Origin of the sequence: Streptomyces sp. NPDC051320 (genome assembly GCF_040682175.1) — a bacterium.
Taxonomy (GTDB): domain Bacteria; phylum Actinomycetota; class Actinomycetes; order Streptomycetales; family Streptomycetaceae; genus Streptomyces.
In genome coordinates, this window is sequence record NZ_JBFBAL010000003.1 from 456175 (window position 1) to 513845 (window position 57671).

Sequence of the window (57671 nt, forward strand, 5' to 3'; positions counted from 1 at the left end):
CAGGCGTCAACAGGAAGGGCGGCGGAGCGTTCGTCACCACGGGCGCGGCCGAGGTCTGGGGCGAGAGCGGAGAAGGATGGGGCACGTCCTGTACAACGCGCCCACCGGGCCGAAGTCACCACGTCCGACCGCCGGAACGGAACATACGCACGCTCAGGCGGATGGGACCGGCAGGACATCCGGGGACAGCGCGCCGGCGCGGGACGAAACGCCGGTCATCCGGCGGCGGTGGTGACGGCGGCACAGGACCTCGTAGCCGATCTCCTCCGCCGAGTGGCTCACGTCACCGACCACCACCTGTGCGCCCTCCACCACCATCTCCCCGCCCACCGTGCGGGCGTTGTGGGTGGCCCGGGCGCCGCACCAGCACAGCGCCTCCACCTGGAGGCTCTCTATCCGGTCGGCCAGCTCGATCAGCCGCTGTGAGCCGGGGAAGAGCTTGGTCCGGAAATCCGTGGTGATGCCGAAGGCGAAGACGTCCAGTCCGAGGTCGTCCACGATCCGCGCAAGCTGGTCTATCTGCTCGGGCGCAAGGAACTGCGCCTCGTCCACGATCACGTAGTCGACCTTGCCGCCCTTCGACAGCTGGTCCACGACATACGCGAACACATCCATGCCCTCGGCGGCCTCGACCGCCTCCGTGACCAGGCCGAGGCGCGAGGAGAGCTTCCCCTCACCCGCCCGGTCGTCCCGGGTGAAGATCACCCCCCGGAGGCCACGGGCAGCGCGGTTGTGCCCGATCTGCAGTGCCAGTGTGCTCTTCCCGCAATCCATCGTTCCGGAGAAGAAGGCCAGCTCGGGCATAGGGGAGGGAGACCTTTCGGAGTCTGTTCGGGGTGCGGGCGCGCCGGGCCGGCGGCAGGGCCTACGAGCGTACTTCGAGGAGCGGGACGAGCTGCTCGACGGGGGTCATGGAACCGTGCATGCCGACCATGGCCGACTCGTTCGGCTCGCGCCGGGACGCGGTGATCACCACATCGGCGTGGGCGGCCGCGACCACGTCGCCGATCCGCCCGTACACCCGCTCGTCGACGGTGGGACCGAACCAGCCGGCCTCGATGGCCTGGTCACGGCTCGCCACCCAGAACTGCTCGCCGAGTACCTCACGCCAGACGGTCAGCACATCGGCCGCCGCACCGGGGACGGCATAGACGTGCCGGGCACGGCCCTCGCCGCCCAGCAGAGCGACGCCCGCGCTCAGCTCCCAGTCCTCGTCGAAGTCGATCCGGGACTCCTCGTCGAACGGGACGTCGATCATGCCGTGGTCGGCAGTGACATAGAGTGCGGAGCGCGGCGGAAGCTGCTCCGCGAGACGCTGGACCAGCCGGTCGACATACATCAGCTGCCCGCGCCAGGCATCCGACTCCATGCCGAAGCGGTGGCCCTTGCCGTCGACCTCGCTGTAGTAGGTGTAGATCAACGAGCGGTCGGCCGCACCGAGTTGGGCCGCGGCCAGGTCCACCCGGTCCTCCCCGGACAGCTGTCCGCGAAAGGTGCCACCGCTCAGCGCGACCTTGGTGAGCGGGGTGTGCTGGAAGTCCGGCGACGACACCTGAGCGGTGTGCACCCCCGCCGCGTCGGCGAGCTGGAAGACCGTGGGATACGGCTGCCAGACGTACGGATCGGTCCAGGGCTTCCAGCGCAGCTGGTTCATCAGCTCGCCGGTGTCCGGATTACGCGTGGTGTAGCCGGTGAGTCCGTGGGCTCCGGGCGGCAGGCCGGTGCCGACCGAGGCGAGCGAGGTCGCCGTGGTGGCGGGGAAACCGGCGGTCAGCGGACGGCCGGTGGAGCCGCGTGAGGTCGGCAGCAACGAGTGGAGGTAGGGGGCCTCGTCCGGGTGCGCCCGGATCTGCTCCCAACCGAGACCGTCGATCAGGAAGACGCAGTTCCGGTCGGCCGGCTGGAGTTCCGGGATCGCCGCGCTGAGGCCGGGAACGCCCTGGCCCGCGGCGAGGGTCGGCAGCAGATCGGCGAGCGATCCCGCGCCGTACTCCGGGACCGGGGCGGTGGAGAGGGCGAGCGGTTCGGGGTCGGGCCAGACAGGCTGGGCCATCAGCGGCCGGCTGCCGCGGTCGCCTCGGAGAGTGCCTGGGAGAAGGCCAGCGTCTGCCGGACGGTGTCCGGGCCGTCGCCTGCCTCGCTCACCCGCAGGCTCAGGTCGTCCGCGGTGGAACTGCCGGTGTAGCCGTGGTCCGCCTCGCAGTTGGGATCGCCACAGGCGGCGGGCTCCAGGTCGAGGCGGGCGACCGCACCCCAGCCGATCGTCAGCACGACCTCGCGGGGCAGGGTGCCCGGGACGTACTTCTCCGGGTTGGCCACGACCCGGCTGAGGACCACCGAGGAGATCCGGTCCAGCTTCACGGACTCGGTGGAGGTGGTGGCGAACGGCGTGGGCGAGCCGCCGTCGGCGGCCTGCTCGTCGGTGTGGCTGACGATGAAACGGTTGCCCGTCAGGACGAGGACCGTGACGTGGCGTCGCACCTCGTTGGAATCGAAGGTCGTCTCCTGGTGCACCAGGTACGAAGCAACCGGCTCACTGCCGACAGCGGCCTCCACCGCCTCGGCCACGAGGGCCGGGTAATAGCCGCTGCGCTCGATCGCCGCGCGCAGCCCCTGGGTCGTCGTACCGGTCTTTGCCATGGGCTCCATCTTAGACCGACCGACAGAGAGGGGCGGCGGCCCTGCCGGGTGTGCTCAGTAGCTGGGGAGGCGGCGTGGGCCGAGGTCGCCGCGGGCGTGCGCGGGGGCCAGCCGTACCGAAGCGCCGAGCACGGAGAGGCCGGTGGGTCCGACGACGACCGGCTCGAGGGAGACCGAGACCACCTCCGGATGGTCGTCGACGAGGCGCGACACCCGGAGCAGCAGTTCTTCCAGTGCGGCGGTGTCCACCGGTGCCGAGCCGCGCCAGCCGAAGAGCAGCGGGGCCGTTCTGATGGTTCGGATCAGCTCGGCGGCATCGCGGTCGGTGGCGGGGATCAGGCGGTGCGCCGTGTCGCCGAGCAGTTCGGACGGTGCTCCGGCCAGTCCGAAGGACAGGACAGCGCCGACAGCCGTGTCGATCGCGGACCGTACGACGGTGTCGACGCCCCGGGGCACCATCGCCTGGACCACCGGGCGGACCTCGGCGGGCGCGCCGAGGGCGCCGGTCAGTTCGGCGTAGGCGCGGCGCAGTCCGGCCTCGGACGCGATGTCCAGGCGGACTCCACCGAGGTCGGGGCGGTGACGGAGGTGGGGGGCGGTGGCCTTCAGCGCGACGGGGTAGCCGAGAGCGGCCGCCGCTGCGACGGCGGCGTCGGCGTCCGGCGCCGGACGGACGGGCAGCACGCGGATGCCGTACAGGCCGAGGAGTTCGCAGGTGTCGTCGGTCGAGAGGGCCAGGCCACGGGCGACGTCGACGTGCGCGGTGTCGAGAAGTGCGTCGATCCGTGCCGCGGCGCCGGCCTCGTCGATGTCGTCGTATTCGGGAACCCGGCCGGCGTCGGCGGACTGACGGCGCCACTGCGCGTATCTGACGGCCTGGGCGAGCGCGCGGACGGCCCGCTCGGCGGCCGGGTATGCGGGGATACGGCGGGGACCGCCCCGGTGCGGGTCCACCGGGTCGGGGCCGGGGGCCGGGGCGGGCCCGGTGCTCTGCCCACCGGGCCGGGCGGGGGCGGGCTGCGCGGACGGCGCGGTGCTGGTGGCTGCCGCCAGCGCTTCGGCGAGGCCGCCGATCTCCAGGTGCACCACGGCCACCGGCTTGGCTGAGGGCGCCTGCGCCGCCGCCTCGCGGAGCGTGGCCGCGAGCAGCTCGCCGCCACCCGATTCCGTGGCGCCGTTCTCCCCCACCCAGGGGATCGCCGTGACCAGCACCGCGTCGCAGCCGTCGTCCGCCAGCGACCGGGCGAGCGCCTCCCGGAAGTCCTGCGGGGTGGCCCCCGTCGTCAGGTCGACGGGCGGCAGCGGGCGCAGACGTTCGGTGAGGCAGGCGTCGTAGGTCAGCAGTCCCAGCGACTCGGAATTGCCCAGGATGGCCACCCGCGGGCCGGCCGGCAACGGCTGGTCGGCGAGCAGCAGACCCGCGTCGACGAGTTCGGTGACCGTGTCGACCCTGATCACCCCCGCCTGTCGCAGCAGCGCCGAGACCGTGGCGTCCGGGATACGGGTGACCGGCACCGCGTGGCCCGGCGGAGCACTGCCGCTGTGCCGGGCGCCCTTGACCACGACGACCGGTTTCGCGGCTGCCGTGCGCCGGGCCAGCCGGGTGAACTTCCGGGGGTTGCCGATGGATTCGAGGTAGAGGAGGGCGACGTCGGTGTCCGCGTCGTCGTGCCAGTACTGCAGGAAGTCGTTGCCGGACAGATCTGCGCGGTTACCCGACGAGATGAACGAGGAGAGTCCCGCGCCGCGCCGGTGCAGCCCGGAGAGCAGGGCGATCCCGATGGCGCCGGACTGGGTGAAGAGCCCGATCCGGCCACGGGCCGGCGACTCGGGCGCCAGCGACGCGTTCAGCCGGACGGCTTCGGAGGTGTTGATGAGGCCGAAGGCGTTCGGGCCGATGATGCGCATCCCGTAGGAACGCGCCTGCCGTACGAGTTCTCGTTGGCGCCGCAGCCCTTCGGGGCCGCTTTCAGCATAACCGGCGGCCAGGACGACCAGCCCCTGCACGCCGCTCTTCCCGCAGTCGGCGACCGCGGCGGGGACGTGTTCGGCCGGCACTGCCACGACGGCGAGGTCCACGGTGTCGTCGATGCCGGCGACCGAGCGGTGGGCGGGGACACCGTCCACCTCCGTGAGGTCATCGGCGAAGGCGCGGTTCACGGCATGGACGCGGCCGGTGAATCCGGAGCCCAGAAGATTGCGCAGCACGGTCCGGCCCAATCCACCGGGCGCCCGGCCCGCGCCGACCACCGCCACCGCGCGGGGCGCCAGCAGCCGCTGCACCGAGCGGGCCTCGGCCCGCTGCTCCCGGGCGCGCTGCACGGCGAGGGACGCCTCGGTGGGTTCGAGGTCGAAAGTGAGATGGACCGAGCCGTCCTCGAAACTGCGCTTCTGCTCGTAGCCCGCGTCGGTGAAGACCTTGATCATCTTGTTGTTGGCGGGCAGTACCTCGGCGATGAACCGGCTCACCTCGCGCTCACGGGCGACCGCTGCGATGTGTTCGAGCAGCGCCGAGGCGACACCCCGTCCCTGGTGCGCGTCCTGGACGAGGAAGGCGACCTCGGCCTCGCCCTCGCCGATCCGGTCGTAGCGGACCGTCGCGATGAACTCGCCACCCACGGTCGCCGCGAGGCCCACCCGGTCGACGTAGTCGTGATGGGTGAAGCGATGGACGTCCTTGGCGGAGAGCCGGGGATACGGTGCGAAGAAGCGGTAGTACTTCGACTCGGGCGACACCTGCTCGTAGAAGCTGACGAGCCGCTCCGCGTCCTCGGTGGTGATCGGCCGGATCCTCGCGGTACCGCCGTCGCGCAGCACCACATCGGCTTCCCAGTGAGCCGGGTACACCTGGTGCGGGTTCTGCTCCAGCGGAGGCTGCATGGGGAAAGCGTACGGGTCACGGCGGTGGGAGGGGCGGTACAGTCGGGCACCGGGCAGGGCCCGAGCACCTCGGAGCGCATGCAAGAATGGTCTAGACAACTGCCAGAGAACTTGAAGGGCAACACCATGGCTGAGCGCCGCGTAAAGGTCGGTTGGGCCGAGGGTCTGCACGCCCGGCCGGCCTCCATTTTCGTCCGTGCCACCGCCGCTTCCGGCGTCCCGGTGACGATCGCGAAGGCCGACAGCAGTCCGGTCAACGCCGCGTCGATGCTCGCGGTGCTCGGCCTCGGCGCCGAGGGCGGCGAGGAGATCGTGCTCGCTTCGGACACGGAGGGCTCCGATGCCGCCCTGGATCGTCTGGCGAAGCTGGTCGCCGAGGGTCTCGACGAGCTCCCCGAGACCGTCTGACGACACCGCGCCGACCACCGGCGCCACCAGAGCCGCAGCCCCTTCTCCGGGCGCTGCGGCTTTGTTTTTTTCCGGCCGCCGGCCGGGAAAGGCCGATGAGCCGGATATAAAAGGGCAGCAGAAAACCCGGCTACCGCGTTACCGACCCGCGTTCTTCTGTATACGGCGCGATTGTTAATGCGGGCCACTCGCGGTGTTTACACCATGTTGCAAAGCCCTCACACCCGCCCGATTCCGCAGCCGGTACAGCGCGGTCCTCCGCTCGGCATGGCGTGCCGTCAGGAAGCGGGCCCGCTCCGCGTCGCGGCGTGCCACTGCCTCCGCGATCGCCCCGCACTCGGCCCAGAACTCGCCAGGATCAGCGGGCTGCTCAACGGTGTACATCCAGACGATCTTCTGTCCGAGCTGGGTGAGCAGTGCGGTCAACGCCACGCTTCCCGATGCCTGGGCAAGCGTCTCGTGGAACCACCCGCCCAGCGACCGCAGATCCTCGCCCTGTGCACGGCGGACCCGTTCCTGTCCCAGTCTCACCAGGCCCCGCAACACCTTGAGGTGGGCGTCGGTGCGGCGCTGGGCCGCCCCGGCCGCGCCCATGGGCTCCAGCAGTGTCCGTATCTCCAGCAGATCGGCGGCCTCCCGCTCGGTCGGCTCCGCGACACACGCACCGGCATGACGGCGGGTGACCACGAAGCCCTCGGACTCCAGGGTGCGCAGCGCTTCGCGCACCGGGACCCGGGAGACTCCGTAGCGGCGGGCGAGGGGCTCCTCGGTCAGCCGGCTGCCCTGTGCGAAGACACCCGCAATAATGTCGTCACGAATAGCCGTACACACCGAATGCGCGGGAATGCGCATGACCGAACCTCCGCCTTCATCCCCCGCGAAACGCGGTCGACCGACGCCTGTTCGGTGACTCTATGACAGGGCGGGTTAATTTCCGACGGCGTCCGGTAAACCGTGGATATCTTTTGGGACCGTCCGTCGTACGAATCCGTGCGTCAGACGTTGACGCCGTGCGAGCGGAGATAGCCGACGGGGTCGATGTCCGAGCCGTAGTCGGGGGCCGTGCGGGCCTCGAAGTGGAGGTGCGGACCGGTGGCGTTTCCGCTGGCACCGGAGAGACCGATCCGCTGGTTGGAGGTGACCGACTGACCGGTCGAGACGCCGATGGACGACAGGTGGCCGTACTGCGTGTAGCTGCCGTCGTTCATCTTGATGACGATGTTGTTGCCGTACGCGCCGCCCCAGCCGGCCTCGACGACGGTGCCCGCACCGACCGCGTGCACCACCGTGCCGCCGGCGGCGTGGAAGTCGATGCCGGTATGGCTGCCGGAGGACCACAGGCTGCCGCCGGTCCGGTAACCGGTGGAGACGTACGAGTTGGCTATCGGGACCACGTAGGCGTTCAGGCGCTTGCGGGCGGCTTCGCGCGCCGAGCGCTGGGCGGCCTCGCGTTCCTTCTCGGCCTTCGCTTCGGCCTTCGCTTCGGCCTTCGCCTTCGCGGCGGCCACGTCGGCCTCGTGCTGCTGTGCGGTGGCCTGGGCCTCGATCCGGTCGGCGACCGTGTCGCCGACGATGATGCTCCGGACGAGGTCGGCCCGGCTCGTGGCGGGGGCCTTTGCCTCGTCCGCCATGGCCGGCGAGGCAAGGCTTCCGATGACGCCCGCGGTGGCAAGAGTCGCGACGCCCGCGGCGGTCGCGGTCCTGCGGGCCGGCCGGTTCGGGGCACGGTGCTTACCGAGAGGGCGGGTGAACGCCATGGAGGTCTTGATCCTTTCGTTGGCTCTCGCCTACCGGGTCAGCGGCGGGGTCCCAGGCCGTCGACGGGGACTCGGCGATCGGTGTTCGGGCCACGGTTGCGGCCTGCGGAGGTGACGAACAGCGAGAGCGACCGTAAGGGGCTGGTCCTGGCGGGACCAAACGGACAAGAGGATGTGTCGCACATGCCACAGGACGGACGATCGATTCAGCCAACAAACCGGACATGCAACCGACCTGAGCCGGACACACCACCGGGGCTCCGGCGGCGCATTGGCCACCGGAGCCCCGGGGGGTGCTTCCGTTACTGCGAACGGCTCAGCCCGATACGACCGTCACCGCGCCGATTCCGAGTGCCTCGACGGGCTCCTTGATCTGCGCTGCGTCCCCGACCAGCACCGTCACCAGACGGTCCGCCGGGAAGGCGCTCACCACCGCGGCGGTCGCCTCGACCGTCCCGGTCGCGGCAAGCCGCGCATACAGCTGCGCCTGGAAGTCGTCCGGCAGGTGCTGCTCGACCTGGTCGGCGAGGGTGCCCGCGACGGCCGCGGCCGTCTCGTACTTGAGTGGAGCGACGCCCACCAGGTTCTGCACGGCGACATCCCGCTCGGCGTCGGTGAGACCGCCCGCCGCCAGGGTCCGCAGCACCGTCCAGAGGTCGTCGAGCGCCGGGCCCGTGGACTCGGTGTCCACCGAACCGCTGATCGCGAGCATCGCCGCACCGCTCCCGTCCGGGGCGGACCGGAGTACCTGGCCGAACGCGCGCACGCCGTAGGTGTAGCCCTTCTCCTCGCGCAGTACGCGGTCGAGACGGGACGTCAGGGTGCCGCCCAGGCAGTAGGTACCGAGAACCTGGGCGGGCCAGACGCGGTCGTGCCGGTCGGCGCCGATCCGGCCGATCAGCAGCTGGGTCTGCACGGCGCCCGGGCGGTCCACGATGACCACCCGGCCGGTGTCGTCCGCGGTGATCGGCGGTACCGGCCGCGGCGTGCCCGTGTTGCCCTGCCAGTCGCCCAGGGTTTCGGCGAGCACGGCGTCCAGATCGATCCCGGTGAAGTCACCGACGACCACCGCGGTGGCCGTCGCGGGCCGGACGTACCCCTCGTAGAAGGCGCGGACGGCGCCCGCGTCGATACGCGCGACCGTCTCCTCCGTGCCCTGGCGCGGACGCGACATCCGGGCGGCGGCCGGGAAGAGCTCCTTCGCGAGCTCCTTGGCCGCTCGGCGGGCCGGGTTGGCCTGCTCGTGCGGGATCTCGTCGAGCCGGTTGCCCACCAGACGCTCGACCTCGCTGTCGGCGAAGGCCGGCGCGCGCAGCGCGGCGGCGAGCAGGCCGAGCGCCTTGAGCAGCCGGGACACCGGGACCTCCAGGGAGATCCTGACGCCGGGATGGTCGGCGTGCGCGTCGAGTGTGGCGCCGCAGCGTTCCAGCTCGGCGGCGAACTCCTCCGCCGAGTGCTTGTCGGTGCCCTCGGAGAAGGCGCGCGCCATGATGGTGGCGACGCCGTCGAGTCCGTCCGGCTCGGCGTCCAGCGGGGCGTCGAGGTTGATCTCGACGGCCACGAGCTGCTGCCCGGGGCGGTCGCAGCGCAGCACGGTCAGACCGTTGGACAGGGTGGAGCGGACGGGAGCCGGAAACGCCCACGGCCTGGCGACACCCGGCTGGGGCTGCGGCTGGAAGGTCATGCTCACGGCTGCGGCATCGGTCACTGGTCCGCCTCGTCGTTCTCGTCGGTCGCGTCGTTCTCGGGCGCGCGGTTCTCTTCGGCTTCTTCGGCGGTGACGGGTTCGTACACCAGCACCGCCCTGTTGTCCGGGCGAAGGCGCGCCTTCGCTACCTCCTGGACCTCTTCCGCGGTGATGTCCAGCACCCGCTGGACTGCGGTCAGGGCGAGCTGCGGGTCATCGAACAGCACGGCGAACCTGCACAGTTCGTCGGCGCGGCCGGCGACCGTACCGAGCCGGTCCAGCCATTCGCGCTCCAGCTGCGCCTGGGCGCGCTCCATCTCCTCGGCCGTCGGGCCCTCGGCGGCGAAGCGGGCCAGTTCCTCGTCGACGGCCGCCTCGATGCGCGGTACCTCCACACCACCGGACGCCTTGACGTCCAGCCAGCCCAGCGAGGGCGCACCGGCCAGCCGCAGCAGGCCGAAGCCCGCGGCCACGGCCGTGCGGTCCCGGCGTACCAGGCGGTTGTGCAGCAGCGAGGACTCGCCGCCGCCCAGGATCGTCAGCGCGATGTCGGCGGCGTCGCAGGCCCGGGTGCCGTCCTGAGCAAGCCGGTAGGCGGCCATCAGGGCTCGCGAGGGCACCTCTTCGTGGATCTCTTCACGCAGCTCCGCCCCGACGATGTCGGGAAGGGACCCCTCCCGTGGCGGCTGCTTGCCGTCGTGGGAGGGAATCGTGCCGAAGTACTTCTCGACCCAGGCGAGCGTCTGCTCCGGGTCGATGTCGCCGACGACCGACAGGACCGCGTTGTTGGGCGCATAGTACGTGCGGAAGAAGGCCCGCGCGTCTTCCAGGGTCGCCGCGTCCAGGTCGGCCATCGAGCCGATCGGCGTGTGGTGGTAAGGATGGCCCTCCGGGTAGGACAGGGCGGTCAGCCGCTCGAAGGCCGTGCCGTAGGGCACGTTGTCGTAGCGCTGACGGCGCTCGTTCTTGACGACGTCCCGCTGGTTCTCCATCGACTCGTCGTCGAGCGCGGCGAGCAGCGAGCCCATCCGGTCCGCTTCCAGCCAGAGCGCCAGCTCCACCTGATGGGTGGGCATCGTCTCGAAGTAGTTGGTGCGCTCGAAGCTCGTGGTGCCGTTGAGCGACCCGCCGGCGCCCTGCACCAGTTCGAAGTGACCGTTGCCCTTGACCTGTGCGGAACCCTGGAACATCAGGTGCTCGAAAAGGTGAGCAAGTCCGGTACGCCCCTTGACCTCGTGGCGTGAACCGACGTCGTACCAGAGGCAGACCGCGGCGACCGGGGTCAGGTGGTCCTCGGAGAGCACCACCCGCAGGCCATTGGCCAGCCGGTGCTCGGTCGCTGTCAGGCCGCCGGAACCGGCCTCGGCTGTGGCCGTGTGACCCATGGGCATGTACGTCCCTTCGATCGCGTGTGTGACCGCGTTGAATGCAGTGCTGCCACTGTATGCAAGCGCACTCACAGCTGGCTAAGTTCCCGGGTCGCGGTCGGCGTTGTCAGTGGGACGGTCCACAATGGTCGGCGTCACTACCAGACCAGGCACGTGAAGGAGCCGCAGCAGCGATGGCCCGCCGCAGCACGAAGACCCCGCCGCCGGAGGACTTCGAGGAGAAGATCCTCGACATCGACGTGGTCGATGAAATGCAGGGCTCCTTCCTCGAGTACGCGTACTCGGTGATCTACTCACGGGCCCTGCCGGACGCCCGTGACGGTATGAAGCCCGTACACCGGCGCATTCTCTACCAGATGAACGAGATGGGGCTGCGGCCCGACCGCGGCTACGTGAAGTGCGCCCGGGTCGTCGGCGAGGTCATGGGCAAGCTGCATCCGCACGGCGACGCCTCGATCTACGACGCACTGGTGCGGTTGTCGCAGTCCTTCTCGATGCGCCTCCCGCTGGTCGACGGGCATGGCAACTTCGGTTCCCTGGGCAACGACGACCCGCCGGCCGCCATGCGGTACACCGAGTGCCGGATGGCCGACGCGACCTCGCTGATGACGGAGTCGATCGACGAGGACACCGTCGATTTCGAGCCGAACTACGACGGCCAGGAACGCGAGCCCGGGGTGCTCCCGGCGGCCTATCCGAACCTGCTGGTCAACGGCTCTTCGGGGATCGCGGTCGGGATGGCGACCAACATGCCGCCGCACAATCTGGGCGAGATCATCGCCGCCGCCCGCCACCTGATCAAGCACCCGGGCGCGGACCTCGAGACCCTGATGCGCTTCGTGCCGGGACCCGATCTGCCGACCGGCGGCCGGATCGTGGGACTCGACGGCATCAAGGACGCGTACGAGAAGGGCCGGGGCAGCTTCAAGATCCGTGCCACCGCCACCGTGCAGGACGTCACGCCGCGGCGCAAAGGCATCGTCGTCACCGAACTGCCGTTCGCCGTCGGACCGGAAAAGGTCCGCGCCAAGATCAAGGACCTGGTCGGCTCGAAGAAGCTGCAGGGCATCGCCGACCTGAAGGACCTCACCGACCGCTCGCACGGCCTGCGCCTGGTCATCGAGATCAAGAACGGCTTCGTTCCGGAGGCGGTGCTCGAGCAGCTCTACAAGCTCACCCCGATGGAGGAATCCTTCGGCATCAACAATGTGGCGCTGGTCGACGGACAACCGCTGACGCTGGGTCTCAAGGAGCTCCTCGAGGTCTATCTCGACCACCGCTTCTCGGTGGTCAGGCGCCGCAGCGAGTTCCGCCGGGGCAAGCGCCGGAACCGCCTGCATCTGGTCCTCGGCCTGCTGGTGGCTCTGCTCGACATCGACGAGGTCATCCGCCTCATCCGGTCCAGCGACAACTCCGCCCAGGCCAAGGAGCGGCTGATCTCGCACTTCTCGCTGAGCGAGACGCAGACGCAGTACATCCTGGACACACCGCTGCGCCGGCTCACCAAGTTCGACCGGATCGAGCTGGAGAGCGAGCGCGACCGGCTCAACAGCGAGATCGACGAGCTGACGAAGATCCTGGACTCCGACGCGGAGCTGCGCAAGCTCGTCTCCGCCGAACTCGCCGCAGTGGCCAAGAAGTACTCCACCGACCGGCGCACGGTCCTCCTGGAGTCGGCGGGCACGCCCATCGCCGCGGCTTCCCTGGAGGTCGCCGACGACCCGTGCCGGGTGCTGCTGTCATCGACCGGCCTGCTGGCCCGTACGGCGAACGCGGAACCGCCGAACGCGGAAGGCCAGAAGCGCACCAAGCACGATGTGGTGGTCTCCGCCATTCCGGCGACGGCGCGCGGCGACATCGGTGTGGTCACCTCGGCCGGCCGGCTGCTGCGGCTGGCGGTGATCGACCTGCCGCAGCTCCCGGACACCGCCGCCGCGCCGAATCTGGCGGGCGGGGCGCCGATCTCGGAGTTCGTCTCCCTCACGGATGACGAGTCGGTGGTCTGTCTCACCACGCTCGACGAGTCGTCGCCCGGTCTGGCGATCGGTACCGAACAGGGCATCGTCAAGCGGGTAGTGCCCGACTACCCGGCGAACAAGGACGAGTTGGAGGTCATCGGCCTCCGGGACGGCGACCGGATCGTCGGCGCGGCCGAGCTGCGGACCGGCGAGGAGGACCTCGTCTTCATCACCGATGACGCCCAGCTGCTGCGCTATCCGGCGGGGCACGTGCGGCCGCAGGGCCGCCCGGCGGGCGGTATGGCAGGTATCAAGCTGAGTGCCGGCGCCAAGGTGATCTCGTTCACCGCGGTGGACCCGGCGGCTGACGCCGCGGTGTTCACGGTCGCGAGCTCGCACGGCACCCTGGACGACTCGGTGCGTACGGCGAAACTGACTCCGTTCGATCAGTACCCGCGCAAGGGGCGGGCCACCGGCGGGGTGCGTTGCCAGCGCTTCCTGAAGGGTGAGGACCTACTGGTGCTGGCCTGGGCGGGCGAGACGCCGGTGCGGGCTGCCGCGGCGAACGGCGCACCCGCCGAGCTGCCGGAGCCCGACCCGCGCCGGGACGGCTCGGGGGTCCCCCTGGCCTCGCCGGTCGCCACGCTCGCGGGCCCGGTGTAGCCGGTCCGGCTCAGGGGCTGAGCCGGCTCCCTCGCCGGAGGCGGAAAGCCAGAGCCGTACCGCGGGACACCCCGCCCGGATTCGGGGCGGGGCCCCCGCGGTACCGGCTCCCGGCACCGCCCCGGATCAGGAGCCCGGTCAGCTCCGTACGGCCGCCGGCACCGGCTGCGGCGGGGGCGGCCCCACGTAGCGCGCCGCCGGGCGGATGATCTTTGAGTCCGCCGCCTGCTCCAGGATGTTCGCGCTCCACCCCACGACGCGCGCCGCGCAGAAGGTCGGGGTGAACATCTCGCGCGGCAGCCCGCACAGTTCCATGACGACACCTGCGTAGAACTCGACGTTGGTGTGCAGTTCACGGCCCGGTTTGAGCTCCGCCAGGATGGCCTCCACCCGCTCCTCGACCTGGACGGCGAAGTCCACCAGCGGACCGCCGAACTGCTGGGCGATCCCGCGCAGCATCCGGGAACGCGGGTCCTCGGTGCGGTAGACGGCGTGGCCGAAGCCCATGATCCGTTCCCCCGCTGTCACCTTTTCGCGGACCCAGGCGTCGATACGGTCCGGGCTTCCGATGGCATCGAGGGTGTCGAGGGCCCGGCTGGGCGCGCCACCGTGCAGCGGCCCCGACAGCGCACCGACCGCGCCGACCAGGCAGGCCGCCATATCGGCGCCGGTGGAGGCGATGACCCGCGCGGTGAAGGTCGAGGCATTGAAACCGTGGTCGACGGTGGAGATCAGATACTGCTCCACGGCTCGGGCCCGGACCGGGTCCGGCTCCGAACCGGTCAGCATGTAGAGGTAGTTCGCCGCATACGGCAGGTCGTCACGCGGCTCCACCGGATCGAGTCCCCGGCCGATCCGGTGCAGTGCGGTCAGCAGGGTCGGGACGGCCGCACAGACGGTGAGCGCGTCAGCGGTGCGCCGGCCGGCGTCGATGTCGTACACCGGCCGGAAGCCCGCTGACGCGCCGAGCAGGGAGAGCGCGGTGCGCAGACCGGCGAGCGGGCCGGAGCCCGCCCGGGCGATCAGGGGCAGCGCGTCGCGCACCTCGGCGGGGAGCCGGCGCATGGCGGCGGTCCTCGCGGTGAAACCCGTGCGTTCGGCGGTCCCCGGCAGCTCGCCGTGGACCATCAGGTACCAGACGTCCTCGAACGTGCGGGCCTGTGCGAGATCGATCGCCGAGTACTGACGGTAGTGATAGAACCCCTCGCGGCCGCGGACGTCACCTATCCCGGTGTCCGTGACGACGACACCCGCGAGTCCACGCGGAGCGGTGATGGTGGACATGGCTTCCTCCCACGATTCGCACTCTGTATTGAATCGACTGTCCATCCTTGACTAGAATCCTGTCAACATTGATTGAATCAATATGAAGGCGGCACGTCACATGACGGATCAGTCAGCCGAGGCGGAAGGCGAACGGCTCACCACCCGGGAGGCAGCCGACCGGCTCGGGGTGAAGCCGGAGACGGTGTACGCGTACGTCAGCCGCGGTCTGCTCCGCAGCCGGCGTGCACCGGGCGGGCGCGGCAGCACCTTCGACGCCAGGGAGGTGACGGCGCTGGCCCGGCGTGCGGGCCGTCGGGAGCCTCAGCCGGCCGGAACCGAACTCGCCTTCCGCACCGGCGTCACGCTGATCGATCCGGAGACCGGGCGCTACTTCTTCCGCGGCGTGGACGCGACGGAACTCGCCGGCCGGTACGGCTACGAAGAGGTGGCCGAGTGGCTGTGGACCGGGACCATCCGCCCCGGGACACGGTTCGCCGCCCCCCCGGAAGCGCTGGAGGCCGGGTGCCGGGCCGTGGCCGCACTGCCGGCGCACGCCACATCGATGGACCGGCTGCGGACGGTCACGGTCGCGGTGGCAGCAGCCGATCCGCTCCGCTTCGACCTCTCGACCGACGCCGTGCTCGGTACCGCCCGCAGCCTGGTCCCCACCCTGGTGGGCGCACTGCCGGTGGTCGGCGGTCCAGGTCCGCGGGGCGACGGGGAACGCGACGGACTGGCGCGCGGACTCTGGTCACGGCTGACCACGCAGCCGCCCGACGCGGCCTCGCTCCGGGTGCTCGACACGGCACTTGTGCTGCTCATCGACCACGATCTGGCCGCATCGACACTGGCTGCCCGAGTCGCCGCCTCCGCCCGGGCGCATCCGTACGCCGTGGTCTCCGCAGGGCTCGGCGCCCTGGAAGGACCCTTGCACGGAGCCGCGAGCGGGCTGGCCCACCGGATGCTGGCCGAAGCCCTGGAGCGGGGCGGTGCCGCACCGGTCGTGGCGGACCATCTGCGGTCGGGGCGCCGCGTGCCGGGGCTCGGGCACCGGCTCTACCGCGGGGAGGACCCTCGCGCCCGGGCGCTGTTCGCACTGCTCGAAGACGTACCGCGGGCCGGCCCTGCCCTGGCAGCGGCCCGGGACGTGGTGGCGACAACGGCTCGCCACACCGCGTTGCAGGCCAATGTCGATCTGGCACTCGCGGTGCTTTCGGTGTCGGCGGGCATGCCGGCGGAGGGCGGGGAGACGATCTTCGCCGTGGCGAGAACCGCGGGCTGGATCGCCCATGCGCTGGAGGAGTACGCGGAGCGACCACTGCGGCTGCGCCCCAGTGGTCAGTACCACGGCCCACGCCCGCCTCAGCCGTTGCCCGGGCCCGCACCCACGGGGGCGTGAGGCCGTGAGGTCAGACCCGCAGCCAGACCGCCGTGTCCTGCGGGAGCCGACCTCGGTCGTCCAGCGGGCCGCTGGTGAGCAGGACCTGCGCATGACCGGGAAGTTCGGCGGGCTCGGCAGCGAGGTTGACGACGCAGCGCAGGCCGTCGGACCGGGCGAAGGAGAGAACACCTTCCGCGGCCGGCAGCCAGCTCAGTGCGACGCCCTTGAAACCGGCCTCGGCACGGCGCAGCCGCAGGGCCGTGCGGTACAGCGACAGCATCGAAGACGGGTCTCCGGCCTGGACTTCGGCGGCATAAGCCGACCAGCCTGCCGGCTGCGGAAGCCAGGGCTCGGCGGCCGGCGCCTCGGTTGTCCAGGGCAGTGGCACCCGGCATCCGTCCCGGCCCGGGTCGCTGCCGCCGGAGCGGAAGTGCATCGGGTCCTGAATCCGGTCCAGCGGGATCTCGGCCTCGGGCAGTCCCAGCTCCTCGCCCTGGTAGAGATAGACCGAACCGGGCAGGGCGAGCGAGAGCAGCGCCGCGGCACGGGCCCTGCGGGTGCCCAGCTCCAGGTCGGTAGGGGTACTGAAGGTCTTGGTCGCGAAGTCGAACCCGGTGTCCGCCCGCCCGTAGCGGGTGACCGTACGCGTCACGTCGTGATTGCACAGCACCCACGTCGCCGGAGCGCCGACCGGTGCGTGCTCGGCGAGCGTCCCCTCGATGGCGCCGCGCAGTCGGCCGGCATCCCACGGGCAGGACAGGAAGGTGAAGTTGAAGGCGGTGTGCAGTTCGTCCGGGCGCAGGTAGCGTGCGAAGCGCTCGGAGTCGGGCAGCCAGACCTCGCCGACGAAGACGCCGCCGTACTCGTCGGCGACGGCACGCCATGAGCGGTAGACGTCGTGGATCTCATCCTGGTCGACATACGGGTGCGGATCGCGGCCCTCCACGAAGTCGGGCAGCCCCTCGGCCTTGGTGAGCAGCGCCGCGGAGTCGATCCGTACTCCGGCGACACCTCGCTCGAACCAGAAGCGCAACACGTCCTCGTGTTCTTTGCGGACCACTGGGTGGGCCCAGTTGAGGTCGGGCTGCTCGGGCGCGAAGAGGTGGAGGTACCACTCACCGTCCTCGACGCGGGTCCAGGTGGATCCGGCGAACTGCGACGGCCAGTCGTTGGGCGCCAGTTCACCGTTCTCGCCGCGCCCCGGCCTGAAGTGGAACAGCTCGCGCTCCGGGCTGCCGGGGCCGGCCGCCAGCGCCGCCCTGAACCAGGCGTGCTGGTCGGATACGTGGTTGGGCACGATGTCGACGATGGTACGGATGCCCAGTTCACGGGCCTCGGCGATGAGCTTCTCGGCCTCGCCGAGGGTGCCGAAGGCGGGGTCGATGGTGCGGTAGTCGGCCACGTCGTAGCCGCCGTCGGCGAGCGGCGAGAGGTACCAGGGCGTGAACCAGAGGGCGTCGACGCCGAGCTCGGCGAGGTACGGCAGTTTGCTCCGCACGCCCGCCAGATCACCGGTGCCGTCACCGTCCGCGTCGGCAAAACTGCGGACGTACACCTCGTAGATGGCGGCGGTTCGCCACCAGTCTTCGGTGGCCTCGGACGGGCGGATGTCTGCCACGTGACGGTCCTTTCGGGCAGGTGGGACTCCGCCGCCGGCCCCGGACAGCGGGGCGCCGGTGAAGGGCCGGCGACGGAGTGCTCAGAGAGGTGTGCTCAGAGAGGTGTGCTTCGGGAAGGGCCGCTCAGGAAGCGTGTTCCGGGTGCGCGGCCCGGGTGCGGTGGTCCGGGTGCGCGGTCCGGGTGCGCGGTCCGGGTGCGCGTTCCGGGTGCGGCGGTCAGCCCTTGAGGCTGCCCGCGGTCAGGCCGCTCATGATGTTGCGCTGGAAGATCAGGAAGATGATCAGCGTCGGTGCCGACGCCATGGCGAGTGCGGCGATGAGCCAGTTCTCCGGCACCCCCTGGGCCAGCGAGTAGATGCCTACGTTCAGGGTCTGCTTGCCCGGGTCGGGCAGCGTGAGCATCGGCCAGAGGAAGTCCTTCCAGACCCCGACGACCGCGAAGATCGAGACCACGCCCAGGATGGGACGGGATATCGGCAGCACCACGGAGCGCAGGGTCCGCAGGGGCGAGGCGCCGTCGATGGACGCCGCATCAAGCAGCTCCCGCGGGATCGAGTCGAAGAACCGCTTCAGCAGGAAGATGTTGAAGGCGTTGGTGACCGAGGGAAGCCAGATCACCCAGGGCGAGTTCAGCAGATTGCGCTGGAAGATCGGCACGTCGAGAACCGTGAGGTACTGCGGCACGACGAGCACCGTCGCGGGAATCATCAGCGTCGCCAGCATCATGCCGAGGATGACCTTGCCGAGGACGGGCCTCAGCTTGGACAGCGAATAGGCCGCAGCGACGTCGAAGACGAGTTGGAAGGCCAGTGCGCCGAAGGCGTAGTAGAGCGTGTTGAGGAGCAGCTTGGACAGCTGCATCACCTTCCACGCATGCGAGTAGTTCTCCGGATGGAAGCTCTTGGGGACTGTAGTGGGCGGCGACTGCGCGAACTCCTGCGCGGTCTTCAGGCCCCCGGTCACCATCCAGTACAGCGGGCCGAGGAAGACCAGAGTGAACAGCAGCACCACCAGGGTCAGAACGGTCCAGTAGACGGTCTTGCCCCGGGGGCGACCCAGTTGTGCCGGTGAGATCAGAGTGCGCTCTGCCATCGTCGTACTCCTAGCTCTCGCTGTCGCGGCTGAGTCGGACGTACGCCGCCGAGAAGCCGGCCAGCAGCACGAGCAGGACCAGGCCGAGGGCGGCGGCGCCGCCGTAGTTGTTGAAGTTGAAGGCGTACTGGTAGATGAGGTAGACGACGGTGGTCGTCGAACCCTCCGGGCCGGCGCCGTTGGTCAGCAGGAAGGGCTCGGTGAAGACCTGCATGGTCGCGATGATCTGCATCAGCAGGAGCAACGAGAGGATCAGCCGGGTCTGCGGGATCGTGACATGCCAGATCTTGCTGAGGAGCCCGGCTCCGTCGAGCTCGGCCGCTTCGTACAGCTCACCGGGTATGCCCTGCAGCGCGGCGAGGTAGATCAGGGTCGCGCCGCCCATGTTCATCCAGGTCGCGGCGATGACCACGGAGAGCATCGCGGTGCTCGTGGACTGGAGCCATTGCTGTTCGGGCAGATGCAGAAAGTGCAGGACACCGTTGAAGAGTCCGTATCCGGGGTCGTAGAAGTACTTGAAGAGCAGGACCGAGGCGACCGGCGGCAGCATGACGGGCAGGTAGACCAGCAGGCGCAGGAACCCCTGGGCGTGCCGGAATTCGTTGATCACGATAGCGATGACGAACGGGACAAGGAAGCCGAGGAGCAGCGCCAGGGCGGTGAAGAGCAGGGTGTTGCGCCAGGCCTGCCAGAAGGCCGGGTCGTGGAACACGTACTCCAGGTTGTCCAGACCGACCCAGGTCGTTTTTCCTGCTTCGGTCTTCTGGAAGGCCAGGAGGAATTCCCTGACCATCGGGTACCACGAGAAGAACGCGAAGCAGAGCACGGCGCCGATCAGGAAGCCGTGCGCCGAGAGGTTGCGGCGTACACTGCGGACGAACACCTCACGACGTGCTTCCGGTGGCGGGCCGTCATGGTGCGGCGGCTGCGTCTGCTTGCTGCTCACGGGCAGGGTGGGGGCCGACATGGTCTCTCCTTGGCGCCGGGTCCGGTCGGGTCCGGGCCGGGACCGCGAAGTCCCGGCCCTTGTCGGTCTCTTACTGGTTCGCCAGGACCTGGTTGACCTGCTGCTCGGCGGTGGAGAGCAGTTTGCCGATGTTCGCGTTCTTGTTCGTCAGGACGCCCGACATCGCGTTGTCGAGGACCTTGTAGATCTCCTGCGCCTTGGCCGGCTCGGCCTTGCCCTTGACCGGGTTGTCCATGAAGGGCTTGAAGTTCTCGACCGGCATGGTGGCGTTGTCGGTGCGGGACTGCAGGTCCTTCGCCTTGATGTCGCCGGTCCAGAAGTTCGGCTGCGGCAGTCCCACGGGCAGCGCGTCGGACTTCGAGCGCGCCCAGTCGAACTGCCCCTTGCCCGGGGTGAGTGTCTTGAAGTTCACCCAGGCGATGGCGGCCTTGATCTTGTCCGGGGAACTGCCCTGCTTGAACATGTAGTCGTTGCCGCCGAAGAGCGTGGCGTGCCCGCCGGGGATCGGTCCCATACCGTAGTTCTCGTACGTGGCGCCGAGCTGCTGGACCATGTACGTGAGGTCGTCCGGGGCGGCGAGGAACATCCCGAGCTTGTCGGTGGACATCTGCTTCTGCAGATCGCCCCACTTCAGCAGCTGGGTCTTGCCCATGCTGTCGTCGTCCCAGCGCATCGCCTTGAGGTTCGACAGGACCTGCTTGCCGATGTCGTCGTTGAAAGCCGCCTTGCTGCCGTCCGGCGTGACGACGTCGCCCCCGAGGCCGTACATCTCCGCGGTGAAGTGCCAGCCGCCCTGGTTGGTCGCGCTGTAGTCGCCGTACCCGGCGACGCCTTTGCCGAGACCTGCGATGGCCTTGGCGTCCTCGCGGACCTCGTCCCAGGTCGTCGGCGGCTTGTTCGGGTCCAGCCCCGCCTGCTTGAAGAGCTTGCGGTTGATCATCAGGCCCATGGTGTAGTTGCTGGTGGGCAAACCGTAGAGCTTGCCGTCCTTCTTGAGGACGCTCATCACGTCGGGGTCGATGCCGGCCAGCGCCGGGACGGTCTTCGCGTTCACATACGCCGAGATGTCGGCGGCGCCGTTGTTGTCCAGCACCTGCTGAAGATCAGTGAAGTACGTGTAGAAGACATCGGGCTGCGACTTGCCCTTCAGCGCCGCGGTGAAGCGGGTCGGCTCCTCGCACTGGCCCGGCGTCGACTTTCCTTCGATCTTGACGTTCGGGTACTGCTTGTTGAACGTCTTGACGTCTTCCTTCCACTCGCGCAGCTCAGCGGCTTTCGCGGTCGGCGGCATGCAGTCCATGGTCAGCGTGACCTTGGTCTTCGGATCGAGCGGAGCGGACGGGTCGGAGCTGCCGCCGCCTGATGCCTTGCTCTCATCGCTGCTGCTGGTGCCGCAAGCGGCAAGCGCGGTCAGTGCGAGAGCGGAGACAAGGGCCGCCGCCGTTGTACGGCGGTGGGTCGGGCGGAACCAGGTGCTTCTCATCGATGGTCCCCTTGTGGGCAAGTGCGCGGGAAGCCCACAACTGCGTCGCTGTGGGGCGGCGCAAACTCAACCACCGACAACCGCGCTCCGCAAGATGTCGCGCAGATTCCGCAAATATTTGACAATCAGCGGGCTCCCGGCCGTGACACCTGCGCGGTGGATCCGCGCACCACGAGTTCAGGTTCGAAGAGCAGCTCGTCCGAGGGCACCGCAGCGCCTCCGATCTGCACGGACAGCAGTTCCACAGCGGCTCGGCCCATCGCTTCGATGGGCTGGCGGACGGTGGTCAGCGGCGGATCCGTGCAGTTCATGAATGCCGAATCGTCGTAGCCGACGATCGAGACGTCCTTCGGCACCGCCAAGCCCCGCCGACGGGCGGCGCGCACGGCTCCGAGCGCGAGCGGGTCGCTCGCGCAGATGACTCCGGTGACCCCCTGATCCAGCAGCCGGGTCGCCGCGGCCTGACCGCCTTCCAGCGAGAACATGGCACGCACGACGCGCTCGTCGGGCAGTTCGGCGCCGAGTTCGGCCGCGATCGCCCGCGCGGCATCGAGCTTGCGCATGGACGGCACGTGGTCGTTCGGTCCGAGCACCAGACCGATCCGCTCGTGCCCCAGCGAGGCGAGATGACGCCAGGCCTGGTCCAGCGCGACCGCGTCGTCGCAGGAGACACCCGGGAAACCGAGATGGGCGATGGCCGCATTGATCAGCACCACCGGAATCCTGCGGTCCGCGAGCACCTTGTAGTGGTCGTGCGCGGCGTCCAGCTGGTGGTAGAGACCGCCGGCGAAGACCACGCCGGAGACCTGTTGCTCCAGAAGCAGCTCCACGTAATCGGACTCGGACACCCCTCCCTTGGTCTGGGTGCACAGCACCGGCGTCAGCCCCTGCTGCGCGAGGGCTCCGCCGACCACTTCGGCGAAGGCGGGGAAGATCGGGTTCTGGAGTTCCGGCAGCACCAGGCCGACCAGCCGGGCACGTTCACCCCGCAGCTGGGTCGGTCGCTCGTAGCCCAGGACGTCGAGGGCGGAGAGAACAGCCTGCCGAGTGGCCTCGGAGACTCCGGGCCGACCATTGAGCACCCGGCTGACGGTGGCCTCGCTGACCCCCACCTTCCGGGCTACCTGTGCAAGTCGTCGCGTCATGCGCGCAAGATTAGCGCAAGTGACGCAAGCGGTTTGCGTAACAGGGGAATCTTCCGGTTGTCGCCCCGGCCCTCTACCGTTCGTCCACATGAACACCGGACAGCCCAGGAGGCTCCGCATCGGCCTGCCTCAGCGTGTCTTCTCCCAGGTACTGCTGATGCAACTGGCCATAGCGGGCGGAGTCGCCGTACTGGCCACCGGTCTCTTTCTGCGTCCGCTCAGCGCGCAGCTCGACCAGCAGGCCATGCGGCGTGCCCTCTCGATCGCTGAGACCACCGCCTCACCGGCGATCGCCGAGGAGCTTCTCACCACGCCGCCCACGGTGGACGGCCCGGTGCAGGCCGACGCCGAGCGGATCCGTAAGGCGACCGGGGCGGAGTACATCGTCATCTGCGACCGCCATAGCGTGCGCTGGTCGCACCCCACCCTCTCCGAGATCGGCCGACCCGTCTCCACCAGCGCCGCCGTGCCGCTCTCCGGCCACGAGGTGATGGAGATCGATACCGGTACCCTGGGCCGCTCCGCCCGTGGCAAGGTGCCGCTCCGCGATGCCCGGCACCGGATCGTCGGCGTGGTCTCGGTGGGCATCAAGTACGACAGCGTGCGCGGCCACCTGGTCTCGATGGTTCCCGGCCTGCTCGCCTATGCCGGCGGCGCGCTCGCCGCCGGGGCGCTGGCCGCATACCTGATCTCGCGCCGTCTCCAGCGACAGACGCACGACCTGGCGTTCTCGGACATCGCGGCGCTGCTCGCGGAGCGCGAGGCGATGCTGCACGGCATCCGGGAGGGCGTCGTGGCGCTCGACCGGGGAGACAGGATCCGGCTGATGAACGACGAGGCCCAGCGGCTGCTGAACCTCGGCCCGCAGGCCATCGGGCTGCCCCTCGCCGAGGCGCTCGGCGAGGGACGCATAGCCGACGTGCTGGCCGGGCGGGTCACCGGCGACGATCTGCTGACCGTGCGCGGCCGGCGGGTGCTGGTCACCAACCGGATGCCGACCGACGACGGCGGTGCGGTGGCCACCCTCCGCGACAGGACCGAACTCGAACAACTCGGCCGCGAGCTCGATTCCACCCGCGGGCTGATCGACGCGCTGCGTGCCCAGGACCACGAGCACGCCAATCGGCTGCACACCCTCCTCGGCCTCCTCGAACTGGAGAAGCACGAGGAGGCGACGGACTTCATCACCGAAGTGGTCGGCGTGCACCGCACCACGGCGGAGCAGATCACCGAAAAGATCCACGACCCGCTGCTGGCAGCTCTGCTCGTCGGCAAGGCCACCGTCGCGGCGGAGCGCGGTGTCTCGCTGCGGCTCACCCCCGACACGCTGCTGCCCGACCGACTGGTGGACCCGCAGGGTCTGGTGACGATCGTCGGCAACCTGGTGGACAACGCCCTGGACGCGGTGTCCGCGACGGCGGGCGCCCAGGTCGAGGTGGAACTCCACGCTCAGGGGCGTAGCGCGGTACTGCGGGTCAGCGACAGCGGCGCCGGGATCCCCGAGAGCCAGCGCGAACTGATCTTCACGGAGGGCTGGTCGACCAAAAAGCCGCCTGCCCACGGCAAGCGCGGACTGGGGCTGGCCCTGGTCCGCCGACTCGCCGAGCGACAGGGCGGCAGCGCTCGGGTGGGCGAGAGCACGGACGGCGGAGCCCTGTTCACGGTCGTACTCCCGGAGGCACTGAGCGAGCCGGGACTCACCGCGGTGGGTGATGTGCGGTGAACCCCGGCCCCTCAGCGACTTCCGGCTAGTGGGCCTTCTTGGCGAACTCCGTCGTGTACGTCTTGCTGAGGTCCACCGTGGCGTTCTTGAGGTTGGGGTTGAAGGCCTTGAGGACCCTCTCGACCGTTTCCGGGCCGTTGGCGGGCATCACGCCGTCCTTGGTGAACATCGGCAGCGTCGACTTGATGGACTGCGCGTAGAGGGCCTTGCCGCCCTGTGCGTAGTCGGCCGGCATCTTCGCCGCAATCTCCTCCGGCGAGTGCGACGACATCCACTTCAGAGTCTTCACGAAGGCGTTCGCCAGCTTCTGCACCGTCTCCTTGTGCCCGTTGACCCACTCGGTGTTCATGTACAGGCTGGACGAGGGGTACGGGCCGCCGAGCGCCGCCTGTGAGCCCGCAGGCGTACGCATGTCGAGCAGTACCTTGCCGAGCTTCTGGTCCAGGATGTTCGCGACCGTCGGGTCGGTCGTCATCCCGCCCTGGATCGAGCCCTGCTTCAGCGCGGCCACGAACGTCTGCCCCGCGCCCACGGCGACCGGCGTGAACTCACTGGTCTTCACGCCGTTGTGGACCGCGAGGTACTTGGTGAGGAAGTCGGTGGACGAACCGAGACCGGTGACACCGAGCTTCTTGCCCTTGAAGTCCTTGGAGCTGGTGACGTCCCCGGCGGCCTGGTTGGAGACCATCTCGACCTCGCCGGGCGCATGCGACAACTGCACCACGGACTCCACATGCTTGCCCTTGACCTGAAGATCGAGGGTGTGGTCGTAGAAACCGACGGTGCCCTGAACATCACCCGAGACGAGTGCGGTCTCGGCCTGCACACCGGCCGGCTCGGTCAGCAGCGAAACGTCGACACCCTCGTCCTTGAAGTAGCCGAGCCGCTGGGTGAGCATCGCCGGCAGGTAGATGACCTTGTCGAGGCCGCCCACCATGATCTTGACCTTGTTGGCGTTCTTGCCCTCGCCCGCGGAGTCACCTCCGCAGCCGGTCAGCGCGGTGAGCGCGAGCACACCCGTTACCGCCGCCGCTGACACCTTCATGATGCTGCGCACATTCATCACGTCCCTGTGATCTACAAAATGAGTCGATTGGTGAACCGATGGGCCGATTCGTACCTCGTACGGGGCGGAGCGAGGCGCCCGCTGCTCTGCGCTCAGCGCTCGCTGCCGGCCTCGACGGGCCGCCACTTGAACAGGCGCCGCTCGGCGAAGGTGAGCAAGCCTTCGGTGAGCAGTGCCACGACCGCGAGGATCACCATCGCGGCGTAGACGCCGGCGGCGTTGAAGGTGCTCTGAGAGGCGGACACCAGCAGCCCGAGGCCCTTGGTCGCGCCGATGTACTCACCGACGATCGCGCCGATCAGCGCGAAGCCGAAGCTGACGTGGAGGCTGGTGAAGATCCAGGAGGTGGCGGAGGGGATGACCACCTGAAAGGTGACCCGCCGATTGCTCGCGCCCAGGATCCGGGCGTTGGCGACCAGGTTCCGGTCAACCTCCTTGGCGCCCTGGAAGGCGTTGAAGAAGACCGGGAAGAAGACCAGCACGACGGCGGAGGCGATCTTCGAGGTGGTGCCGAGCCCGAACCAGATGAGGAAGATCGGCGCCAGCACGATGCGCGGGATGGCATTGAGCACCTTGATGTACGGACCGAGTACATCGGAGAGGAAGCGGATCCGGCCGAGCGTGATGCCCAGGATCACACCGGCGATCACACCGACGATCCAGCCGACGAGGGCCTCGTACATCGTGTACCAGATCTGTTCCCAGAGGGAGCCCTGGGCGGTGCCGTGCAAGGCCCAGGACTGGATCTGGTCCCAGATCTTGGAGGGCATCGAGAAGTTGAAGGTGTCGATGACCCCGGCCCGGGCCAGCACCTCCCACAGGCCGATGACCGCGACCAGCAGTACGGCGCGGCTCGCGTACACCAGGAAGCGCCGGTTGCGGGCGGCCCGCTGACGTTCCTGGGTCCGGCCCGACCTCTTGTTCAGTGCCGGTGCCGGATCCAGGGCCGACCCTGCGACGCCCGGCTGGGTGGTCGTTCCTGTCGTGACGGTGGCCTTCGCGGCCGACTCGGTCTCAGGCGGCATTGACGGCACCTCGCTCACGCGTAATACGGACTTCCTCGCCGAGCGAGGACCAGATCTCCCGATAGATCTCGATGAACCGGGGCTCCAGTCGGACGGTCTCGACCTTGCGCGGCCTCGGCAGATCGATCTCGAAGACCTGCTTCACGGTCGCGGGACCCGCCGTCATCACGACCACCTTGTCGGCGAGCGCGATGGACTCCTCCAGGTCGTGTGTGACGAAGACCACAGATGACCCGGTGCCCGACCACAGTTCCAGCAGTTCGTCCGACATCAGCGCCCTGGTCTGGACGTCGAGCGCGGAGAACGGCTCGTCCATCAACAGGATTTCGGGGTCGTTCACCAGGGTCGCCGCGAGTGCCACCCGCTTGCGCTGTCCGCCGGAGAGCTGGTGGGGGTAGCGGTCCTCGAAGGACGACAGGCCTACCCGGGCCAGCCACTCACGGGCCTTCTCCTTCGCCTCGCCCTTCGGCGTCCCACGGAAGATCGGGCCCGCCATGACGTTCGACAGCACGGTTCGCCAGGGAAAGACGGCGTCCTGCTGAAAGACGAACCCGACCTTGTCGCCGATACCGCGGACCGGTTCACCGGCCACCAGTACCTCGCCCTCGGTGGGCTCCTCCAGACCGCTGACCAGGGTCAGCGTGGTGGACTTGCCGCAGCCCGTGGGCCCGACGACGGCCACGAACTCACCGCGGCCGACGGTGAGGTCCAGATCTCGTACCGCGGTGTGCGGCACGCCCGACGGGGTGCGGAAAATCTTGCTGGCGCCCCGCAGCTCAATGGCGGGGCTGTTGTCTGTGCTCATGGACCGGGACCGTAGATGTGGCAGACACCACAGCGGCAGTCTTGTAGGCACAAGGCAGTCTTGTGCCTGCAAGAGACTGTTGTGCTCGTTTTGCGCACGCTACAACTACGACGTTGCAACAACGCCCTAACAGAGAGCGGCCCGATGATTGATGTACTGGTGGTCGATGACGACTTCCGTGTCGCTGAGATCAACGCTGCGTATGTGTCGAGGGTTCCCGGCTTCCGTGTCGTCGCCCGTGCGCACAGCGCCGCCCAGGCGATGGCGGCACTGGAACGCGAGCGGATCGATCTGGTGCTGCTCGACCACTACCTGCCGGACGAAACGGGCCTCTCGCTGGTCCAGCGGATGCGCCAGCTCGGCCATCACACGGATGTGATCATGGTGACGGCGGCCGGAGATGTGGCGACCGTGCAGGCCGCCATGCGGCACGGCGCCCTGCACTACCTGGTCAAACCGTTCACGTTTTCCGTGCTGCGCTCACGTCTGGACAGCTATGCCGCGCTCCGCCGCACGGTGAGCCGGGTGGGTGGCAGCGGGCAATCGGCCGGCCAGGAGCAGGTGGACCGGATCTTCGGCGCGCTGCGCACCGCAGGGCCCGCTGCCTCGTCCGGGCTGCCCAGCGGGCACTCGGTACCGACGTCCGAGCTGATCCGCGAGGTGCTGAGCGGTTCCGGGCAGCCGTTGTCGGCCCACGAGGTGGCGGCACGGACGGGCCTGAGCCGCTCCACCGCGCAGCGCTACCTGCGCCAGCTGGAGCAGACGGGACGACTGCGCCTGACACTGAGGTACGGCGACACCGGACGGCCCGAGCACCGCTACGCCTGGGCCGTGCCCGGCTCAGACGGCCCCGGCGCCGGTCAGTGACCGGACCTCCGTCTCGGCGTGCCTGACTGCGTCCGGCGGCTCGTCGGAGGTGACAGTGCCCAGCCAGCCCGCCAGGAAGCCGAGTGGAATGGAGACCAGGCCCGGATTCTCCAGCGGGAAGAACTGGAAGTCCACGCCCGGGAAGAGCGATCCCGGGCTCCCGGAGACAACGGGTGAGAGCGTCACAAGGATGACTGCGGGGACCAATCCTCCGTAGACCGCCCAGACCGCGCCCCGGGTCGTGAAGTTCCGCCAGAACAGCGAGTACAGCAGCACGGGCAGGTTCGCGGAGGCGGCCACCGCGAATGCCAGGCCGACCAGGAACGCGACGTTGAGGTCCTTCGCCAGCAGCCCGAGGGCGATCGCGACGGAGCCGATTCCCACCGCCGCGAACCTGGCCACCGCCACTTCGCTGTGCTGCCGGGCATGGCTGCGCTTGAGTGTGGCGTACAGGTCATGAGCGACGGACGCCGAGGATGCGAGCGTGATTCCGGCGACCACGGCCAGAATGGTGGCGAAGGCGACGGCAGCGACCACGGCGAAGAGCACGGTGCCGCCGGTCGAACCCGCTCCCCCGCCGACTTCGAGCGCGAGCAGGGGGACCGCGGTGTTGCCTGCGGGGTTCGCCGCCTTCACCTGGTCCGTGCCGACCAGCGCCGCCGCGCCGAATCCGAGCACGATCGTCATCAGGTAGAAGCCGCCGATCAGCCCGATGGACCAGACGACCGAACGTCGTGCGGCCCGGGCGGTGGCCACCGTGTAGAAGCGCGACAGGATGTGCGGCAGGCCTGCCGTACCGAGGACCAGGGCGAGTCCCAGGCTGATGAAGTCGAACCGCGAGGTCCAGTCCCCGCCGTATCGGAGGCCCGGAGCCAGGAAGCTCTTCCCGTGGCCGCTGTGGTCCGCGGCGGAGCTCAGCAGCTGATTGATGTTGCCGTGGAAGCGGACCAGGACGAGCACGGTGAGCAGAATCGATCCGGCCAGCAGCAGCACTGTTTTGATGATCTGGATCCAGGTGGTGGCTCGCATTCCGCCGAGGGTCACATAGATGACCATCAGAGTTCCTACGCCGATCACGGTCCATGCCTGGGAGGCCCCGCTGTCGCCCCCGAGCAGCAGGGAGACCAGGCTGCCCGCGCCGACCATCTGCGCCACCAGGTAGAGCACGGACACGGTGACCGACGAGGACCCCACCGCGATCCGGACAGGACGTTCTCTCATGCGGGCCGCGACCACGTCGGCGAGGGTGAACCGGCCGCAGTTCCGGACCAGTTCGGCGACCAGCAAGAGGACGACGAGCCAGGCGACGAGGAAGCCGACCGAGTAGAGCATGCCGTCGTAGCCGAAGAGCGCGATCAGTCCGGAGATGCCGAGGAAGGAGGCGGCCGACATGTAGTCCCCCGCGATGGCGAATCCGTTCTCCATCGGGGAGAACAGCCGGCCGCCCACATAGAACTCCTCCGCGGAGCCATGCCGGTTGCGACTCACCCAGGTGGTGATCGCAAGCGTCGCTGCGACGAACGCGCTGAACAGCAACAGGGCCAGCGTCTGGTGCTGCGTGGTGATCGTCTCGCTGCTCAACGGTGGGTCCCCCGTGTCAGTTCCTGCGTGTCCCAGCGGAGCTCGAGCGCGGTCCGGTCCCTGCGCAGGCGGGCATGACGGGTGTAGGCCCAGGTCAGCAGAAAGGTGGAGAGAAACTGCCCGAGGCCCGCCAGCATCGCCACATTTACCGCTCCGGTCACCGGGCGGGCCATGAACTCCGGTGCCGTCGTGGCCAGCACGACATACGCCAGGTACCAGGCAAAGAACGCGAGCGACGCGGGAATGACGAACCCCCGGTAGCGGCTGCGCACTTCCTGGAAGGCTGCGCTGCTCTGCACCGCCAGATAGATGTCGGCCGTGCTCGGGCTGTCCGCCGGCATTGTCTGTGCCGGTACAGCCGCGGGTGCGCCGCTACCGTCCAACTCGCCCCAGCCGGCGGCCAGCGCGTCGTACCAGGGGTCGTCGAGCCGCACCTCAGCGGCGTCGAGCCCTTCGTCCTTGTCCACCGAACACCCTCTCCCTGTGCGCAACCGCTGCGGTCGCGTGCCCAAGGATGGGTATTCCGAGGCACTTCCTATCCCCTATCGCCCCCTCTTCACCCCATTAGGTGACGGATGTACCGGGTGGGAGTGCAAGACCCTCCTTGTAGGCGTATCGCATGGCCTGCACCCGGTCGCGCACCCCTGTCTTGGCGAAGAGGTTGTTGATGTGTGTCTTCACCGTGGCCGGGGAGATGTGCAGGGCACGCGCGATCTCCGGATTGGAGAGCCCTTCGGCGATCAGGGCCAGAATCTCGGCTTCGCGCCGGGTGAGCCCGTCAGGCAGTTCTCCGGACCCCTGGACCTCATGCACGGGCGAAGCTGCCGTGACCCGCTCGACCAGCAGCCGCTGCACGCTGGGCGAGAGTCCCGCCTGCCCCGCCATGACGTTCTCGACGGCCCGGACGATCTCGTCGCCCCCGGCGTCCTTGGTGAGGTAGCCACGGGCCCCGGCCCGCAGCGCGGCAAAGAGTGAGTCGTCGTCCGAGAACGTCGTGAGCACAACCACTTGGGTGGACGGGTGCTCGGCCCGGATCCTGCGGGTGGCCTCCACACCGTCGCAGCGGGGCATCCGCAGATCCATCAGGACCACATCGGGGGCATGTTCGGCGACCAGCGCCACCGCGTCCAGTCCGTCCCTCGCCGCGCCGACGACCTCGATTCCGGGCAGCAGTCCCAGCAGCATCACAATGCCCTCGCGCACGACGGACTGGTCGTCAGCCACCACAACCCGAGCCGTCATGCCGGCACCCTCAGCCTCACAAGGAAGCCCTCCTCGTCCGGTCCTGCCTCCAGGGTCCCGCCGAGCAGTTCGGCGCGCTCCTGCATTCCGAGCAGACCGTAACCCGAGCCACTGACAGCCAGTTCGTCCACCGACGTCGTGGCACCTGAATCCCGGATCTCCAAGACGATCTCATCGGAGAGATACTCGAGCCGCGCCCGGACCTCGGAACCCGGCGCATGTTTGCGTACGTTCGTCATGGCCTCCTGAGCCACTCGACGCACCGCCTGAGAAGCCTCTGCGGGCAGCGGACGGTGTTCTCCCGCCACCGCGAGGCGTGCGCCGCCGACCACCTCCTGCGGAACTCCTCAACCGGTGTCATCTCGCCGCGCAGGGCGGACAGCGCCTGCCGGGTCTCGGCCAGCCCTTCCCGTGCCATGCCCCGGGCAGCCACCACGCGCTCCAGGATCTGCTCACGTCCCGCGTCCCGCTCGATGAGAAGCCGGGCGGCCTCCAGGTGCACCAGCTGGGCGGACAGGCTGTGTGCGAGGACGTCATGGATCTCCCGGGCGATCCGGGAACGCTCGCCCAGCGCGGCCGACTCGGCCTTCGCCGCCAGCGCGGCCCGCTCCTGTTCGCGCAGTCGCTCCGCGGCGCCCCGCGCCTCGCCGTCGAGACGCAGCACATAGCCGCCGAGAGCCAGCCCCGCGGTGGTGATCGCCGTCGTCAGCAGGGCGTCGCTGTTCAGCAGGGCGTATGCACAGAGCGCGGTGGCGGTGCAGGGGAGAGCCGCCGCGAGGGGCAGCCGCTTGAGCGCGCTGATCGCGCAACCGCACCACAGAACCGTCGCGGTAACGGAGAATCCCGTCTGCTGCGCGGCGACAGCCGCGCCCATCAGTACGGCCAGCAGCCCCACCGAGCGCCAGAGCCGGTGTTCCAGACTCGTCCGGTAGAAAGCCCAGACGACGAAGGCGCAGCCCACCACGCCCGCCACAGCGCCGGCCACGATCCAGTCGCTGACGTCGTCCCTGGTGAGAGCGCCCCAGATCAACACCCCGAGGCCGACGAGCCGCATGCCTCGCGCGAAATCACGACGAGGCTTGGTCAGGCCGCTCTGGGACAGCGCTTCGCGGGAGGGCCAACTCGTCCAGGCACTCGGCGTCATACGGGGTCCTTCCAGGCCGGCTCCGGCGATCCGGGGGCAGCAACACCGTACGACGGCCGAATTTGCCCGGCCCGCCACACCAGCACCCCCGACCGGACGAGCAAGGAGGCCGCCAACGCAAGCAGCAGCGCTCCCGAACCCAGCTTCACGCCCGCCAATGCCGCGATACCGGCCACTCCCAGCCGTATGCCAATTCCGAGCACCCACACGGCAGCGGTTGCCTTCGTGCCCCTGGCCCAGGCTGAGCCGTCGGGCTCGGTCCACACCTTGGTCGTCCAGGCCCAGGCCGCCCCCATGGCCAGCCCGGTGAGCAGCTCAGCCGCTACCAGCACGACGGACGCGGTGCGGTGATGCGCATCGAGCAGAGCATGCTGGCGCAAGGTGAAGAAGACCAGCACCGCCGGGATCAGCCACCAACGCCTGTCGTGCGCGATCTGCTGCGGTCGGAACTGCCGCACAAGCACCAGCGCGATGACCGCGACAATCACCAGGGCATCGGTGAATGTGGACGCTGACATGGGGAGCCTCCGTGAGCGGGGAAGGATTACGCCTTAGACGCTACGGAAAAGTCCTGGTCAGCAGATCGGAGCAGAGGTGGACCGTGGGTGGAGATGTGTCTCCACCCACGGGTGGACGTCCCGCGTATAAGTGGCCGGGACTCAGGCGTCGATGCGCGAGCGGTCCAGTGTCGCGGCCGAGCTGGTGATGAACTCCTTGCGCGGCGCGACCTCGTTGCCCATCAGCAGATCGAAGACTTGTTCCGAGGTTTCCAGATCACCGATGTTGATCCGCCGCAGCGTACGGAAGCGCGGATCCATGGTGGTCTCCGCCAACTGGTCGGCGTCCATTTCGCCCAGACCCTTGTAGCGCTGGATCGAGTCCTTGATGCGGACGTTCTTGCGCTGGAACTCCAGCAGCTTCTGCCGCAGCTCGTTGTCGGAGTACGTGTACACGTACTTGTCCTGGCCCTTCTTCGGCTGTACGAGCTCGATCCGGTGCAGCGGCGGAACCGCTGCGAAGACCCGGCCCGCTTCGACCATCGGCCGCATGTAGCGCTGGAAGAGCGTGAGCAGCAGGATGCGGATGTGCGCACCGTCCACGTCGGCGTCGACCAGCAGCACGATCTTGCCGTAACGCGCCGCGTCGATGTCGAAGGTTCGGCCGGACCCCGCTCCTATGACCTGGATGATGGCACCGCACTCGGCGTTCTTCAGCATGTCCGAGACGGAGGCCTTCTGGACGTTGAGAATCTTGCCGCGGATCGGCAGCAACGCCTGGAATTCGGAGTTCCGGGCGAGCTTCGCCGTACCGAGCGCGGAATCTCCCTCCACGATGAAGAGCTCGCTGCGCTCCACATCGTCGCTGCGGCAGTCGGCGAGTTTGGCCGGCAGCGACGAGGACTCCAGTGCGGTCTTGCGGCGCTGCGCGTCCTTGTGCTGGCGGGCCGCGATGCGCGTACGGGCCGCGGCCACGGCCTTTTCGAGGACAGCTCGGGCCTGCGCCTTGGCGTCACGCCGGGTGGAGGTCAGGAAGGCCTTGAGCTCTTTGGCGACAACATTGGCGACGATTCGGTTGGCCGCAGAAGTGCCGAGCACCTCCTTGGTCTGGCCCTCGAACTGGGGTTCCGCGAGGCGCACGGTCACCACTGCGGTCAGCCCCTCCAGGGCGTCGTCCTTGACGATGTCGTCCTCGGCCACCCGCAACAGCTTGGCGGAGCGCAGCACCTCGTTGACGGTCCTGGTGAGGGATCGCTCGAAGCCGGACACATGCGTGCCGCCCTTGGGCGTGGCGATGATATTGACGAAGGACTTGACCGTCGTGTCGTAACCGGTACCCCAGCGCAGTGCGATATCCACGCCGAGTTCCCGGCTGACCTCGGTGGCCGTCATGTGGCCGCGGTCATCGAGTACCGGGACGGTCTCCTTGAAAGTGCCCTGTCCGGTGAGACGCAGCACATCGCACACTGCCTTGTCCTGGGCCAGGTACTCGCAGAACTCGCTGATCCCGCCGTCGAAACGAAAGGTCTCCTCCGACGTGCCCGCACCGTCCAGTCCGCGCTCATCACGTACCACAAGCGTCAGACCCGGCACCAGGAAGGCCGTCTGGCGGGCCCGCTGGTACAGATGATCCAGCGAGAGCTTCGCGTCTTTGAGGAAGATCTGCTGGTCGGCCCAGTAGCGGACCCGGGTGCCGGTTCTGGTCTTGGGTACCCGCTTGCCCTTGCGCAGGCCGTTGGCCGGGTCGAAGGGGCTGCCGGGGCCGTCCTCGGTGAACATGCCGGGAACCCCGCGGCGGAAACTGATGGAATGCGTGGCGCTATTACGGTCCACCTCGACGTCCAGCCGTGCGGACAGCGCGTTGACCACCGAGGCACCGACACCGTGCAGGCCGCCGGATGCCGCATAGGAGCCGCCGCCGAACTTCCCGCCGGCGTGCAGTTTGGTCATGACGACTTCGATGCCGGAGAGGCCGGTCTTGGGCTCGACGTCAACGGGGATGCCCCGTCCGTTGTCCCGGACCTCGACGGAACCGTCCTCATGGAGAATCACATCGATGTGATCGCAGTGCCCCCCGAGAGCCTCGTCGACCGAATTGTCGATGATCTCCCAGAGGCAGTGCATGAGCCCGCGGCTGTCGGTGGACCCGATGTACATGCCGGGCCGCTTACGGACGGCTTCGAGCCCTTCGAGTACGAGCAGGTGCCGCGCGGTGTAGTTGGAGCCATCACGGTCTGCTCCGCTCAGCAGCGCAGTGGACGGCACGGACGTATCGGCGGTCACGCGGTTCGCTCCTCGCTGAATTTACTTTGGGGCCCAGTGGGTAAAGGCCGGGCGTCGGTCGCCCGTCAGAGGGTACCGAGCCCTGGTAGAGCCGTTGTTACGCCACCCTAGAAGACTTCCGCCCCAAACCAGCACCGTACACTTGTTCGATCCCTCCTTGGAGTGAAGCGCACATCACGTTCCCTTCGAGGCATGAACCATTTAGGCTCCGGGCACGTCCTCATCAACAACCGGCAGCCAGCCGGGAGGGCACAAGAAGACAAGCAACGCGAAACCGTAAAGCCAGCGCAATACGGCTCATTCGCCGCCAACCGGCAGCTGACGGCCACCTTGACAAAAAGTTTCGAGGAAAAGCCGAGAGCGGGAACGTTTTCGGCCTGGTTGGATGTTGACCCTGGTACGACAGCTCGTCGAGCTAGAGAAGAGGCGACGTGACTACTGTTCTGACCCCCGCGAGCCCGCTGACGGCCGCTGACCGCTGCGACCGATGCGGCGCCCAGGCATACCTGCGCGTCGTGCTGGCCAGCGGCGGCGAACTGCTCTTCTGCGCCCACCACGGTCGCAAGTTCGAGCCGGAACTCAAGAAGATCGCCGCGGACATACAGGACGAGACGGACCGCCTGACGGCCGTCCCGGGCCATTCCGAAGAAGAGGATCGCTGATACCTCGAACCCACGACGAGCCAGGGACCGGACTGAATCCGGTCGACGGGCGGCCTTGCCTGGAAGCAGGAGAGGTCGCCCGTTCTCATGTCCGGCTACGGCCCCGGCTTCCCCAGGCCACCGCCACGGGCGTCCCAGCCCCCGCCGGGAGCCGTGTACACCGCTCCCTGTGCCACCCGGCCGCAGCCGCGCGCCTACGAGACCGCCTCCGGTAAGCCTCTCCTGGGCGACCAAGCCGACCACCGCTGTCGCCTTGACACACGCCCCCGGCACGTCTCCCGGCGCACAGCGCGTGCGGCCGGCTCTGCCGGCTCCTTCGCCGGCCACCCGGTTGGCATGCGGAACCGGCCCGCCCGAAGGCCCCCGAAGCGGTCCCGAACGACAGTCCCCGGCCCGTCCGGACATGACAGCAAGCAACGGGCCCGGGCACCCCACGAAGGGGGCCCGGGCCCGTTACGGCGCCGTGGAGGCTCAGTCGAGGTAGTCGCGCAGCACCTGCGAACGCGACGGGTGACGCAGCTTCGACATGGTCTTCGATTCAATCTGCCGGATGCGCTCCCGCGTCACACCGTAGACCTTGCCGATCTCGTCGAGCGTCTTCGGCTGGCCATCGGTGAGGCCGAAGCGCATCGACACCACACCGGCCTCGCGCTCGGACAGGGTGTCCAGGACCGAGTGCAGCTGCTCCTGGAGGAGCGTGAAGCTGACTGCGTCGGCCGGAACGACTGCCTCGGAGTCCTCGATGAGGTCTCCGAACTCGCTGTCGCCGTCCTCGCCCAGCGGGGTGTGAAGAGAAATCGGCTCCCGGCCGTACTTCTGGACCTCGATGACCTTCTCAGGGGTCATGTCGAGCTCCTTGGCCAACTCCTCCGGGGTGGGTTCGCGGCCCAGATCCTGGAGCATCTGGCGCTGGACGCGCGCAAGCTTATTGATGACCTCGACCATGTGCACCGGGATACGGATGGTACGGGCCTGGTCGGCCATGGCGCGGGTGATCGCCTGACGGATCCACCAGGTGGCATACGTGGAGAACTTGTAGCCCTTGGTGTAGTCGAACTTCTCGACCGCGCGGATCAGACCGAGGTTGCCCTCCTGGATCAGGTCCAGGAAAAGCATGCCACGACCGGTGTAACGCTTGGCGAGCGAGACGACCAGACGAAGGTTGGCCTCGAGGAGATGGTTCTTGGCGCGGCGGCCGTCCTCGGCGATGATCTCCAGTTCGCGCTTGAGTTTCGGCGCGAGCTTGTCGGAGTTTGCCAGCTTGTCCTCGGCGAAGAGCCCGGCCTCGATGCGCTTGGCGAGCTCCACCTCCTGCTCCGCGTTGAGAAGCGGAACCTTGCCGATCTGCTTCAGGTAGTCCTTGACCGGGTCGGCGGTGGCACCGGCGACGGCGACCTGCTGCGCGGGCGCGTCGTCCTCGTCGTCGTCGGAGAGAACGAAGCCCTTGGCCTCGCCGCCCTCTTCCTCTTCCTCGCCGGCCTTGGCCGCAGGGCTCTCCTCGGCCTCGTCTCCGTCGGGTGCCTCGTCGGCGTCCTTCTTGGAGGCGGTCTTCTTCGCCGCCGCCTTCTTGGCCACCGTCTTCTTCACAGCGGCCTTCTTCGCAGCCGCCTTCTTCACGCCCGACACCTTGGCCGGCTCTGCGTCTTCGACTTCTTCAGCGACGACGTCCACGCTCTCGGCGGCCGGTGCCGCACTGGCCGCCACTGTCTTCGCCGTGGCTGTCTTGGCCGCTACGGTCCTGGTGGCGGTGCGCTTCACCGGGCTCTTCGCTGCGACGCTCTTGCGGGTGCGCTTCGGCGACTCCGCGGCACTGACCATCAGAGTCACACCCTCTTCCTCGAGGATCTGGTTGAGGCTGCGCAGAACGTTCTTCCACTGGGTGGCCGGAATCTGGTCGGCCTCGAAGGCCCGGCGCACGTCGTCACCGGCGATCTGCCCATCAGCCTTTCCCCGCTCGATGAGCGCCATGACAGACTCGGACTCGGCGATCTCCGGCGGGAGAGTACGGGATGTGCTGGCCGACACGAACAACCTCTCGAAACGATGGAAACGGCTTCCGGTTCCGCCCCTGGCGGGTCAGGAACCGACGACCGCCGGCTGGGGATGTACCGACGGCGCGGGCTGAGCCTAGGAGCTGTACAGCGCCGTCAACGACGCTTGCATTCCCTCTTCGGCCATCACCTCTTAGGTCATCGCGTTGCTTCGAGGAGTGTTACGCCCAATCTGCGTGGCCCGAGTCACACCTCATTCACGACCGACCTCGCCATACGGGACATCTACCCACAATTATGTCGCCGGACCCCCGGGATCCGGCGACACGATTGCGTGCGTGGCTGCACCCCCGAGCTTGCGGCTCGATCAGTGCTCTCGCGGCGCAGGGACGACTCGCTCCACGTCCGGGTGAGCCGTGAGCAGCTGCCGCATGGCCGCCTCAGCAGCCTGGGGGTCATTCGCGGCCAGCGCATCAGCGATGCGCGCATGCTGGACGAGTGAGATCTCGGTCGGCCGCTCGCATCCGGTGGCGGGGCCACCCGAGACCTGCAGGGCGCCGGAGACGATGCCCGAGAGGTGCTCGAGCATCCGGTTGCCGGCGAGCTGGATGAGCAGGGAGTGGAACTCGGCGTCGGCGCGGGAGAAAGTGATCGAATCGCCCTGGGCGAGTGCATGGCTCATGATCTCCACCATGTCGGCGAGACGCTGCTGCACGTCCTCCCGACCATGCCCCGCGGCGAGACGCGCGGCCAGTGGCTCGATCGTCCAGCGGAGCTCACTCAGCTCACGGCGCTGGTCGTCCCGCTGCGGCCCGAAAGCCCGCCACTCGATAATGTCCGCGTCGAGGAGATTCCAGTCGCTGACCGGCCTCACCCTGGTCCCGACATTGGGTCGGGCGCTGACCAGGCCCTTGGCCTCGAGCACGCGCAGGGACTCCCGGACAACTGTGCGCGAGACTTCGAAGCGCTGGCCGATCTCCTCGGGAACGAGTGGGCGGTCCGCGCCGAGATCACCGGACACGATCATCTGTCCGAGCTGCTGAACCAGTTGACCGTGCAGTCCGCGGCCACGGCTGCTTGTGGCGCGGCGGCCGGCCCGGCCCAACTCGGCTTCGCCGCCGCCCCAGGAGGGGGCACCGACCCGGTCGACACCGGGCGTTTCGGCGTACGGGTAGCGGTCGCGTTCGCCCGGGCCCGCGAGGCCTGACTCGGCGGAACGGGCGGGGCTCATCATGGAGTGCGCAAGGGTAGTCACGCATCCTTTGTCGGCTTGGCTCAGGCCGCCCTTGAGGTCTTTGGTGAAAAGCACACGAAAGGGTGATCACCGATCTCCCTGTACTTGACGCCTTATCGGAAAGATGTGGGCATTCTCCGAGAAGTTGTGCGCAGTCCGCTGCGGAGAGGGCCCGTGTCTCTCACCAACGGGCCCTGCCACGAACGCCAGTGAACAGAAATGCGCAGAGGAGAACCGAGAGCGACAGTGCGAGCGCCGCCGCGACGGGCTGGGTCAGCAGGCGCAGGATTGCGATCATCCAACGGTCCGCCTGGTGCGGCCACTCCACCCAGGCCAGTTCGCGCAGTCTCGTCGGGAGACCGACGACCGAGCGCGCAGCCGGCCCCGCAATCGCCGCCTGCAGCAGCGGCACCATGACGACCGGCACCGCCAGCACAGCAGCCAGCCCGGCGGTGGTGCTTCGGAACACGCCCGCGCCCAGCAACCCCGCCCACGCACAGCCCACGGTCAGCCCTGCCCAACTGACCAGGAGGTGAAGCCAGTCCTGCGGAGGACCGGACAAATCTCCGCCGTACAGGAGGTGCAGAGTTGCGAGATCGGCAACTGCGGCTGTCACGGCGAGGAAGAGCGCAGTGCCGGCCGACACCGCGAGCTTGGCAGCCAACAGGCCGAAACGACGGGGCACGACACCTTGCCGAGCGGCAAGGGCGGGGTAGCGGTACTCGTCGCCGAAGGCGAGTGAGCCCAGCAGACCGGCCCCCAGCGCGGCGGGCGGCAACGGCAGAATCCGAGGCCATGCTGCCAGCAGTTGCGGCACCGGGGTCTGCCCCGACCTGCCCAGGAGCGCCGCCAGAACGGCAGAGAGGAAGAGGACCGCACCCGCGATGAGAAGCGGCACCCGCACACCGAAGAGCCTGTGCAACTCGTAGCGCATCGGTCTGACCGGACCGTGATCCGGACGGCGGACGATAGGTGGCGACGTATCGGCGCCGCCCTCGAAAACTCGCCCTGCCGGGACGAGGGCAGCCGGAGGCGCAGGGAGCGACTCGGAGACCTCGGCCCTGAGCGGTTCGCGCGTCAGGCGCTTCACGGACTCCGGGTGATGATCGTCAGGCAGACCCGGAGGCTTCATGTCGCCGGTCTCGTCTGCGAGCTGATGGACAGGAATCCCGTGTCGGAAGGCCGTGTCCCCGACCTCGGCGCAACTGCTGCCGTATACGGAGAGGCGGCTGCCGCTCTCGGTCACGACCTCCACGGAGCGCTGACTCGCGCGGGCCTCTCGGGTCAGGAAACCGGCGAGACGGGCCGTGTGCGGCGTGCGAACCGCGACCCGCGGACGGAGCCGGGTACGTGCGAATTCGGCAGCGTCCTGGTCCGCCACCAGGCGGCCGGAGTCGATGGTGACGACATGATCGGCGTAACGAGCGGCTGCCTTGGGGTCACTGGTCGTGTACAGAACGGTGCCGCCCTGGGCGGCATGGCTGCGGAGCAGACCGAACAGCCAGCCCGTGTCGCTGGGCGCAAGTCCTGCCACAGGCTCGTCGAGCAGCAGCGTGTGCGGATCGGCCAGCAACGCCGCAGCAAGCCCGAGCCTTCGGTCCATACCCAGGGACAGTGCGCCGACCCGGTGCCCGGCCAGCCCACCGAGGCCGACCATTTCCAGCAGCTCGTCCGCACGGCAGCCCCGCACCCCGGATGCCGCGCACAGCATGCGGAGCTGGTTGCGGACGGTGCGCGCCGGATGGCCGGGCACGTCGCCCAGCAGGATCCCTACCTCCCCCGCAGGAGAGGTGATGCGGTGCAGCGGAAGGCCGCGGAAGAAGGTGATGCCGCGTCCTTGCTCCAGCTCGAGCATCAGCCGCAGAGCCGTGGTCTTGCCGGCGCCGCGGGCCCCGAGAAGCGCGGTGACACACCCGGGGTCGGCCTGAAAGCTCAGATCCTCCACGGCGAGCCGGCGATCCCGGCGGTGGGTGCTGGTGAGTCCGATGGCCTGGAGCATCGCTTCTCTCGCGGGTGGCGGAACCGCCTGGCGGCAGCGTGGCTACCGCAGCAAGATAACGCGACATTCATGACTTTCCACGCAGGATCGCGGAGAAGATCAGACCTCCGGGCGAAGCATCGGGGGGTTGAGCAGCGTGGCACCCCCCGCACGGAACAGCTGAGCGGGCCGGCCTCCTTGACGCGTCGTGGTCCCTCCGGAAGGGACGAGGAAACCCGGCGTGCCGGTCACCTTGCGGTGAAAATTGCGAGGGTCCAGGACTACGCCCCATACCGCCTCGTACACCCGGCGGAGCTCACCAACGGTGAACTCCAGCGGACAGAAGGCAGTGGCGAGTGATGAGTACTCGATCTTGGAGCGCGCTCGCTCCACCCCGTCCGCAAGGATGCGCGCATGGTCGAAGGCCAGCGGAGCGGGCGCATCGCCGACTCCGCCGAGGTTGCTCTCCCATCCGAGCAGTTCCTCCACAGGCGCCCACCGGGCACTGTTGGCGTCGCCCCCCGCCCTGGGCGCGGGCAGATCGGGCGCCAGTGCCAGATGCGCCACGCTGACGACCCTCATCCGCGGGTCCCGCTCGGGATCGCCGTAGGTGCCGAGCTGTTCCAGGTGGGCACCATTCCCGGCGATCCGGCCCGGGCCCGGCACCGGCGTCGAGGGGTCGTGAGCGCACAGCCCCGTCTCTTCCGCCAGCTCCCTTGCGGCTGCGGCTCCAAGGTCCTCGTTCGCCTTGACGAAGCCGCCGGGCAGCGCCCACCGGCCCTGGAACGGCGCCTCCCCGCGGCGAACCACCAGTGCACACAGCGCATGGCGCCGCACAGTAAGAACAACCAGGTCGACGGTGACAGCAAAGGCCGGGAAGGCCGACGGGTCGTAAGGCGACATGGCGCGATCATAGTCGTCTCACTGACGATAAACACGCTTCCCGACGTCATCGCCCACTCCTCGTGCCACGCCGACCGCCGCGCCGGCCGGCACGGCCACGGGCCCCGGCATTGTCGGGACGGACGGCGCCCGATGGCCCGTCGCGACGGGTGTCAGGGGATTTCGGAGGCTTCCTTCCACCGGGCTCACCAGGCTGCCCTCGCTTTGCCATCCGTCCGCTGCGCTCCTTCCGCAGACAGTGCCGCAGCGCCTCGGGATCAAGTCCCTCGTTGCATGCCTGATGAAGAAGCCGGGCGAAGGTGTACTGCGGATCAAGACGCAAGGCCTGGCCGAGAGCAACCCGAGCGCCCGGTTCGTCGCCGGTCGACCAGGCCACCCAACCAGCCAGAGTGAGCGGCGCCGCACCGTACTCGGCATACGAACCGACACAACGACGTGACAGCGCGCGCCACAGCCGCAGAACCGAACCGGCGGCCGGGCCTTCCATCCATTCGGCCGCCCGGTCCCGCGTTGTACGGTCCTGCAGGCCCAGGAGAACCGCTGCCGCTTCCGCGTCAGTGATGAGCTCGTCATCAGCAGCGTCTGCCTGGGCCCAACCGGGCGACTGAGGAGTCTGCTCAATGCGGCGGACCAGGCGCCGGGCGGATTCCAGAGTCTCGTCACCCACCAGCTCGCGGTCCGCCCCGGCAAGGATCCTGGGCACGAGAACCGCAGCTGCCTCGTCCAACGCCCGTTCCTGTGACGTCGTACGTGGCCGCTGCCAAGGAGTCAGCCTGGCTTCCATCTCCTCGAGGGATCCGCGCACCTGAATGCCTGCATAGGCGGCAGCCGCGGCCATGACCGAAGTACCCGGCAGAGCCAGTGCGCCTCCCTCGGGCGGACAGCAGCGGGCATCCGGACAGCAGTACGACCAGAACCTGCCATCGGAAATGCACAGCGCTTCGGGCACCGGGACGTCGAGGGCGCCACATGCCGTGCGCAACTGCTGGGCGAAGGGGCGAAGCCGCTCCATGACGGCAGCGGGCGTTTCTCCCGCTGCCGGGTCCTGACAAAGAAAGACGATGACCCCCTCAGGGCGTGGACCGCGCCGCTCGCTGCCGCTGATCAAGCCTTCGGCAAGCTGCTCGGCGACCGGCTGCCACTCGCTCGGCGAAGGAGGAATTCCGACCCTGAGCCGGCCGCCGAAGCGACCCCTCCGGCCGTGCAGCGCGACCATCACCACCGAGTTACTGGGATGGAAACCCAGCAAATACGGGAGAGCATCGGCAAGTTCGGCGGGGCCACGCAGGGTGACCTGCTCCTGGGTGGACGAAGGACCGGCAGATTCGTGGTGCTCGTTCATGACTCGAAGATCCCGTGATTGCCCCGAGCCCGCGACCCCTGTGGATAACTTTATCCACAGGGCCGTGATCGGCAGTCGCGGATTGTCGGTGCCACCGGGTTGCATGGGAGCATGACCAACTCAGACCGTTCCGATCTCAGGGCATCGGCCAATGCCGTCCTGGCCCGTCTCGTCGGTGGGCCCACCGGATCCGCCGTGCTGCGCGAGGACCAGTGGCAGCGTAGACAGCGGGCCGCCGGTCCCCGTGCTGGAGAGCCGCCTTGCGGCCGCACCTCATAGTCTCTCCAACAGGCATTCGGCATCCGCGAGCCACACGCGTTCCCAGGGCCGGACGTCACGATGGCGCGGAGAGCAGTGGTCCACCACATCGACCGCCAGGTCGCCCAACTGCTGACCGAACACCGAACTCCGGTTCACCACCTGGGCCTTCACCATGACGGGCGTCACCGCTGAGCGCGACTTCCTCGTGCCGCCTACACGAATGGACCCTGCTCGGAGCGATCAGCCTGTTGCCCGCCTACAACCGACTGTCCGCGTCAGGTACCTGCTGTTGCACAGCTATGCCTCGGAAACTCCTTGGCTGGTTTTCTTTTCCGGAATCCGGAGGTAAGCAGGCGGAACCCTGGGCCGCACCACCCCTGCGCTACGGGCCGCAGCGTGACCGGTTCCGGGATCTTCCCGAACCGGTCGGAGACGCTCTGTTGACTGGTGATACAAGTAGCGGATCGCTCATCGTTCCGTGGCGATGACCGGCCGGTTTGGCCTGCTGCGGTGTTCAAAGAAATCGATCTGCATGACCCTCGACATCTGAGGATGGTCGCCGAACTTGTACGACCCGAATTATTGAACCAGAACCTGGCATGGAGTCGCAGGCCGGGCGACAGAACGCCGGCCACGAACATGCGAGGAAAGGGATGCTCTGTGGTCCGAATGATGGGAGCCCAGTTCTTGAGAGTGGATAGCGCCGTCCCGGCAGTTAGGAATCGTTGTCTGTGAAGGGTGCGGCGGTGCGGGAGAGCGCGGCGCTCGACGTCGAGATGACGGGCCGCGCCATGGCGGGCTACCGGCGGCGGTCCGTGAGCTGGTGTGCCGTGGGCGGTGTTGCCGTTGTGGTGGGCCTGTTCGTCGGGTCTTTCGCGGCGCCGGGGTCTGTGGCGCCGAATGTGCTCAGGTTGAGGGCAGGGGAGGAAGCGGTACTCGGTCTGGCGTGTGGCCGGACTCCGGTCCGCACCGCTGTCTGGACGGCTCCCTCAACAGCACAGGGCGACGAGCCTACGATGCCGACAACGCCGGGCGCTCGGCTATCTCCAGCCAATCGGTGTGCCAGCGGGCGAAGCTCACCGGTATAGCGTTGTCGTCGAGGAGTGGCGCGAGGTCGACGTCGTCCACCCGACAGTTGGACCAGATCGTGCCACGGTGGCTGCCGCTGATGATCAGCCACTCCATCCGGGTGCAGCCCAGGTGGGAGATCACGATGGCACCGGCAGTGCGCTCCGGGGCGAACATGACGAAGACCGCGACCGGCACTGGGCCCGCTGCGGTATCCACACGATCCGGATCGCCCACGAGCACGCCAGCGATCCGGCTTCGCTGAAAGAGCGGCTCCGATAAGACCTCGTCCGCACCCTCTTCCCACCCCGTTGACCTCTCCGCTGTGTCCCTCGGCCGCGTCATCAATCTTCGGGAATCCGGTCGCGGCTTATCCGGCTAGGGCCAGAACCAGCGGTAGCACCTGATCGGCACCGGCCTGGCGCAGAAGGCGTGCGCCTACCGCCAGCGTCCAGCCGGAGTCGGTGTAGTCGTCGACGAGCAGGATCGGCCCCGGGGTGCCGGCCAAGGCGGCGGCGAGTTCGTCGCGCACGGTGAACGAGTCGGCCAGGGCGCGCAAACGCTGGGCGGAGTTGCTGCGGTGCGCGGCATGCTCGTCGGCGTGGGGGGCATAGGCCAGGCTGCCCAGCAGCGGGAGCCTGCCGACATCGGCCACGCCGTTGGCCAATGAGGCGACCAGCTGGGGCCGGGTGCGCGACGGCATGGCGACAATCCCAACGGGCCGCGCCATTGCGTCAGTAGCGCTACTGGCCCAGCCGCCAGGCGAGCGGGCCCAGTCCGCCAACACCGTCACAACGGCCTTCAGCACGTCATCGGGGACCGGCCCGTCCGCCGACTGCCCCGACAGGATCGGCCGCAGACGGTTGCCCCAGCCGATGTCCGACAGCCTGCCCAGCGCACGCCCGGTGAGGGCCTGCTGGCCCACAGGAATGCGGCCCTTGAGGTCCATGCCGACCGCAGAAAGGCCGGTCGGCCACATCTTGCGGGGCTCGACCTCGACGCCCGGCCGGTCCAGCTCGCCCGTCGCCGCCGCGAGGGCCGCGGGAGACACGGCCGTCTCCAGCCAAGATCCGACACAGTTGTCACAGCGGCCACACGGGACCGCCTTCTCGTCGTCCAGCTGCCGCTGCAGGAACTCCATGCGGCACCCCGTGGTCGCCACGTAGTCCCGCATCGCCTGCTGCTCCGCCGCCCGCTGCTTCGCGACCCAGGCATACCGCTCCGCGTCGTACGCCCACGGCTGCCCCGTTGCCGTCCAGCCGCCCTTCACACGCTTGACGGCACCGTCCACGTCCAGGACCTTCAGCATCGTCTCCAGACGCGAGCGCCGAAGATCGACCAGCGGCTCCAGCGCCGGCAGGGACAGCGGACGTCCCGCCTGCTCCAGTACATCCAGGGTGCGCCGCACCTGTTCCTCCGGCGGGAAACCCACCGAAGCGAAATACGCCCAGATCGCCTCGTCCTCCCGCCCCGGCAACAGCAGCACATCCGCATGATCCACACCGCGCCCCGCACGCCCTACCTGCTGGTAATAGGCAATCGGTGAGGAAGGCGACCCCAGGTGCATCACAAACCCGAGATCCGGCTTGTCAAAGCCCATACCGAGAGCGGACGTGGCGACCAGGGCCTTCACCCGGTTTGCCAGCAGATCCTCCTCCGCCTGCAACCGATCAGCGTTCTCCGTCTTCCCCGTATAGGAAGCCACCGGATACCCACGCTGCCGCAAAAACGCCGCCACCTCCTCCGCCGCCGCCACCGTCAGCGTGTAAATGATCCCCGAACCCTGCAGTTCCCCCAGCCGCTCCCCCAGCCACGCCAACCGATGCGCAGCGTTCGGCAACTCCAGCACCCCCAGCCGAAGACTTTCCCGGTCCAGCGGCCCCCGCAAAACCAGCGCGTCCCCGCCCCCCGTGCCCAATTGCTCCGCCACATCCGCGGTCACCCGCGCGTTCGCTGTCGCTGTTGTGGCCAGCACCGGTACACCCGCCGGCAACTCCGCAAGCATGGTGCGAAGGCGTCGGTAGTCGGGCCGGAAGTCGTGTCCCCAGTCGGAAATACAGTGCGCCTCATCGACCACCAGCAAACCAGTCGTCGCCGCGAGCTTGGGCAGCACCTGGTCACGAAAATCCACGGAATTAAGGCGTTCCGGGCTCACGAGGAGAACGTCGGTCTCACCACGCTCCACCTCCCCGTAGATCGTTTCCCACTCCTCCGGGTTGGCCGAGTTGATGGTGCGCGCCTGGATACCCGCCCGCGCCGCCGACTCCACCTGGTTACGCATCAACGCCAACAAAGGCGAAATGATCACGGTCGGACCCGAGCCACGCCGACGCAGCAAAGCGGTGGCCACGAAATACACCGCCGACTTACCCCACCCGGTCCGCTGAACCACCAGCGCCCGCCGGCGCTCCTCCACCAGAGCCGCCACCGCCTGCCACTGGTCCTCCCGCAACCGCGCCGAGCCCCCGGGTGTACCGACCAGCTCAGCGAGGATGGCATCAGCTTCAGCGCGCAGCTCCAGGGTGTCCATACCCCCATGCAACCTGATGGCACTGACAATCAGCGAATCCACCCACCGTGGCAGGAGACTCACGAAGAGTGCGTCCGCCACACACCAATCGAGGGCGCCCGGGGCTGGCCACCCGGCTGCGTCGCACCCTCGATGTGCTCGCCCAGTCGGCAGGCCTCTCTCACTGCCCGCCACCGAACCCCTTGTCGACCTGAGGCGCACCCGGCTGGAGATGCTGAAGGTCCTTGACATCGACGGTGCGGTGAACCGGCTGAAGGGCGGCTGGACCTCCATGAGGCAGCTCTGGATCTATGGCTCGGAGCGTTATGCATGGGTGGCCAAGCAGCGCGCGTCCGGACAGCAAGCGATGCGTGACTACGCCACAGCGTGCGGCGAGTTCGGCCGGCCGGGCGTCGAAGTGGAGCCTCGAAAGATGTGGCCTACCGGGCTCGCAGCGGTCGGTGTCTAGCTCAAGGGGCGTATCGCTCAGGCAGAACGTGCCCTGCCGAGCCGTGCGTTGGGCAGACTTTCGGACATCGACTGAGGCAACAGGCTGCGACCGATGCTCGCACCAGAGGCCCCTGACACCACGGCCCCTGAGGACGTGGCCGATGCAGTGGTGACGGTACTGGCCGACTGGGCCCGGGGGCCCGGCTGGTCCGGCGAGAGCGACGCCCCGCCGCGGCCGGTTGGCGTGGCACCTGTGCCTCACGCACCGGCCGGAACTCGTCGAATCGCTCGGCAGGCACATCTCGAAGATCGGCCGTATGCCCCTGCTCGGTCGGATCGAGTAGACACAGAGCGCTCACGAGCGCGTTTCCCGGAGCTGCAGCGCCCAGCGGGTGAGGGCTCGGCCTTCGGCGTTCACCGTGCCGTCCGTTCCGGGTTCCCGCGCTGAACTCGGCCGACGGCGCTGTCCTGCTCGTCGATGATCGCTCCGAGAGCGGATGGACGCTCGCGGTCACGGCTCGGCTGCTGTGCCGGTCAGCAGCGGAGGGAACAGTCCCCTTGGTCCCCCCCGTTCAGGGGTGACAGCAGGAGTCATCCACGAGCTGTCTGGGCAGGGATATGTGTGCCATACCAGAAGATTCCAGTCAGCTGCCTCAATTGCTCGTTGCCGCCTGCCCTTTCGACAGGAAGAATTGAAACCGCTCCCCGCACGGTTCGCCTGTGGTCTCCATGAGCTGTGCCCCGGTGCGCCTCACTCGACCCTGCCCGCACCATGGGCGCGTATGCGAAGGGAGGACCGTGACCTTCGGATTCGCTCCGTCCGCCGCCCTGACAGCCTCATCGACATCCATGTCCGCCGACTCCACAAACCGGCTCGGCAGGCTCCTCGAACCCTCCGAATGGGCAGCCGCGGGCATCCCGTTGCTGCGCAATCCCCGCGAGGTGGTCGGCGGCCTGCACTCCAGGCACCTACCCGTCCCTTCGACAGCCGTCATCGCCGTGCTCGACCATGAGGAACGGCTCACCGCCAGCGCCTCATTCACCCGGCGGTCCACACCGGCCGACGGATGGGATTTCCGCAACGCACTGCTCGCGCATCTGCGCCGGGTCATCCCGCACGACCTCCGGCGCCGCACACCCGTACGCACCGCCGTGCTGCTCTACTGTCGCGACGGCGATGAACGCTGGACGGAGGAAGACGGGGCGTGGATGTGGGGGCTGCGGGACGCATGCACCTTGCACGGGTTGCGCTGCGGGGCCTACATCACCCTCACCCGAGGGGGCTGGCAGGTACTGGGGGAGGGTCGCGGTGGCCGACGGCCCAATTCGCTGTCACAGCCATCCGACATCGCGCACACCGGGTCTGACGCGGATCGCGCACCGCTGCGTCCAGGAGCCGTGGCCGCGATGAGCAAGGCCGCGGCGCGCTGACCGGCGCGGATGACCCGCACCACCTGCTGACCCGCAAGCGTGCCGACCCTCAGCGCGGGCCGGCCGACCCGCGGCATGTCGGTGTGCCCGGCGGCACCCAGGGGCGCCGGGCACACCGACATGCGCGACTTCAGACGCCGGCGCCGAGCGCTGCGTTGACGCGCTGGGGGTCTCCGCACACGATCAGCAGCGTTCCCGTCCGCTCCCTGGCTGCGGGCAGCACCCGAGCCACGGCGTCGTCGGCCCCGCCGTTGAGGGCCACGATCACGACGGGACGGGCCTTCGCACGGCCGACAGCGGTGGCATCCGCATAGAAAACGTCCTCGCGGGCGTCGTGCTGGGCCCAGTAGGACGCTTCGCCGAAGGACAGCTCGTGCGCTGCCCACGGGTGTGGCTCCCCGGTCGTGAACACCAGGATGTCTCCGGGCAGGCGACCGGTGTCGAGCAGCAGATCGACCGCTTCTTCAGCGGCGTCGAGCGCGCCGTCCAGCGGAGCGGGGATCAACTGGATCTGCGGGCTCGACGCAACGGTCGGAGCTGCGTCCGGGCGGGTCGCCGACCGGTTGCCCGAACGGTTCTCCACAGGAGCCCCCGCAGGGGTCTCCGAACGCTGGACAGAGGATGTCCGCTGAGCAGAAGGCGCTGAAGGCGCCGGCCTGCCGGCTGGACGGGGCCCCGGACGAGCGGGGCGTGGCACGGCCGCAGCACGCGGACCGGGTACGGGACGGGGGGTCGACGTGGCGCGGCCTGCGGCCGGGGCAACGCCGGGACCCTGGGCACTCTCGTGAATCTGAGGCTCCTCGGGGATGAGAGGCATGGATGGTTGTCTATCAAACGGCAGCGCATACAGCACCACCGGGTGGGCACGTCAGTGCTGTTCGAGCGGAATGGTTCGCCGTCGATCCACCGGAAGTTCAGAAGTCGAAGCCGAGTTGGCCCCCGCTTTCCAGGGCGTCAGCCTCTACGGAGGGACGGGTCTTCTTCAAGTGGCGCCACTGGGGGAGCCCATCCAGATAGGACCAGGTGAGCCGGTGGTGCGGAGTGGGCCCCCGCTCCGCCAGCGCGGCTTTGTGCACCGGCGAGGGGTAACCCGCGTTGGCGTCAAAGGCGAAGCCGTCACAGAGCTCGGACTCCATGGCGAGTTCAGCCATCATTGCGTCCCTGCGCACCTTGGCGATCACCGAAGCGGCCGCTACGGCGACACAGGACTGGTCGCCCTTGATCACCGTGCGGACCCGCCAGGGAAGGCCCAGGTAGTCGTGCTTGCCGTCGAGGATCACTGCGTCGGGACGCACCGGAAGCATCTCGAGCGCGCGTACCGCGGCGAGCCGCAGTGCCGCCGTCATCCCGAGATCGTCGATCTCCTCCGGAGAAGCGTGTCCGAGCGTGTACGCGGTGACCCAGGACTCCAGCAGCCCCGCCATTACCGTTCGGCGCTTCGGGCTGATGAGCTTGGAGTCGGTGAGCCCTTCCGGCGGCCGACGGAGTCCCGTGACAGCGGCGCAGACGGTGACAGGACCCGCCCAGGCCCCGCGTCCGACCTCGTCAACACCGGCGACGATCTTGGCACCCGTGGTGGCGCGCAGTGAGCGCTCGACGGCGTGCGTGGGTGGTTGGTACGGCATGGCGACTGCCAGCCTACGCCGCCGGGTACCGGCGGCGACACCCCGGTACCGGACCGGACTTCACCGAGACCGCGGACGCAGGAGCGGCACCATCACCTCGTCCACCATCCGGGCGAGATCATCATCCGGGAATTCACTGCCGCACACCTTCGACCGATACATCATCAGCCCGGGAATGACATCACAGATCAGCGGGCTGACTGCGTCAGGACGGACGTCGCCGCGCTCGATTCCGCGCCGCACGACGTCATTGAAGCGTCGGACGGAGGGCTCTGCCACCTGCTGCAGGATGAGCTCGTGAAAGCGCTCCGCTGCAACATTGTCGCATTCGTGAAGTACCGATCTCAGTGCAAACCCGGGCTTGGAGAACATTGCGTCCCGTATCCGTCGGCAGAGTTGGTAGAGATCCTCGCGGACGCTGCCGTAGTCGGTGTCCTGGTCCAGGTCGGGCAGTCCGGACATCAGTGCGTCGGCGACCAGGTCCTCCTTGGAAGCCCAGCGTCGGTAGACGGCAGCCTTCCCCGTCTGAGCACCTGCTGCCACACCCTCCATGGTGAGACCGCTCCAGCCGACCGTACTCAGCTGCTCCAGGGCCGCATCAAGGATCGCCCGTTCCAGTACCGGCCCCCGGCGGCGCAGCGAGACCGGCTGTGCCTCGGAATCCGCAGTCCGGCGCGAAGTACCCATCGGCCCCACTCCGTCGATACCGGGTCGCACTCCATTACTTGATCAGTGGTTTCAGTGTCGCCGAAAAGTCGACGCGGGTCGACTCTCCTTGCTGCCGTCGGAACGGATCTTTAGCTAGTGAACGCTTGCGTTCCCTAAGTTGGCATGGCTACTGTCGCTCCCGGGGGACGACTCAGTGCACCAACTCGCCCCAGGGGGAAGTTTCGTGTCTTCTGATCAACTGGATATGTCGCTGCGCGACGTATCCGCACCGGACTCCGGCCGGCGGCCGGCGCGTCCTGGTATCGCGCTCACCGTCATCGCCGCCTGTCAGCTCATGGTGGTACTCGACGCCACCATCGTGAACATCGCCCTGCCGCACATCCAGACCGCGCTCGGCTTCTCCACCAACAACCTGACCTGGGTGATCAACGCATACGCGCTCACCTTCGGCGGACTGCTTCTGCTCGGTGGGCGAGCCGGGGATCTGCTGGGCCGACGCCGGATGTTCATCACCGGCATCCTGGTCTTCACCCTCGCCTCGCTGCTCGGCGGCTTCGCCCAGGAGCCCTGGCAGTTGCTCGCAGCCCGCTCTCTGCAGGGAGTCGGCGGCGCGATAGCCTCGCCCACCTCGCTCGCTCTGATAGCCACCACGTTCCCCGAGGGCCCCGAACGCAACCGGGCTTTCGGAGTCTTCGCCGGTGTCTCCGCGGGCGGTGGCGCGCTCGGCCTGCTGGCCGGCGGCATGCTCACCGACTGGCTCGACTGGCGCTGGGTACTTTTCGTCAACGTGCCGATCGGCCTCTTCATCGCCTTTCTCGCACCGCGCTACATCGTCGAGTCCGAACGGCGCCCCGGGCGGTTCGACATCACCGGCGCCGCCGCTTCGACAGCCGGTATGGCCGCCCTGGTGTACGGATTCATCCGCGCGGCCAACGACGGCTGGAGCGACACCGTGACTCTGGGATCGTTCGCCGCCGCGGTCGTGCTTCTCTTCACGTTCATCGCGGTGGAGCGCCGGTCGGCGCAGCCCATCACCCCACTGCGTATGTTCGCGGACCGCAACCGCTCGGGCACCTACGTCATGATGCTCAGCCTCGCCGCGGCGATGTTCGGCATGTTCTTCTTCATCGTGCTGTTCGTCCAGAACGTCCTGCACTACAGCCCCATCAAGGCAGGGCTGGCCTTTCTGCCCGTCACCGTCGCCATCATCACCGGGGCGGGACTCTCCACTCAACTACTGCCGAAGCTCGGCCCAAAGCCCTTCATGGTGACCGGCACCGTCCTCACCGGAATCGGCATGGGCTGGCTCACGATGATCGACCCGGGCAGCTCGTACGTCGGCGGAGTGCTCGGTCCCATGGTGCTGTTCGGATTCGGCATGGGGCTGAACTTCGTGACCCTGACACTCACTGCCGTCTCCGGCGTGGCCGAGCACGAGTCCGGTGCGGCTTCCGGGCTGCTCAACACCACTCAGCAGGTCGGTGGAGCGCTTGGCCTGTCCATTCTGACGACGGTCTTCGGCACCGCGAGCCGCAACGAGGGAACGAAGCAGGCGGCGAAGTTCCTCACCGAAGGAACTCCTGATCAGAAGGCCACCTTCGCCAGGACGCACAAGCTGCCCGCGCCCTGGAGCGATGCCGTCCTCGCCCACGGCATCGGCGTGTCCTTCATCGCAGCGGTCTCTCTGGTCGGGCTCGCCGTGGTCACCGCCGTATTCGTCATCCAGGTCCGCAAGAGTGACCTCGAGGCGCTCAGCGGTACGGCCGGCAACACGGGAGCCATCTGATTCCGTAGACACCATCGCCCGTCGCGTCCGCCGTGCTACGACGGACGCGACGGGACCCACTCAGGAAGCTTCTCCGTCCGGTCCAGCCACTCAGCGGGCGGCTGCGTCTGTCCTGTCGCGGCCACCACACCGCCGACGATCGCGCAGGTCGTGTCCACGTCACCGCCCACCTGGGCCGTTGTCCAGAACGCCTGCTCGAAATCGCCCAGGCAGCGGGCCGCGGACCAGAGAGCGAACGGCACGGTGTCGTGCGCGCTGGTGCGCCGTCCGCAGCCCAATACCGCCGCGACGGTCCCCGCGTCGTCGTAATCGAGCATGTCCTTGGCCCGCCGCAGACCCGCGCCCACGGCACTGCGCGGAACCAGTGCGATCACGCCGTCGAGCAACGCGGCCGGAGCCGGCGGGCCACCAGGAGCTGCGGCGAGGGCGGCCGCCGCCGCCACCGCCATGCTGCCCACCACGGCTTCACGGTGCTGGTGCGTGGTGTACGCCGAGATCTCTGCCTGATGAGTGGCCTGCTCCGGGTCGTGGGCGTACCAAGCGCCGAGCGGCGCGATCCGCATGGCCGCCCCGTTGCCCCACGAGCCTTGCCCGTTGAAGAGGGAGCTGGCCAGCTCCCGCCAGTCACCGCCTTCCCTGATCAGTCGGAGCATCCGGTTGACCGCAGGCCCGTAACCACGGTCGAAGTCGTGCCGCTCGGCGAACGACGCCGCCAGCGCGTCCTGGTCGATGCGGCCGTGCGACACCAGCACGGCCAGGACCGAGCAGGCCATCTCGGTGTCGTCGGTCCACTGCCAGGGCCCGGGCGGCAGCTCACACCTGGCGAGCAGCGGATAGTTGTCGGGGACGAAGAACTGGGAACCCAGGGCGTCTCCTACGGAAAGCCCACGCAGGCTGCACCGGGCACGTCCGAAAGCTTCGGGAAGAGACCCGGAAACGGAGTGGAAAGCGGAGTCAGCGGTCATCGCTGTACAACTCTATCCGGTGGCGCCGTACGACTCCGGAACACGCCAGTGATCAAACGGCCGGTCAAGCGTGTATCTGCCGTCCGCACCGAGCAGCAAGGTGCGGGTCTCCCCGTTACCCGGGTTCGACAGCGCCTCGAACTCACCGACCGACCAGTGAAACCAGCGCATGCAGAAGAGCCGCATGGTCAGCCCGTGCGTGACCAGTAGGACATTCGGCGGGTGATCGGGAGACTCGAAGCTGCGGTGCAGGCTCTCCAGGAAGGCGCCGACCCGGTCGTACACGTCCGCGCCGGACTCCCCCTGGGCGAAACGGTAGAAGAAATGCCCGTAGGCATCCCGGTAGGCCTTCTGCAGCTTCACGTCATCGCGGTCCTGCCAGTTCCCCCAGTCCTGTTCGCGCAGCCTGGGCTCCTCCCTGATCCGCACCTTTTCCGGGTCGAGCCCGATAGCCCTGAAGGTCTCGTGGGTGCGGCGGTAGGGCGAAACGTAGGCGCTGACGGTCTCCTGCCCGAAGATCTGGCGCAGACGTACCCCTGCCGCTTCGGCTTGTCGCCAACCGGTTCCGGTGAGTCTCAGGGCGTGGTCGGGCTCGCGTTCGTACACCGTGTCATCGGCGTTGCCCTCCGACTCGCCGTGCCGGACGAGGACGATGCGTTGTGGTCGTGCCATGCCAGAACCCTAGATTCAATCGGCAACCACTGCCCCGGCCTCCGGCAGAGCCGACGGAGATCACACCGTCCAGGAGGGTTCGAGCTGGACGATGTCCCCTGCCAGAGCCACCACATCCGCGTCGGTCTGCGCACGCAACGAGAGCCGCTCGACCCGCTCGGGACGGTATTTCCCGCGCTCGGCTGCTGACTGCCACATCGAAAGAACCAGGAACTCGTCTCCGGGGGCTTGGCCGAACAGACCGCGCAGCATCCCCGGCGACCCCGCCATCGCGGGGTTCCAGACCTTCTCCTGCATCAGTGCGAAGTGCTCGGCCCGGTCCGTGCGCACCCGACAGTGCGCGACACGGACGACATCCGCGTCCGAGAAGCGCGGCTCGAACCCGGTTTTCACATCGAAGCGGTGGTCGAAGATTTTGGCTCGGCGATCCTTGTGCGTACCCGACTGCGCGGCAGCGAGCCGGTCGTGCGACCGCGCCATGAACGAATCGTAGAAGGGACGGCTCTCCCAGAAGGTGAAGACATGGGCCACGCTCTGTCGGCCACGGCTCCATCCACCACCCTGTCCCCGGAAACCCGGCTCGCCCAGCAACCCCGCCCACCTCCGCTGCCCCTGCTCGAACCCCCGGAGGTCCGTCACCGTGCAGCGAATCCACTTGACCAGCACCGCGCCATCGTACGGCCAGCAGAGTGACGCAGGTCGCACTCGGACCAAGTACGTCCGTGACCGCCCGAACCGCACCCGGTCCGGTGGGCACGCGTCGAGGGGACCGGCCATGGACCGGTCCCCTCGATGAACGCTGATCAGCTACCCGGGCTGTCCCGGATCTCCCCGCGGTCCCGCCGCAGGATCAGCTGCAGCCGCTGGTCGAGCCGCAGCCCTCGCAGAGGTAGCAGCTGCCGGCGCGGCGCATTTTCGTGCCACACGAGAAGCAGAGCGGTGCGTCGGCGTTCAGGCCGAGCGTGATCTCCATCAGCTCGGTGGAGTTGTGTGCCTCCTTCGGAGCCGGGACCGCGGCCACCGCCTCCGGCTTGGTGGTGACGGCCTTCGGGATCTCCACAGCGCGCGGCGCGGACTGGGACAGACCCTCGACATCCACATCGTCGTCACCGGGCTCGTAGGAACCGGTGTCCAGGTGGCGCTGACGCTCCTGGGCCGAGTGGATCCCGAGCGCCGAGCGCGTCTCGAAGGGCAGGAAGTCGAGCGCCAGGCGGCGGAAGATGTAGTCGACGATCGACTGAGCCATCCGCACGTCCGGGTCGTCCGTCATTCCGGCCGGCTCGAAACGCATATTGGTGAACTTCGAGACGTAGGTCTCCAGCGGAACGCCGTACTGCATGCCCACCGAGACGGCGATCGAGAAGGCGTCCATCATGCCCGCGAGGGTCGAGCCCTGCTTGGACATCTTCAGGAAGACCTCACCAAGACCGTCGTCCGGGTAGGAGTTGGCGGTCATGTAGCCCTCGGCGCCACCCACGGTGAACGAGGTGGTGATACCGGGGCGGCCCTTGGGCAGCCGCTTGCGGACCGGGCGGTACTCGATGACCTTCTCGGTCTTCGGCTCCTCGGCGACGTCCTTCGTCTTGGCCGAGAGCGGCTGGCCGACCTTGGAGTTCTCGACGTACACGGCGAGTGCCTTGGTGCCGAGCTTCCAGCCCTGGAGATAGATCTCCTCGACGTCCTCGACCGTGCTGGACGCCGGCATGTTGACCGTCTTCGAGATGGCGCCCGAGAGGAACGGCTGGGCGGCGGCCATCATCCGGACGTGACCCATGGGGGCGATGGAACGCTCACCCATGGCGCAGTCGAAGACCTCGTAATGCTCGAGTCGCAGGCCGGGGGCGTCGACGACGTTGCCGTGCTCCGCGATGTGGGCGACGATCGCCTCGACCTGCTCGGGCTGGTAGCCCAGCCGCTTGAGGGCCTTGGGGACCGTGTTGTTCACGATCTGCATCGAGCCGCCACCGACGAGCTTCTTGAACTTGACCAGGGCCAGGTCCGGCTCGACGCCTGTGGTGTCGCAGTCCATCATCAGGCCGATGGTTCCTGTCGGCGCGAGCACGGAGGCCTGCGCGTTGCGGAAACCGTTCTTCTCGCCGAGACGCAGCACGTCCTGCCAGGCCTCGGTGGCCGCGGCCCACACCGGGCTGTCGAGGTCGTCGGTGCGCGTGGCGGTCGCATTGGCGTCCGCGTGCTGCCGCATGACGCGCTTGTGGGCGTCCGCGTTACGGGCGTAGCCGTCGTACGGGCCGACGACCGCGGCCAGTTCGGCGGAACGCTTGTACGAGGTACCCGTCATCAGCGAGGTGATCGAACCGGCGAGCGCACGGCCGCCGTCGCTGTCGTACGCGTGGCCGGTCGCCATCAGGAGAGCGCCGAGGTTGGCGTAGCCGATGCCCAGCTGCCGGAAGGCGCGGGTGGTCTCGCCGATCTTCTCGGTGGGGAAATCGGCGAAGCAGATGGAGATGTCCATCGCGGTGATGACCAGCTCGACGACCTTCGCGAAGCGTTCCGCGTCGAACGACTGGTTGCCCTGGTCGTCGTCACGCAGAAACTTCATGAGGTTCAACGAGGCGAGGTTGCACGACGAGTTGTCCAGGTGCATGTACTCGCTGCACGGGTTGGACGCCGTGATCCGGCCCGATTCGGGCGAGGTGTGCCACCGGTTGATGGTGTCGTCGTACTGGATACCGGGGTCGGCACAGACATGCGCGGCCTCGGCCATCTTCCGGAAGAGAGCCTTGGCGTCGACCTCTTCGATCACCTCACCGGTCATCCGGGAACGCAGACCGAACTTGGAACCGGCCTCGACGGCGTTCATGAACTCGTCGTTCACCCGGACGGAGTTGTTGGCGTTCTGGTACTGCACCGACGTGATGTCGTCGCCGCCCAGGTCCATGTCGAAGCCCGCGTCGCGCAGGGCGCGGATCTTCTCCTCCTCCTTCACCTTGGTCTCGATGAAGGCCTCGACGTCGGGGTGGTCGACATCCAGCACGACCATCTTGGCCGCGCGGCGCGTCGCGCCACCGGACTTGATGGTTCCCGCCGAAGCGTCGGCGCCACGCATGAAGGAGACCGGGCCCGAGGCGTTGCCCCCGGACGAGAGCAGTTCCTTCGAGGACCGGATACGCGAGAGGTTGAGGCCGGCACCGGAGCCGCCCTTGAAGATCATCCCCTCTTCCTTGTACCAGTCGAGGATGGACTCCATGGAGTCGTCGACGGAGAGAATGAAACAGGCGCTGACCTGCTGGGGCTGCGCTGTTCCGACGTTGAACCAGACCGGCGAGTTGAAGCTGAACACCTGGTGCAGGAGGGCGTAGGCCAGCTCGTGCTCGAAGAGTTCGGCATCCGCGGGGGAGGCGAAGTATCCGTTTTCCTCCCCTGCCTTGCGGTACGTCCTGACGACACGGTCGATGAGCTGCTTGAGGCTGTTCTCACGGTTGTCAGCGCCGACAGCGCCCCGGAAGTACTTGCTGGTGACGATGTTGACCGCGTTCACCGACCAGAAGTCGGGGAACTCGACGCCACGCTGCTCGAAGTTGACCGAGCCGTCGCGCC

45 protein-coding genes and 3 pseudogenes (2 of these 48 only partly in view) are annotated in these 57671 nt (G+C 68.4%); 9 read left to right on the forward strand and 39 right to left on the reverse strand.

Annotation, left to right across the window (positions count from 1 at the left end):
• The 5 genes from AB0M87_RS09725 to AB0M87_RS09745 all read right to left on the reverse strand — a co-directional run.
• Positions 1–40 carry the beginning of a hypothetical protein gene (locus AB0M87_RS09725; protein ID WP_365851370.1) on the reverse strand. It extends 1049 nt beyond the left edge of the window, so only the first 40 of its 1089 coding nucleotides appear in the window; its start codon is at positions 38–40; its stop codon lies off the left edge, out of view.
• A gap of 113 nt (positions 41–153) precedes the next feature.
• Positions 154–804: a thymidine kinase gene (locus AB0M87_RS09730; protein WP_365851371.1), complete on the reverse strand. Its 651-nt coding sequence runs from the start codon at positions 802–804 to the stop codon at positions 154–156.
• A gap of 61 nt (positions 805–865) precedes the next feature.
• Complete coding sequence (locus tag AB0M87_RS09735; protein ID WP_365851372.1) at positions 866–2053, reverse strand: nucleotide pyrophosphatase/phosphodiesterase family protein; 1188 nt, start codon at positions 2051–2053, stop codon at positions 866–868.
• Entirely contained in the window at positions 2053–2640 is a 588-nt protein-coding gene (locus tag AB0M87_RS09740) for a DUF5998 family protein (RefSeq protein ID WP_328536250.1), read from the reverse strand. Before AB0M87_RS09740 ends, AB0M87_RS09735 begins: the two co-directional genes overlap by 1 nt.
• A 54-nt stretch (positions 2641–2694) precedes the next feature.
• Positions 2695–5520, reverse strand: a complete 2826-nt coding sequence (locus tag AB0M87_RS09745; protein ID WP_365851373.1) for a GNAT family N-acetyltransferase — start codon at positions 5518–5520, stop codon at positions 2695–2697.
• Between the two features lie 126 nt (positions 5521–5646).
• Between AB0M87_RS09745 and AB0M87_RS09750 the strand changes: the two genes are divergently transcribed.
• Positions 5647–5928 (forward strand): HPr family phosphocarrier protein, encoded by a 282-nt coding sequence (locus AB0M87_RS09750; RefSeq protein WP_365851374.1) that lies wholly within the window; start codon positions 5647–5649, stop codon positions 5926–5928.
• Positions 5929–6102: 174 nt separating this feature from the next.
• On the opposite strand, the gene AB0M87_RS09755 is transcribed toward AB0M87_RS09750, so the two are convergent.
• From AB0M87_RS09755 to AB0M87_RS09770, 4 genes are all read right to left on the reverse strand, one after another.
• Complete coding sequence (locus AB0M87_RS09755; protein ID WP_365851375.1) at positions 6103–6780, reverse strand: GntR family transcriptional regulator; 678 nt, start codon at positions 6778–6780, stop codon at positions 6103–6105.
• A gap of 143 nt (positions 6781–6923) precedes the next feature.
• Positions 6924–7685: a M23 family metallopeptidase gene (locus AB0M87_RS09760; protein WP_365851376.1), complete on the reverse strand. Its 762-nt coding sequence runs from the start codon at positions 7683–7685 to the stop codon at positions 6924–6926.
• Positions 7686–8001: 316 nt separating this feature from the next.
• A complete protein-coding gene (locus AB0M87_RS09765; RefSeq protein WP_365851377.1) occupies positions 8002–9393 on the reverse strand; it encodes a pitrilysin family protein in 1392 nt (463 codons plus the stop codon).
• Positions 9390–10763, reverse strand: a complete 1374-nt coding sequence (locus AB0M87_RS09770) for a pitrilysin family protein (protein ID WP_365851378.1) — start codon at positions 10761–10763, stop codon at positions 9390–9392. Before AB0M87_RS09770 ends, AB0M87_RS09765 begins: the two co-directional genes overlap by 4 nt.
• 170 nt (positions 10764–10933) lie before the next feature.
• Between AB0M87_RS09770 and AB0M87_RS09775 the strand changes: the two genes are divergently transcribed.
• Positions 10934–13381, forward strand: coding sequence for a DNA topoisomerase IV subunit A (locus tag AB0M87_RS09775; protein ID WP_365851379.1), 2448 nt, complete (start codon positions 10934–10936; stop codon positions 13379–13381).
• Positions 13382–13519: 138 nt separating this feature from the next.
• Here the strand turns inward: AB0M87_RS09775 and AB0M87_RS09780 are convergent, their stop codons facing one another.
• Complete coding sequence (locus tag AB0M87_RS09780) at positions 13520–14665, reverse strand: citrate synthase/methylcitrate synthase (RefSeq protein WP_365851380.1); 1146 nt, start codon at positions 14663–14665, stop codon at positions 13520–13522.
• A gap of 100 nt (positions 14666–14765) precedes the next feature.
• Here AB0M87_RS09780 and AB0M87_RS09785 point away from each other — a divergent pair, with 100 nt between their 5' ends.
• Entirely contained in the window at positions 14766–16046 is a 1281-nt protein-coding gene (locus AB0M87_RS09785; RefSeq protein WP_365851381.1) for a citrate/2-methylcitrate synthase, read from the forward strand.
• A gap of 10 nt (positions 16047–16056) precedes the next feature.
• On the opposite strand, the gene AB0M87_RS09790 is transcribed toward AB0M87_RS09785, so the two are convergent.
• From AB0M87_RS09790 to AB0M87_RS09810, 5 genes are all read right to left on the reverse strand, one after another.
• Complete coding sequence (locus AB0M87_RS09790; RefSeq protein WP_365851383.1) at positions 16057–17646, reverse strand: glycoside hydrolase family 13 protein; 1590 nt, start codon at positions 17644–17646, stop codon at positions 16057–16059.
• A gap of 217 nt (positions 17647–17863) precedes the next feature.
• A complete protein-coding gene (locus tag AB0M87_RS09795; protein ID WP_365851384.1) occupies positions 17864–18739 on the reverse strand; it encodes a carbohydrate ABC transporter permease in 876 nt (291 codons plus the stop codon).
• Positions 18740–18749: 10 nt separating this feature from the next.
• The gene (locus AB0M87_RS09800) at positions 18750–19706 is read right to left on the reverse strand and encodes a sugar ABC transporter permease (protein ID WP_365851385.1); all 957 of its coding nucleotides are present in this window, start codon (positions 19704–19706) and stop codon (positions 18750–18752) included.
• Between the two features lie 70 nt (positions 19707–19776).
• Complete coding sequence (locus AB0M87_RS09805) at positions 19777–21189, reverse strand: extracellular solute-binding protein (RefSeq protein ID WP_365851386.1); 1413 nt, start codon at positions 21187–21189, stop codon at positions 19777–19779.
• A gap of 125 nt (positions 21190–21314) precedes the next feature.
• Positions 21315–22334: a LacI family DNA-binding transcriptional regulator gene (locus AB0M87_RS09810; RefSeq protein ID WP_365851387.1), complete on the reverse strand. Its 1020-nt coding sequence runs from the start codon at positions 22332–22334 to the stop codon at positions 21315–21317.
• An 88-nt stretch (positions 22335–22422) separates the two neighbouring features.
• Here AB0M87_RS09810 and AB0M87_RS09815 point away from each other — a divergent pair, with 88 nt between their 5' ends.
• On the forward strand, positions 22423–24057 hold the full coding sequence (locus AB0M87_RS09815) for a sensor histidine kinase (RefSeq protein ID WP_365851388.1): 1635 nt from the start codon (positions 22423–22425) through the stop codon (positions 24055–24057).
• 25 nt (positions 24058–24082) lie between these two features.
• Here AB0M87_RS09815 and AB0M87_RS09820 read toward each other — a convergent pair whose 3' ends face one another.
• The 3 genes from AB0M87_RS09820 to AB0M87_RS09830 form a co-directional block, all read right to left on the reverse strand.
• Positions 24083–25114 carry an ABC transporter substrate-binding protein gene (locus AB0M87_RS09820; protein ID WP_365851483.1) on the reverse strand — a complete coding sequence of 344 codons (1032 nt, stop codon included), beginning with the start codon at positions 25112–25114 and terminating at the stop codon, positions 24083–24085.
• A 101-nt stretch (positions 25115–25215) separates the two neighbouring features.
• Entirely contained in the window at positions 25216–26148 is a 933-nt protein-coding gene (locus AB0M87_RS09825) for an ABC transporter permease (RefSeq protein ID WP_365851389.1), read from the reverse strand.
• Complete coding sequence (locus tag AB0M87_RS09830; RefSeq protein WP_365851390.1) at positions 26138–26953, reverse strand: ABC transporter ATP-binding protein; 816 nt, start codon at positions 26951–26953, stop codon at positions 26138–26140. Before AB0M87_RS09830 ends, AB0M87_RS09825 begins: the two co-directional genes overlap by 11 nt.
• Positions 26954–27097: 144 nt before the next feature.
• On the opposite strand from AB0M87_RS09830, the gene AB0M87_RS09835 reads away from it, so the two are divergent.
• Positions 27098–27820 (forward strand): response regulator, encoded by a 723-nt coding sequence (locus AB0M87_RS09835; RefSeq protein ID WP_365851391.1) that lies wholly within the window; start codon positions 27098–27100, stop codon positions 27818–27820.
• On the opposite strand, the gene AB0M87_RS09840 is transcribed toward AB0M87_RS09835, so the two are convergent.
• The 6 genes and pseudogenes from AB0M87_RS09840 to AB0M87_RS09865 all read right to left on the reverse strand — a co-directional run bounded on the left by AB0M87_RS09840 (position 27794) and on the right by AB0M87_RS09865 (position 34567).
• The gene (locus tag AB0M87_RS09840; protein ID WP_365851484.1) at positions 27794–29386 is read right to left on the reverse strand and encodes a cation acetate symporter; all 1593 of its coding nucleotides are present in this window, start codon (positions 29384–29386) and stop codon (positions 27794–27796) included. The genes AB0M87_RS09835 and AB0M87_RS09840 overlap by 27 nt on opposite strands.
• Before the next feature lie 11 nt (positions 29387–29397).
• A complete protein-coding gene (locus AB0M87_RS09845) occupies positions 29398–29868 on the reverse strand; it encodes a DUF485 domain-containing protein (RefSeq protein ID WP_365851392.1) in 471 nt (156 codons plus the stop codon).
• A 97-nt stretch (positions 29869–29965) separates the two neighbouring features.
• Complete coding sequence (locus AB0M87_RS09850) at positions 29966–30643, reverse strand: response regulator transcription factor (protein WP_365851393.1); 678 nt, start codon at positions 30641–30643, stop codon at positions 29966–29968.
• Positions 30640–31787, reverse strand: a pseudogene (locus tag AB0M87_RS09855) (sensor histidine kinase). The gene AB0M87_RS09850 and the pseudogene AB0M87_RS09855 overlap by 4 nt, the downstream one beginning before the upstream one ends.
• Positions 31784–32305: a DUF1453 domain-containing protein gene (locus tag AB0M87_RS09860; RefSeq protein ID WP_365851394.1), complete on the reverse strand. Its 522-nt coding sequence runs from the start codon at positions 32303–32305 to the stop codon at positions 31784–31786. Before AB0M87_RS09860 ends, AB0M87_RS09855 begins: the two are co-directional and overlap by 4 nt.
• Before the next feature lie 141 nt (positions 32306–32446).
• The gene (locus AB0M87_RS09865; RefSeq protein ID WP_365851395.1) at positions 32447–34567 is read right to left on the reverse strand and encodes a DNA topoisomerase IV subunit B; all 2121 of its coding nucleotides are present in this window, start codon (positions 34565–34567) and stop codon (positions 32447–32449) included.
• 431 nt (positions 34568–34998) lie between these two features.
• On the opposite strand from AB0M87_RS09865, the gene AB0M87_RS09870 reads away from it, so the two are divergent.
• Positions 34999–35229 carry a hypothetical protein gene (locus AB0M87_RS09870; RefSeq protein WP_365851396.1) on the forward strand — a complete coding sequence of 77 codons (231 nt, stop codon included), beginning with the start codon at positions 34999–35001 and terminating at the stop codon, positions 35227–35229.
• A gap of 471 nt (positions 35230–35700) precedes the next feature.
• Here AB0M87_RS09870 and AB0M87_RS09875 read toward each other — a convergent pair whose 3' ends face one another.
• The 8 genes and pseudogenes from AB0M87_RS09875 to AB0M87_RS09910 all read right to left on the reverse strand — a co-directional run bounded on the left by AB0M87_RS09875 (position 35701) and on the right by AB0M87_RS09910 (position 46536).
• Entirely contained in the window at positions 35701–37254 is a 1554-nt protein-coding gene (locus tag AB0M87_RS09875) for an RNA polymerase sigma factor (RefSeq protein WP_365851397.1), read from the reverse strand.
• 333 nt (positions 37255–37587) lie between these two features.
• Positions 37588–38475: a FadR/GntR family transcriptional regulator gene (locus tag AB0M87_RS09880; protein ID WP_365851398.1), complete on the reverse strand. Its 888-nt coding sequence runs from the start codon at positions 38473–38475 to the stop codon at positions 37588–37590.
• A gap of 160 nt (positions 38476–38635) precedes the next feature.
• Positions 38636–40453, reverse strand: a complete 1818-nt coding sequence (locus AB0M87_RS09885) for an ATP-binding cassette domain-containing protein (protein WP_365851399.1) — start codon at positions 40451–40453, stop codon at positions 38636–38638.
• Between the two features lie 99 nt (positions 40454–40552).
• Entirely contained in the window at positions 40553–41335 is a 783-nt protein-coding gene (locus AB0M87_RS09890) for an NUDIX domain-containing protein (RefSeq protein ID WP_365851401.1), read from the reverse strand.
• A gap of 46 nt (positions 41336–41381) precedes the next feature.
• Positions 41382–42677, reverse strand: a complete 1296-nt coding sequence (locus AB0M87_RS09895; protein WP_365851402.1) for a DUF4192 domain-containing protein — start codon at positions 42675–42677, stop codon at positions 41382–41384.
• A 273-nt stretch (positions 42678–42950) separates the two neighbouring features.
• A complete protein-coding gene (locus AB0M87_RS09900; protein ID WP_365851403.1) occupies positions 42951–43112 on the reverse strand; it encodes a hypothetical protein in 162 nt (53 codons plus the stop codon).
• A gap of 837 nt (positions 43113–43949) precedes the next feature.
• Positions 43950–44186: pseudogene (locus AB0M87_RS09905) on the reverse strand (SMI1/KNR4 family protein); the annotation flags it as partial.
• 190 nt (positions 44187–44376) lie between these two features.
• On the reverse strand, positions 44377–46536 hold the full coding sequence (locus AB0M87_RS09910) for a RecQ family ATP-dependent DNA helicase (RefSeq protein ID WP_365851404.1): 2160 nt from the start codon (positions 46534–46536) through the stop codon (positions 44377–44379).
• Positions 46537–46649: 113 nt separating this feature from the next.
• On the opposite strand from AB0M87_RS09910, the pseudogene AB0M87_RS09915 reads away from it, so the two are divergent.
• Both AB0M87_RS09915 and AB0M87_RS09920 read left to right on the forward strand, forming a co-directional pair.
• Positions 46650–47547, forward strand: a pseudogene (locus AB0M87_RS09915) (recombinase RecQ); the annotation flags it as partial.
• A gap of 216 nt (positions 47548–47763) precedes the next feature.
• Positions 47764–48396 (forward strand): hypothetical protein, encoded by a 633-nt coding sequence (locus AB0M87_RS09920; RefSeq protein WP_365851405.1) that lies wholly within the window; start codon positions 47764–47766, stop codon positions 48394–48396.
• 130 nt (positions 48397–48526) lie between these two features.
• Here the strand turns inward: AB0M87_RS09920 and AB0M87_RS09925 are convergent, their stop codons facing one another.
• The 3 genes from AB0M87_RS09925 to AB0M87_RS09935 all read right to left on the reverse strand — a co-directional run bounded on the left by AB0M87_RS09925 (position 48527) and on the right by AB0M87_RS09935 (position 50708).
• Positions 48527–49213: a hypothetical protein gene (locus tag AB0M87_RS09925; protein ID WP_365851406.1), complete on the reverse strand. Its 687-nt coding sequence runs from the start codon at positions 49211–49213 to the stop codon at positions 48527–48529.
• A 97-nt stretch (positions 49214–49310) separates the two neighbouring features.
• Positions 49311–50021 carry a ribonuclease HII gene (locus AB0M87_RS09930; RefSeq protein ID WP_365851407.1) on the reverse strand — a complete coding sequence of 237 codons (711 nt, stop codon included), beginning with the start codon at positions 50019–50021 and terminating at the stop codon, positions 49311–49313.
• A 60-nt stretch (positions 50022–50081) separates the two neighbouring features.
• Positions 50082–50708 (reverse strand): TetR/AcrR family transcriptional regulator, encoded by a 627-nt coding sequence (locus tag AB0M87_RS09935; RefSeq protein WP_365851408.1) that lies wholly within the window; start codon positions 50706–50708, stop codon positions 50082–50084.
• 226 nt (positions 50709–50934) lie between these two features.
• On the opposite strand from AB0M87_RS09935, the gene AB0M87_RS09940 reads away from it, so the two are divergent.
• Positions 50935–52476, forward strand: coding sequence for an MFS transporter (locus tag AB0M87_RS09940; protein ID WP_365851485.1), 1542 nt, complete (start codon positions 50935–50937; stop codon positions 52474–52476).
• A 35-nt stretch (positions 52477–52511) separates the two neighbouring features.
• Here AB0M87_RS09940 and AB0M87_RS09945 read toward each other — a convergent pair whose 3' ends face one another.
• From AB0M87_RS09945 to AB0M87_RS09960, 4 genes are all read right to left on the reverse strand, one after another.
• Positions 52512–53441, reverse strand: coding sequence for an ADP-ribosylglycohydrolase family protein (locus AB0M87_RS09945; protein WP_365851409.1), 930 nt, complete (start codon positions 53439–53441; stop codon positions 52512–52514).
• A 12-nt stretch (positions 53442–53453) separates the two neighbouring features.
• Positions 53454–54113, reverse strand: a complete 660-nt coding sequence (locus AB0M87_RS09950; protein WP_365851410.1) for a histidine phosphatase family protein — start codon at positions 54111–54113, stop codon at positions 53454–53456.
• A gap of 60 nt (positions 54114–54173) precedes the next feature.
• Positions 54174–54779: a YdbC family protein gene (locus tag AB0M87_RS09955; protein WP_365851411.1), complete on the reverse strand. Its 606-nt coding sequence runs from the start codon at positions 54777–54779 to the stop codon at positions 54174–54176.
• Between the two features lie 184 nt (positions 54780–54963).
• On the reverse strand, positions 54964–57671 hold the 3' portion of the coding sequence (locus tag AB0M87_RS09960) for a vitamin B12-dependent ribonucleotide reductase (protein WP_365851412.1). Its footprint extends 163 nt past the window's final position; only the last 2708 of its 2871 coding nucleotides appear in the window; the start codon falls outside the window, past its right edge; it ends in the stop codon at positions 54964–54966.

What these genes read in the sequence shown, in the direction of transcription:
- AB0M87_RS09900 (WP_365851403.1), bottom strand. Translation starts at nt 43,112, where the DNA reads ATGGTGAAGGCCCAGGTGGTGAACCGGAGTTCGGTGTTCGGTCAGCAG.
- AB0M87_RS09805 (WP_365851386.1), bottom strand. Translation starts at nt 21,189, where the DNA reads ATGAGAAGCACCTGGTTCCGCCCGACCCACCGCCGTACAACGGCGGCG.
- AB0M87_RS09950 (WP_365851410.1), bottom strand. Translation starts at nt 54,113, where the DNA reads ATGGCACGACCACAACGCATCGTCCTCGTCCGGCACGGCGAGTCGGAG.
- AB0M87_RS09835 (WP_365851391.1), top strand. Translation starts at nt 27,098, where the DNA reads ATGATTGATGTACTGGTGGTCGATGACGACTTCCGTGTCGCTGAGATC.
- AB0M87_RS09940 (WP_365851485.1), top strand. Translation starts at nt 50,935, where the DNA reads ATGTCGCTGCGCGACGTATCCGCACCGGACTCCGGCCGGCGGCCGGCG.
- AB0M87_RS09860 (WP_365851394.1), bottom strand. Translation starts at nt 32,305, where the DNA reads ATGTCAGCGTCCACATTCACCGATGCCCTGGTGATTGTCGCGGTCATC.
- AB0M87_RS09735 (WP_365851372.1), bottom strand. Translation starts at nt 2,053, where the DNA reads ATGGCCCAGCCTGTCTGGCCCGACCCCGAACCGCTCGCCCTCTCCACC.
- AB0M87_RS09945 (WP_365851409.1), bottom strand. Translation starts at nt 53,441, where the DNA reads ATGACCGCTGACTCCGCTTTCCACTCCGTTTCCGGGTCTCTTCCCGAA.
- AB0M87_RS09830 (WP_365851390.1), bottom strand. Translation starts at nt 26,953, where the DNA reads ATGAGCACAGACAACAGCCCCGCCATTGAGCTGCGGGGCGCCAGCAAG.
- AB0M87_RS09795 (WP_365851384.1), bottom strand. Translation starts at nt 18,739, where the DNA reads ATGGCAGAGCGCACTCTGATCTCACCGGCACAACTGGGTCGCCCCCGG.
- AB0M87_RS09825 (WP_365851389.1), bottom strand. Translation starts at nt 26,148, where the DNA reads ATGCCGCCTGAGACCGAGTCGGCCGCGAAGGCCACCGTCACGACAGGA.
- AB0M87_RS09895 (WP_365851402.1), bottom strand. Translation starts at nt 42,677, where the DNA reads ATGAACGAGCACCACGAATCTGCCGGTCCTTCGTCCACCCAGGAGCAG.
- AB0M87_RS09935 (WP_365851408.1), bottom strand. Translation starts at nt 50,708, where the DNA reads ATGGGTACTTCGCGCCGGACTGCGGATTCCGAGGCACAGCCGGTCTCG.
- AB0M87_RS09815 (WP_365851388.1), top strand. Translation starts at nt 22,423, where the DNA reads ATGAACACCGGACAGCCCAGGAGGCTCCGCATCGGCCTGCCTCAGCGT.
- AB0M87_RS09910 (WP_365851404.1), bottom strand. Translation starts at nt 46,536, where the DNA reads ATGGACACCCTGGAGCTGCGCGCTGAAGCTGATGCCATCCTCGCTGAG.
- AB0M87_RS09925 (WP_365851406.1), bottom strand. Translation starts at nt 49,213, where the DNA reads ATGCCTCTCATCCCCGAGGAGCCTCAGATTCACGAGAGTGCCCAGGGT.
- AB0M87_RS09800 (WP_365851385.1), bottom strand. Translation starts at nt 19,706, where the DNA reads ATGTCGGCCCCCACCCTGCCCGTGAGCAGCAAGCAGACGCAGCCGCCG.
- AB0M87_RS09775 (WP_365851379.1), top strand. Translation starts at nt 10,934, where the DNA reads ATGGCCCGCCGCAGCACGAAGACCCCGCCGCCGGAGGACTTCGAGGAG.
- AB0M87_RS09850 (WP_365851393.1), bottom strand. Translation starts at nt 30,643, where the DNA reads ATGACGGCTCGGGTTGTGGTGGCTGACGACCAGTCCGTCGTGCGCGAG.
- AB0M87_RS09770 (WP_365851378.1), bottom strand. Translation starts at nt 10,763, where the DNA reads ATGCCCATGGGTCACACGGCCACAGCCGAGGCCGGTTCCGGCGGCCTG.
- AB0M87_RS09810 (WP_365851387.1), bottom strand. Translation starts at nt 22,334, where the DNA reads ATGACGCGACGACTTGCACAGGTAGCCCGGAAGGTGGGGGTCAGCGAG.
- AB0M87_RS09750 (WP_365851374.1), top strand. Translation starts at nt 5,647, where the DNA reads ATGGCTGAGCGCCGCGTAAAGGTCGGTTGGGCCGAGGGTCTGCACGCC.
- AB0M87_RS09730 (WP_365851371.1), bottom strand. Translation starts at nt 804, where the DNA reads ATGCCCGAGCTGGCCTTCTTCTCCGGAACGATGGATTGCGGGAAGAGC.
- AB0M87_RS09745 (WP_365851373.1), bottom strand. Translation starts at nt 5,520, where the DNA reads ATGCAGCCTCCGCTGGAGCAGAACCCGCACCAGGTGTACCCGGCTCAC.
- AB0M87_RS09760 (WP_365851376.1), bottom strand. Translation starts at nt 7,685, where the DNA reads ATGGCGTTCACCCGCCCTCTCGGTAAGCACCGTGCCCCGAACCGGCCG.
- AB0M87_RS09930 (WP_365851407.1), bottom strand. Translation starts at nt 50,021, where the DNA reads ATGCCGTACCAACCACCCACGCACGCCGTCGAGCGCTCACTGCGCGCC.
- AB0M87_RS09885 (WP_365851399.1), bottom strand. Translation starts at nt 40,453, where the DNA reads ATGCTCCAGGCCATCGGACTCACCAGCACCCACCGCCGGGATCGCCGG.
- AB0M87_RS09740 (WP_328536250.1), bottom strand. Translation starts at nt 2,640, where the DNA reads ATGGCAAAGACCGGTACGACGACCCAGGGGCTGCGCGCGGCGATCGAG.
- AB0M87_RS09890 (WP_365851401.1), bottom strand. Translation starts at nt 41,335, where the DNA reads ATGTCGCCTTACGACCCGTCGGCCTTCCCGGCCTTTGCTGTCACCGTC.
- AB0M87_RS09785 (WP_365851381.1), top strand. Translation starts at nt 14,766, where the DNA reads ATGACGGATCAGTCAGCCGAGGCGGAAGGCGAACGGCTCACCACCCGG.
- AB0M87_RS09780 (WP_365851380.1), bottom strand. Translation starts at nt 14,665, where the DNA reads ATGTCCACCATCACCGCTCCGCGTGGACTCGCGGGTGTCGTCGTCACG.
- AB0M87_RS09755 (WP_365851375.1), bottom strand. Translation starts at nt 6,780, where the DNA reads ATGCGCATTCCCGCGCATTCGGTGTGTACGGCTATTCGTGACGACATT.